The following is a 57,671-nucleotide window of genomic DNA, read 5'->3' on the forward strand; positions in this document are numbered from 1 at the left end:
AAGGTGACCTTTTTTAATGCATAAAAGTTTAGTAAAACTTGGCTAATATGATGAAATATTCATTAAGAATAAAATTAAAATAATGATTTTAAATACGATTTTATTTTATATTTCGGGAATCCAATTTTTTTGAGTAAAAGTCTAAAAAATATACAAAACGGTCAAATTTTTTCATTTGTTAATGAAATTAATATTTATATAAAACAGAGTATTAGGTTTTATTTTTGTTGATCTTAAACTAGCTGCCAACCAAACGAAATATTAGAAATTCGACCAATTGGTATATTTGTTGCTTAGTTAAAGTGAATATATGGTTCCGATAAATTTGATAGACGAACTGTGATTTGTACTTAAACGAAATGAATTTATCATTGTACAGCCAATGTCTAAAGATGTTCGACATTGGCTCACATTACCAATGGGGTGGTATGTGATGAAAGAGAATTGGTTTTCCAAATTTACTCCTTTTCAAGGAGATATTGAAAAAACTCCCGTTGCCATGAACGAGTACTTGCCTACAGGACAAAGTATTGTACTTGGACTTCAACATACATTTGCCATGTTTGGTGCAACAGTGTTGGCACCGCTGCTCATGGGGTTTGATCCTAGTCTAACGATCCTGTTATCTGGTATAGGCACGATATTATTTTTCCTTATCACAGGTGGGAGAGTGCCAAGCTATCTTGGGGGTAGTTTTGCTTTTATTGGTGCTGTGATTGCTGTAACAGGCTATACCGGTTCAGGATTAAATCCAAATATTGGGATTGCCTTAGGTGCAATAGTGGTATGTGGTATTTTCTATGCCTTGATGGGTTTACTTGTAATGAAAACGGGTTCTCAATGGATGGAGAATCTTTTACCACCAGTTGTTGCTGGTGCAATCATTATGATTGTTGGATTAAATTTAGCACCTGGGGCGATTAAAGCCGTATCAGGTAATGAGTTTGATACATGGATGGCTTTATTGACCGCAATGTGTATTGGTGGTGTCGCAGTATTTACAAGAGGAATGTTGAGACGATTATTGCTATTGGTGGGTTTGATAGTTTCGTATCTTGTATATTTTGTTTTAGCTAACATGATGGGAATGGGCAAACCAATCGATTTTAGCTCGGTTTCAAATGCGGCATGGTTTGGTTTACCAACTTTATATCAACCTGAATTTCAAATGAATGCAATTCTGCTGATTCTACCTATCGCATTTATTCTTATTGCTGAAAATCTTGCGCATTTCAAAGTTGTAAGTGAAATGACAGGCAAAAATATTACACCCTATATGGGTAGAGCATTTTTGGCAGATGGGGTATGTACCTCTATGTCTGGTGCAGTAGGAGGAACAGGATTAACTACATATGCAGAGAATATTGGGGTCATGGCGGCAACGCGTATTTACTCTACAGTGGTTTTTGTAATTGCGGGTATTGTCGCTATTATTCTGGGATTATCACCAAAATTTGGAGCACTCATTAGCACATTACCTGTCGCAATTTTGACAGGGACTTCAATGATTGTTTTCGGCTTAATTGTAATCGCTGGTGCGAAAATCTGGATCGAAAATAAAGTCGATTTTACTCAAAACGGCAACATTATTGTGGCATCAGTGACTGTGATTATGGGCGCAGGGAACTATTCGATTATGGTTGGTGGACTTGATCTCGGCGGCATTACAACGGCGACATTTGCGGGAATTATTCTAAATCTGATTTTTAATCGAGCTAAGCAAAAGCAGAATCAAATAGTAGCAGACGTTGTACCAGAAAAAACTTAAGTTTGAGACTTAGCTTTTAAGACAAATTTTAGTCAATCCTAAATTGTCGAAAGTTTCAGCAAGATAATGAAAACGTAAAAGATGTATACCTGATACAAGGGGATAAAAATGGGAATACCAGTAATTGATTTAGCAGGCGTAGATATAAACAAACCAGAAAGTGAGGCGACTAAACGTGCAGTTGCTGAACTGAGAAAAGCTGCGATGCATTCAGGTTTTTTCTATGTGAAGAATCATACAGTTCCTTTAGAAATGATGACGCGACAGTTTGCATTAGCAAAAGAATTATTGGCGCTTCCAGAAGACGTTAAGCAAAAATATGATGTACGTAATTTTTTTGGATTCCGTGGATTTGATAAACTAAATGGTCAGCAATTAGACCCTTACGGCAAGCCAGATTATAAAGAAGGGTTTTATTGTGGTCGTAATTATCCTCAAGATCATCCTTTTGCAATCGCTAAATATCAAAACTATGGTCCAAATCAGTGGCCTGAAGAATTACCTCAATGTGAATTGATTTGTCAGGAGTACATCGATGAAATGTATAAACTGGCAAATTTTCTGATGCAACTTTTGGCATTAACGTTAAATCTGCCATCGAACTATTTTGATGCTTCTAGTAAAGATCCTATGGGAACATTACGTATGTTGCGTTATCCACCTACACCTAGAGATGATGATGAAACATATGGCGTTGGCGCGCATACAGATTGGGGGTCAGTCACCATTTTGGCACAAGATCAAATAGGCGGATTAGAAGTGTGCATGCCTGACGGAGAGTGGGTTGCAGCACCACCAATTAAAGGAACATTTGTAGTTAATCTAGGTGATATGATTCCAAAATGGACCAATGGTCTATATCACTCCAATCCACATCGAGTAAAAAATAGTTTTTCAAATGGTGCTTATCGTTACTCAATTCCATTTTTTTATGAACCAGACTATCACGCTGTGATTGAGCCAGTTCCAGGAACATTGAAAGAAGGTGAATTACCTTTATATGCACCATGTACAGTAGGGGAGCATTTAGAAGAAATGTATAATCGTTCATATAAAAAAGCGGAAGAGAATGCAGTAGCTTAAATCTCGCGATACAAAAAAAGCATTATCTATATAATGCTTTTTTTTAAATTATTCTAATGATTTATGAGCGATATTGATTGATAAAGTCCTCAGAACTTAGCCCTTTTTTAGCATAATGAATTGATGCTCTTTCCGCATATATTTGTCTAATATAGCGCGCTATGTCGCAGCTATCTGCAAACATATTATATTTCCAACCCAAACCATAGGACCATAAATTAATATTATCCACGGTCATGATTTCAATATTTGTATCCTCATGATCCAAATAATGGTCAATCATCTTGCGAATGACCTCTTTGGTGCAGCTTAATTTATATGCATGCCATTCATCATGGGGACACGCATTTTTGGGTGGCTGCCTAAATGGGTATTGAATGCCTCTTCCAGGGCGATTAAGACCGTGACCTTCCCATGGGCTGTATTCTTGGGACCATGTATTTAATGGCCCGTTTGGAACCGCAGGACGTATTTGCCCCCAATGTACCAAATTTTGATTTAACCAATCATCTGCAAAACTATCGCAGTTGAAAGGATCAAGCTTTCTAATCGCTTCTTGGTCATGTTGAAAAGAGATATAAGATTCGATTGGATTTTCGATTTTGAAAATACAGTGGCTATAGTCCATCGCCATTTTAAATGGAATACCTTGATGATTGACTAAAGCTGCAACTTTTTCTACCCGGCGATAATCTTCAGACCAATTATCTACGTGATTTTCAAAGGTAATGGTTATACCCTTACTTTGAGCATACTCATAAAAATATAAATAGGCATCAGCAACTTGTTGATCATTAAGATAGTTGAATTTACTGTCTTTTGCTGCAAGCATAATGTTGTGGTATTTGGCGCCTACGGCACATGTTAGCTCGATATTTTCTTTGAATATTTTTTCATGTTCTCCCCAAATATAGCATCCGTAACCTGAATAAACTGGAATATTGTATTTTTGACTCCCTTTAATGTAATCATCAATCATTTCACGATGAGTCGGAATGTGATCGATAAAATCCCACACGCTCGATTCTGCAAGTAGATCGAATTTTTCCATTATTGATGGTTCTTCAAGAGATACTGGATGTTCAAATGATGAGGCTTGTATGCCTAGTCCAGCACAGCCTAATGGAAACATTTTTTTCATAAATTCAATACCAAAAATATATAATTAAATCAGTAAATTGATAATGCAAAAAAAATGCCTTAATCCCTTAATATTTCAATCTATTACATTATTAAAATGGCTTTTTTAAAATATCAGTTGTCTAATACGAACATAAATTTATCGAAATAAATTAGATACGGGGATGTATGATTAAAAACATTAAAAAATACAGCTATGGAATTATAGTAATCATCTGTGCAGGAATGACGACCTCTAAAGTGATGGCACAAAATGAAAATAAAGAACAAGCGGATTTAAATAATATTAATCCATTGACTCAACAGGAAATCGATCAAGCATTAGCTCAGATGAAAGCAAAAATGTTCAAAAATTTGGAAAATTGGAGTGCGGCGTTAAAACGAAATGATTTTGAGCGGACAGGAAAAAATTTAGTTTTAAAAAGTAAGAAACAGCTTGAATTATGTCATATATATCAAGCTTCTGTAGATGAAACATATTCTTTAGCGCAAAAAAATCGCCATCGTATGTCTATAGATGAACAGAAAATTGTGGATGATCGAAATAGGTTTATTGAGTATTTAGGATTCAAAGATAATCAAATTGATACTAAATTAGGTTTTAGTTGTCGATTAATTTAAAAAAAGCACGGATGAAAAATCCGTGCTTTTTAAACTCTAGAAACGGTAACCAATTTTAAAGCTATATCCAATAGCTGTATTGTCTTTAAAATCTGCATCATAGCGATCGGTTCCGAACCAACTAGCAGATTGAGCTTTTGCATCACCTAACCAAAAATATCGTGCACCCGCTTGAATGAATGTATTTTTATTAAAGCTGTACTGACCACCTAATCCTGCACTCCAAAAACCTTCAGATGGACCTAAGGTAGAAACATATTCACCTGCACCAGAGTCCCATCCTCCGATAATGGTCAATGCGAGTTTTTCATTTAATTTTCTTGCGATACCGAAAGTTGCAGATATTTGATCTTTTTCATAAGCGATTAAGTCGAAACCACGAGGTCCTTTACCTTGTCCCTCCGTAATCGAAGAAGTTAAAACTCCAAATTTGTATGGACGGATTTTGAACTCAGACCAATCTACCCAACGTAAATTGATATAAGCTAATGTATCAGCCATGATACCTGATTGGAAATCAAGGTTAACTGATTGTGGAGTCGATGCTGAGGTTTTACCTTCTGTATATTGGTAGTCGGTACCAAGTGCCCCAATTTTATCTACAATATGCCACCCAGGATGTACAATAGGTAATGTATCTGTAATCACTTCAGGCATACTTTCTTCAGCTTGAACTGAATATGAAATTTTTGATCTGTAGGTTAATGAAGCTCTTAATGCAATTTCAGGAATTTGAAATGCAGCACCCGCTAGCCAACCAAAAGCACCTTCTTCAGGCATACTTGCTTTATAGCCTTGATAATCTTTTCTTGTATCACGACCAAGAAGATCTCTTGAACCTGTACCTTTTTCCTTAAAAGTACTACACAGTGCTACACCATTAGTCTGTGAATTACATAAATAACCACCTAATAGACTGTAAGCAGTTCCTTGTAAACTAAGATCACCTTTTACTGTTTGATAAACTGGGCCTGCATAAAAATTAAGGTGTTCATTAGGTTGGAAGCCTACGACTAGAGATAAGCTATTTGTCGAAACTTCAGCCTCTGTACTGCCATACTCACTGTGAAATGCACCATATTTTGTCGCAGATTCAAGGTCACCTAATGGCAATCGTCCTGAGCTGTTGACTCTGGAATGTTTTTTATCAGAATTTGAATAAGAGGCTTTTGCTCCGAAAGGTTGGTCATAAATTAAACCTAATGAAATATTGTCAGTTACTTGAAATTTTAAATTAATATTTGCAAATCCGAACGTGTCAGCAATATCACTTAAATTTGAGCCCGCAATTTCCCCACCTGCATTAATATCATCTGCTGTAGGCATATTCCAACCATTCGGGTCTCTTAATCCTGCAGAAGCAGGGCCCGAAGGTTCGGTTCTCATTGTTCCTGAAAGATCAGCATCCAAAATTGAATAACTAAAATCTACATAGTTTCCTGACTGTAAAAAGCCATTCATCGATTGGCCTGAACGATCCATAGCTGCAGCATAAGCGCCCGCGGTTGGAAACATTGCGACCAAAATCGCCCCAGTAAGTGTATTCAAACGCATTATTACATTCCCTGTGTAATGAATATTATTAGAGCATTTACTCAAATATTTTGCTCTTTATACACATCGTGTAATTTTTGGTCAATGAGTATCCTGACAAATATGTAATTTTTTGCCAATCATTTTTTATTTAATTTCATGTATTTGCGTTTAAATGTGTTATTTCTCTCATTATTTTGAAATAAAGCTGCCTATTAGGATGTAGAGTTTATTTTTTAAATCAGAAATTTTGATTGATGTTTGATCATTTTGGTCAATTTGCATAATAAAAAAAGGCGCCTAAGCGCCTTTTCTAAAAAATCAATTTTTAACGATCATTAAACTCATCATGTTGAGGAGCAGGGTATTTAAAGCCTTTGGTTTTATAACCTAAATACAAAATACCACCAATCGCCCAAATCAAACCATATTTAAGCGATGCTTGATCGACCTCTAGCCACAATGCAAATACTGCAATAAAGCCGAGTAATGGTACGATAACGAAATTAATAATTTCTTTCGCTGTTTTAGTACGACCATCGCGTAACGCATACCGTGAGATAACAGATAAGTTCACAAAGCTAAATGCTGTTAATGCACCGAAGCTAATTAATGAAATGACAAAGTCTAAATCCATAAAACCAGCGGTTAATGCGACTGCACCTACAATCATGATGTTATATGATGGAGTGAAGTTTTTAGGGCTGATGTGACCAAAAATTTTCTTATTGATGACACCATCGCGTCCCATAACATACATGAGGCGTGATACACCTGCATGTGCAGAAATACCTGATGCCATAACAGTAATGATGGCAAATGCAAGTACATAAGACTGGAACAAAGATCCACCAACCAACAACAAAATTTCAGGTTGAGTTTCTGCAATATTCTGGAAGTATGATCCCGGATTATTAGGGAAATAGATCTGCATGAAATAAGTGCTGACGATAAAGATAATCCCTGCAATTAACGCAGTTAAGAAAATCGCTTTTGGTAGCGTTTTCTCAGTATCTTTAGTTTCTTCAGCGAGAGAACTGAGTGAGTCAAATCCTGTGAATGAGAAGCAGAGTAATGTCGCACCTGTGATTAAGGCACCCACTGAAGTTAACTCATTCCAAAATGGTTCTAAACTCCAAAGTTGGTAGCGTTGCTCAGCAGAGATTGGACCATCCGCGTTATATCCCATTTGGAGCTTGGTATAGACCATCCATGTAAATACAGCGATCACAATTAATTGTACGAATACAATTAAGCTGTTGAAATTTGCAACAAATCGCGCACCACGAAGGTTAATACCTGTCATAAATGCTGTTAACACAATGACCCAGACCCAATGATTGACATCAGGGAATAAAGCCTCAAGATAAATCACCGCAAGGATGATGTTGACCATGGGGGAGAGCAGGTAATCTAACCATGATGACCAGCCAACCATAAAACCAACGTTAGGGTGGATAGATTTTTGAGCATAGGTATACGCTGAACCTGAAGATGGATATCTACGGATCATATGACCATAACTCAATGAAGTCAGTAGGATTGCAACAAGTGCAAAAATATATGATGTAGGAACGTGGAAATTACTTTCTTCTGATACCAAACCGAAAGTATCAAACAACGTCATTGGCTGAATATAAGCTAAACCGATAATAATGATGTGCCAGAGTCCTAGCGTTTTTTGCAGTTTAGCTGCCGATTGAGTCCCAGTTATATTAGTCAACGGCTTTATCCTCTTAATCGTTGATCAAGGATCAGTCAAATCAATTAAGGATCGTTTGAGACGAACGATCCCCCCTAATGTTTTTTCAAAAGTGCGCCAATCTAAACCAAATTGATGCAGTTTGTCAGTAGTTTGTGCGAGTTTTTTTTAGCAGGATTTATGCCAAAGGTATTGAACTCATGAGTTAAAACAACTAACAAATGAAAAGCCTGATGTCTAAAAAAACATCAGGCTAGTTTTAAGCGTATCTTTACTTATTTTGAGAAAATTACCAAGCTTTTTCTAAGATAGATTTCAAATCTTTTAATGTCGCTTCTTTAGGGTTGAAAATGATAGATCCGTCATTTAACGCTTTTTCGGCAACTTCATCTAATTGAGATTGCGTAACTTTGCCTGTCTCACGTAATGTACGTGGCAGTTTAGTTAAATCATAAATGCGATCACGCATTGTGTTGATAATCGCAATAGCTTTATCTGCACGTTGATTTGCTGGTGTCTGTGCATAGATATCAGTACCTGCAAGCGGTAGTAACAGGTCAGCAATCTTATCGCCATTCACATCCTTGTTGTAATCGAGCACATAAGGGAGGAATAAGTTCATGCACAAACCATGTGGTAAGTGAGCAACTGCACCTAGAGCGTGTCCAAGGGAGTGAACAATACCGACCATTGCATTTGAGAATGCAATTCCAGCCATGGTTGATGCTTGAGCAAGTTCTAAACGGGCATCAGCATCTTTTGGATTTTCCAAAACTCTAAACAAGTTTTCACTAATTTTTTTAATTGCAGCAGTAGCGTAAGCATCACTGATAGGATTCGCTGCCAAACACGTATAGGCCTCAACTGCATGTGTCATTGCATCCATTCCTGTCATTGCTGTCAGGTGTGGAGGTAATGTTAAAGTCATACGTGGATCTAAAATTGCAGCACTAGGCATTAAATATTTTGAAGCAAATGCCATTTTTTGATTATTCGCTGTATCTGAAACCACAGCAACCATCGTGACTTCAGAGCCTGTACCTGATGTTGTTGGGATAACAAAAAAAGGCTTTAATGGGCGAGGTAGGTTGTGAGCTCCTGAATATTTCAGCAGATCATCGCCTCCTTCGGAGACGAGAATATTGGCAGCTTTTGCTGTGTCGATGACTGAACCACCCCCAATTGCAATGATGGCATCGCATTGATTGTTACGATACATCTCAGTCACGGCTTTTACTGTTTCTAAACTTGAGTCCGGTGGAACTTCATCAAAAATTGAGCCAATTTTTACTTCTGTCGCTGCAAAAGCAGCTTCCACTGGTTCAAGTAGACCATTGGCACGTACGCCTTTGTCTGTGATGATGAGTGGTTTTTTTGAACCCATTGAATCTAGCTCAAATGGAATGTGTTCAAGCGCAGCATTACCAGCAATCACTTTAACTGGACAGAAAAATTCATAATATGGTTTAGCCATGCTTAAGCACTCCCTTTAATATATGACTGAGCTACTTTGAGATAAATATTTGCTGCACCTGTCAATTTTTCTTTTAATGACAGATTGACCGGATATTCTTTGACTGCAAGTTCAGCGACTAATTTTGGAAGAATAAGGGCTTCCATTTTATTCAGACAACGCACTAAACGTATTGCATGACCTAAATCGCCATCAGCAATCATACGGTCATTTGCAAATGCTTGTGCAGTACTTTCTTGGAAAGAAAATACCAAAAAAGCATGATGCATATGTTTAAAGGTAATCGTTAAATCTGGTTTTTTTGATGCATGGTCGATTAAGACAAGTTGATGTTGTGGATTCACTTGTGCAATAAATGCTGCATCACTGTTGAAAACGTCCATTGAAATCGTGAAGCCGACAGGAAATTTAGCAATTTCCTGTTTTATTTCTTCATCGACTTGACTTGCCATCGCTAAGCCTCTGCCAATCACGTCAAGCATGAGTTTGACATAAGCTTGTTCTAGCGCGGGCTTTACAGAGTTAATAGAAATCACTCACTTGTCCCTTATCACATAGTTTTATAATTTAGAGTAAATACTCTAAAATTATCTAATGACAAAGTAAAGGAGTTTTAATGATCATTCACGATAATTTGACTGAACAGGTCACTTTTTTTTAGATAGGCAATGAGGTCTTGAACTAACATATCAAAACTTGGGTAGGGATTTATCAAATCAGAGATTCTGACCATTTCAAGACCTGCATAACCACATGGATTAATAGTTTGGAAGCCTTCCAGGTCACAATCTATATTAAGTGAGAGTCCATGATAACTGCGACCTTTTCGGATTTTAAAGCCCAGAGATCCAATTTTTCTACCATCAACATAAACACCAGGTGCATCTGGTTTAGCATAAGCTTCGATACCGTATTTTTTTAATAAATCGATCATGACATTTTCTGCATAGCTGACTAAAGTACGGACATTCCAGCCTAATCGATTTAAATCAAACATAAAATATGCAACTAATTGTCCTGGACCATGCCAAGTGACTTGTCCACCACGATCAGTTTGAACAACTGGGATATGGCTAGGCACTAATATATGTTCTGGTTTGCCAGCTTGTCCTTGGGTAAGCACAGAATTGTGCTGCAAAATCCAAAATTCATCTGCTGTTTGTTCGTCACGCTGTTCTGTCATCAGCTTCATTTCTTGGAAGCGATCTTCATAAGAAGTGGTTTGGGTATAGTGACGAATAATCAATTGAGGTTTGGTTTTGACATCCACGGAGGTTAAGGCTCACATTCAAAAATGAGTTTTATTATAGACAATATTGTTGAATTAAGTGTGACCTAGGCACATACTTGATGAATAATTAACAAACATAAAAAAACACGCATGAAGCGTGTTTTTTTATTAAAGTGCAGTTTTAATTAAAGGGCAAGCAGCCAAGTCTGCATATACTTGATGTACTTGCTCAAGCTCTTCAAAACGAAGTTGCGCAGTAATTGAATGATACTTGCCTGTACGCGATGGTGTCACTGTCATTGCATTCCCATCAAAATCAGGGAAATGTTTAACAAAAATGTCATTCACGGCTTTGCGTAAATCCTCACCTGCAAGACCAATCAATTTAATTGGATAATCCATCGGAAACACCCAAAGATGTTCTTGTAGTTCGCGTGATGGAGTGCGATCGATCATGTCAGTCATAGGACACCTCATTAGTAAAAATACCTGCTAGGCGCAGGTATTTAGAATTATTTGCTACATGCTTTATATTATGGGGGAGTGTCCCCCATATTCAAACCTGTATTATCCTATGGATAGATTAGTCATTCTCAAGGAACGAGCGTAAATGTTCAGAACGCGATGGATGACGTAATTTACGTAACGCTTTTGCTTCGATCTGTCGAATACGTTCGCGTGTTACATCAAACTGTTTACCAACTTCTTCCAACGTGTGGTCCGTCGGCATATCAATACCAAAACGCATCTTCAAGACTTTAGCTTCACGTTCAGTGAGGTTTTCAAGTACCTCACGTGTTGCTTCTTTCAAGCCTTCTGAAGTTGCAGCATCAACTGGTGAAGTGATGTTACCATCTTCAATGAAGTCACCAAGATGTGAGTCTTCATCATCACCGATCGGTGTCTCCATCGAAATTGGTTCTTTAGCGATCTTAAGCACTTTACGAACTTTGACTTCATCCATTTCAAGGCGTTCACCTAACTCTTCAGGCGTAGGTTCACGTCCCATTTCTTGAAGCAATTGACGAGATACGCGGTTGATCTTGTTAATGGTTTCAATCATATGTACAGGGATACGAATCGTACGTGCTTGGTCAGCAATTGAACGTGTAATCGCCTGACGAATCCACCAAGTTGCATAAGTCGAGAACTTATAACCACGACGGTATTCAAACTTATCTACGGCTTTCATCAAGCCAATGTTACCTTCCTGAATCAGATCGAGGAACTGTAAACCACGGTTGGTATATTTTTTCGCGATGGAGATGACCAAACGTAAGTTCGCCTCAACCATTTCTTTTTTAGCACGACGTGCTTTTGCTTCACCAATCGCCATACGTTTAGAAATATCTTTAATTTCACGTACAGTAAGGTCGAGATCTTTTTCGATATCAGCGATTTTTTGTTGGAAAGCAAGAACGTCAGGGCGTACTTTCTCTAAGTATGGTTTTTGGTCAGCAGTGGCTTTAGCAATTTGCTCATCTAACCAAGCTGGGTTTGATTCTTGACCAGGGAACGTTGTACGGAATTGAGTACGATCCATACGACCACGACGAACTGCGTAGCGCATTACTTCACGTTCTGCTGTACGAATTTGTTCATGCGTGCCACGAATCATTTCAGAAATGATGTCAAACAAACGTGGTGTGAACTTAAACATCATAAAGACGGTTGCGAGCGACTCAAGAGCTGCTTTACCTTCTTTACTGTTACGACCATGTTTTGCGATCGCATCTTTAGTCGCATTCCACGCAGCTTCTAACTCTGCAAAACGCACTTTTGCGATTTCAGGGTCTGGACCTGAATCACCCTCAGAATCATCATCACTTTCAGACTCTTCATCATCATCGTCATCAAGTTTTACATCTTTAGTTGGTTTAGTCTCTGTTTCTTCTTCAAGATCAGCATCAACTTCTTCTAAAACTTCTGGAATTTCTTCATCAGACTCTGGATCTAAATAGCCTGAAAGGATATCGGCTAAACGACGCTCGCCAGTTTCGTAATCTTTATATTCTTGTAATACAACTTCAACCGCATTTGGCCAATAAGCAATTGAGTTTAAAACGTCACGAATACCTTCTTCGATACGTTTTGCAATCTGAATTTCGCCTTCACGAGTCAACAGTTCAACTGTTCCCATTTCTCGCATATACATACGAACAGGGTCAGTTGTACGACCAGGCTCATTTTCTACAGATGCTAAAACTGCAGCTGCTTCTTCTTCAGCAACTTCGTCAGTCGTTTCTGCGCTACTACCATCAAACATTGCATCGTCAGATTCTGGCGCACGTTCGTGTACAGGAATACCAACGTCTTGAAGCATCTGAATGATATCTTCAATCTGTTCGCTTTCAGTGATCGAGTCTGGGAGATGATCGTTAACCTCAGCGTAGGTTAAGTAACCTTGTTCTTTGCCTCGGCTAATCAGAGCCGCTACTTGTGAAGTAGGGGAATGCATATCGCTCATCTTTGCTCTCTTCTCGTTGAATCTGTGGCGGGGAAAAACCGTGCATTCTAGCACAATTAACTTATCTTTAGTATCGTATTAACTCAGTATAATTGGTTTTGAAAACCAATGAATTAAGTTGTTTAAGTCAATATTGGGTCAAAATTGTTGATTTCAAGCACATCATGCTTTTTATTTTAAACCAGCAATAAGGCTCTGATCCTTGATTAAATAATGACATATTTTTTTGTCCAAAAAAAACTAAAATTTGTATAAATATCAGCGAAAAATAAAATAAAACTTGACAAGTATTCTGAACAAAGATAAATAGCGCCTAGCCCCATTCATTTTTTCACACATGAGGTAGTTTTAGTGTCTTCTACAGATTTTGAACTAGATGATAACTACGGTGATGATGATGTTAGTTTTGATGAAACTACGAGCAAAATTAGCGCCAAAGAATCATTAGAAAAGCGTCGCTTGATTGATGACTTACTTGCACAGCGTCGTTTAGATCGTGAATTGAAAGATCTTGAATATGATTTTGACGATGATGATTTCGACGATGATGAAGACTAAATTAGATTGGGTATCCTGATCTAAAATGTTATTCTACGGAATTAAGATACAACCTTTGGAAATACAATGAGTGCATTAGATTTAGACTTGTTAAGTGACTACTTAGATGGCGACCAAAATGAGCATGGTCTAGATTTTGCTGCAACTCATGGTTTTTTGTGTGCGACAGCTGTAGGTCCTCAATTTGATCGTTGGTTGGATGAATTATTTGACAATAATCAAAAGAAAGTGCCTGCAGAGATCGTAGCTCAAATTAAACTTTGGTTAGAAGATTTACGTCAAAAACTTGCCAATGAAGAAGGTATTGAATTTCCTTTTGAAATTGAAGAAGCAGATGTAGAGTCAAGCCTTGGGGATTGGAGTGTAGGCTTTGTCGATGCAATGTTCTTAAATGAAGATGCATGGTTCACACCTGAGTTTGAAGAGCAATTGGTTGATCTCACTCTGCCAATTATGGTGTTTAGTGGAGTTGACGAAGAAGATCCTCAAATGGAGTCTTTCCGCCGTAACGGTCAATTAATGGATGAGCTTGCAGAAGAAATTCCAGATAACTTGAATGAATTGTATTTGATGTATCATACGCCGAACTAATTAAAAAGCACCGTAAGGTGCTTTTTTTAATTTGAGTTCTTTCTTTTTTGTCTGCGGTACACAATCCAAATGATTATGCTGATCACAATAGCAATAATTAGATAGCTTACTTGGCTAAATATTTTGTGCATCATTTCAGTATTATTTCCAAAATAATAACCCACATATGCTAAAAAGGTGGTCCATATAACCGTGCCTAAACCACTATAAAACATAAACTTTACAAAAGGCATTTTGCTCATGCCTGCAGGTATACTAATCAGAGATCGTACTGCTGGAACCATACGTCCAAAAAAAACGATTCGATGTCCATATCTTTCAAACCATTCTAATGATTTATCAACATCAGCTACTTTAATAAATAAATACTTGCCATATTTTTCAACGAACGTATAGAGCTTTTGATCAGAGATCTTACGTCCTAACCAATACAGCGTAGCGGCAGCTAAGAGCGAACCTATACTTCCTGAAATAATGACACCGATCAAAAGTAATTGACCCTGAGAAGCGGTATAGCCAGCTGAAGGCATAATAATCTCTGAGGGTATAGGTGGAAAAACATTATCGAGAAACATCAATAGAGCAATGCCGAAATAGCCCAATTGCTCCATCACTGAAATGATCCAATCTTTCATAAGTGATTTGTATTTTAAAGTTAAACCTATGCTAGATGTTTTTAAGAAAAAATACAGTGAAATTAAGTTAATGCATTAATTTAGGATGTTGAATTTGTATAAGTGTATGAACATAGACTTCTCGTAGGATATAGCTGACGAGAAGGGGAGCTATGCTGATGATGAAGATAAGACTCATTGAATCTCTCATCTGAAAACCGATTGCTAAAGCAATAATTGCGCCGATACAAGCACCTAACGTTACGATAAAATAATGGGATTGGTTACGTATATGCAATTTAACATCAGAATTATGTGAATCGAGATATATAAATTTTAAATGTGTCGGTACAGCTGATACACGATCTAAATGATTATGGTGAGCAAAATTCCGTCGAACAGGAAGATATTTGAATGGCACTCGATTCATGATTTTCATCCTTGAGCTAAATTTATTTCCTTCGTATTAAATTTATCTGAATGACTTCATGTGTTTTGTGTTGTTATAAAATAACTTTGTAATGGTGATATATCAGAATTGAAATTTTGTTTGTTCAATGTAAAAAGCGTCATCTACACTGTAATGTATACAACGCTTTTGTAAGTTAAATAAAATATTTTTTATTTAGAGGCGTTTACGTTTTGCAGCAATAATCTGAGACTGGCGCATACGGAAACCTTCTTTCTGCTTTTCTGTTGTTTTATCGATACAATAAACACATGATACGCCATGTTCGTAACTTGGTAATGCTACTTCTTCGGGGGTTAATGGCCAACCACAAGCATGGCACTTCACATTTTGACCTTCTTCCACTCCGTGTGTAACCGCAGTACGACCATCAAAAACAAAGCATTCACCTTCCCATAAACTTTCTTCAGGAGGGGTTTCTTCTAAATATTTAAGAATACCACCTTTGAGGTGATATACCTCTTTAAAGCCTTCTTGAAGAAGTAGTGAAGTTGATTTTTCACAACGAATCCCGCCTGTACAAAACATGGCAATCTTTTTATCTTTATGCTGTTCAAGATTGTTTTTTACATATTCAGGGAATTCGCGGAACGTTTCAGTTTTTGGATCAATTGCCCCTTTGAATGTGCCTGCTTTGTACTCGTAATCATTTCTTGTATCGACTAAGATCACGTCATCACGTGCAATGAGTTCGTTCCATTCTTTAGGGTCTAGATAGTGACCAACCAAGTCGCGTGGTTTCACTGGAACACCTAAAGTCACGATTTCTTTTTTATGTTTGATTTTCATTTTACGGAATGGTTTTTCGTCACTGTGTGACTCTTTATATTCCATGTCATTAAATCCTTCATTTAAAAGGAATTGATGAATGACATCAATTGCATGGCGGTCACCTGCAACTGTTCCGTTAATCCCTTCATGGGCAACAATAAGAGTACCGCATAGGTTGATGGTTTTTACCAACTCAAGTAATTTTTGTTGAAGTGCTAGAGAATCTTCAACTTCTTTAAATTGATAAAGTGCCGCAACAACCCAACCAGTGGTCGCTTGCTGTTCTACAGGTGCAAGCTGTTCTACAGTAGCGTTCATGGAGTACTCCAAATGTATTAATATAGGGATAAAATCAGGCGCGTATTCTAACGCGATTTTTGAAAATATGCGAGAAAGCCATAGAAAATTTATGGTTTTATATGAGGAAAATATTTTGAATACAGCGCGTCGAATCCCTTCATTAACACCATGTGCGGGACGTTGTTCAACAGTGTTTGGTGATGCGGTATGTCGTGGTTGTCGACGTTTTAATCATGAAGTGATTCAATGGAATACTTATAATGAAGAACAACGACTGAGTATTTGGAAGCGTTTAGATCAACAACTGGATCAAATTTTGGTTCCAATGCTTCCTCATGCTCAACTTTCTGAGGTGGAAAAATTCATTGAATCAAAAAGAATCCGAGTATTGGAGAATGCTTCAAAAGGCCGAAAATTATATCATGCGCTTAAAATTTGCGAAAAAAACAAGCATTTAGCAGAGCAGAGTGGTTTAGGTATTTCAGCTCCACATGTTAAACCGATCTGGACTGAGTTTGAACGTCGGGTTCTTGCTTTGGCGAATGCCAGTTATGAATTAGCTTGGTTAAGAGCAGATGGGATTAGCCAGAGCTTGCAGTTGGTGGATGAAGAGTAATTCTATGATAATTTGTTATAAAAAAACTCGCTCAAGTAAGCGAGTTTTTAGTCAATCATTAAGCAACTTGGACAGGAATACAGTTTGCTGTGTGATTCACAGTGTTATCTGGATTTGCATAAACCAAACGTGGTTTATGTGCATCAGCTTCTGCAACAGTAAAATCACCGAAAGTCGCGATAATAATAATGTCACCTAAATCTGCTTGGTGAGCAGCACCACCATTTACAGAAATAATGCCTGAGTTTTCTTCACCACGGATTGCGTAAGTTGTAAAACGCTTGCCATTAGTTACATTCCAAATATGAATTTCTTCATATTCACGAATACCAGCTAAATCTAGTAATACACCATCAATTGCACATGAACCTTCATAATGAAGTTCAGCTTGTGTTACAACTGCACGGTGGATTTTAGCTTTTAATAAACGAGATAGCATGGGAAGCGTCTCCTGAGTTGTTCTAAGATTGTTTTATTATCTAGAAACAACAGTTTTTTAATTTGGGTGAAGCATTTGAAAGCGCATTTTGCCCTCAAATTTTCATCGTGGCAAGAAAAATTGTTGAACAAAAATTAAATTTATCAACTACGGCTTGTAGGCATTTATTTGATTCATTGCCTGCTGAATTTCACCATTCACTAATAATTTTGTACGACTTAGTGCGTATTGAATTGCATCGTCAATGAGCGTTTGTTCACTTGAGGGTGCTTTACCTAGAACATGACCTGATACACGGTCTTTTGATCCAGGGTGTCCAATTCCAATACGTAAACGATGGAAGTTAGGGCCAGTATGAGGAACAATGTCACGTAAACCGTTATGACCACCATGACCACCACCCGTTTTGAGGCGAATGATACCTGGATCCATATCAAGTTCATCGTGAGCAATAAGCATTGCTTCTGGAGAGATTTGGTAGAATTTTGCGAAGGGTACAACACTTTGACCAGAACGGTTCATAAAGGTTGAAGGTAATAAAAGTCGAACATCTTGTCCTTCTACATTACCGCGACCACTTAATCCATTAAACTTAGGGTCATTTTTAAGTGTTATGCCATATTGTTCTGCAAGACGTTCTACATACCAGAAGCCTGCATTATGGCGGGTTTGAGCATACTCTTTACCAGGGTTGCCCAAACCAACAATCAGTGAAATATGAGACACTAATTTACACCATCAACACTTATGCGCGTTTGAAGTCAGCGTGCATTGGAGTGTTTTTAGCTGGGTGACGTTGTAAAGCTTGGATTTTAACGCTTTCAACTTTACCATCAACATCAATTTCAATTACTTCTTCAAAGAAAGCGTTGTCTTCTAAGTATTTAACAAGCTGACGAAGCTCAAGTGTAATTGCTACAGGTGCAGCATCACCACCATAGATGATAGCAGGAACTTTAGATTGAAGACGAAGGCGGCGGCTCGCACCTTTCCCTTGTACTGCTTCTTCACGTGCTACTGCATTTAATACGAAGTTTGCCATGAGAGACATCCTATTTAAGTTAAGTGAACTAGATCTGCGACCGATCTAGTGATAGAAAGCCCTACCAAAAGGCAGGGCTTTAAAATTTTAGCGCTCTATTATAGATAAGAATCAAACATTGCGCTAATAGATTCTTCGTTGTTAATACGACGAATTGTTTCAGCAACCATACTCGCAACTGAAACTTGGCGAATCTTACCAAGAGCTAAAGCTTCTTCTGAAAGCGGAATTGTATCTGTCACAACAAGTTCGTCGATAACAGAGTTTTTCAAATTCTCGATCGCTTTACCAGATAAAACAGGGTGAGTAGCATATGCTACGACACGACGCGCACCAAAAGTCTTCAATGCATCAGCGGCTTTACATAAAGTACCAGCTGTATCAACCATGTCATCAACGATCACACAGTCGCGATCTTTAACATCACCAATCAAATGCATCACTTGTGATTCATTTGCTTTTTGACGACGTTTGTCGATGATAGCTAAATCGATATCGCCCATTTGTTTCGCAACAGCACGAGCACGAACAACACCACCAACGTCTGGCGAAACAACCATAAGGTTGTCATGAGACTGTTGACGTAAGTCAGCTAAAAGCGCTGGCGTACCGTAAATGTTGTCTACAGGGATGTCGAAGAAACCTTGAATTTGGTCAGCATGAAGATCGATCATCACAACACGGTCAATACCTACAGTTGTTAGCATATCTGCTACTACTTTTGCAGTAATTGGAACACGTGAAGAACGAGGACGACGGTCTTGGCGAGCATAACCGAAATAAGGAATCACAGCAGTGATACGACCAGCACTTGCACGACGCAATGCATCTGCCATTACTAAGATTTCCATAAGGTTATCATTAGTTGGAGCACAAGTAGGCTGAACGATGAATACGTCTTTACCACGGACATTCTCAGTGATTTCGACAGCGATTTCACCATCAGAGAATTGACCTACAGATGCAGCACCTAGAGGGATATGCAAGTGGCTAACGACTTTTTGGGCGAATTGTGGATGCGCAGTTCCACTAAAAACGACAAGATTGGGCATGAAGCACCCTTGGCGGTTGAAATGTATAGAATGAGATGGCAGGGGCGGCTGGATTCGAACCAACGGATGGCGAGATCAAAACCCGCTGCCTTACCACTTGGCGACGCCCCTAATGCGGCAGAACTTTAATGGTTTTATATGGGTTTGTCAAGGTTGTTTGACTCAACTCATGATACCAATGTTCTGTCTTTTTGAACTAAATTGGCAGGGGCGGCTGGATTCGAACCAACGGATGGCGAGATCAAAACCCGCTGCCTTACCACTTGGCGACGCCCCTAAATCGATGTTGTGTTTAATGGCAGGGGCGGCTGGATTCGAACCAACGGATGGCGAGATCAAAACCCGCTGCCTTACCACTTGGCGACGCCCCTAAAACACGATACATCTTACAGGTGAAAATGATGGCAGGGGCGGCTGGATTCGAACCAACGGATGGCGAGATCAAAACCCGCTGCCTTACCACTTGGCGACGCCCCTATCATTTAAACGATGATTTGATTCAATGGTGATTGTTCTAAACTATTCACTAAGTAAGCTTTACAAGGTGAATGAGCAAGAATGTCATCAATGTTCATTTCAGTCGTTACTTCAGTAAAAACACAAGCACCTGTACCTGTAAGTTTTGCAACACCGAACTGATCTAAATATTGCATTGCTTCATCGACTTCAGCATATAGACTTCTTGCCAGAGGTTCAAAGTTATTTCTGAAATCAGATGGCTTTATCTGATAGGCGCAAAATTTAGAGGTCTTCGTGTCTCTTGTCAACGATTTTTGTGAAAAAAGCAGTTGAGTGCTGATAAAACAGTCAGGTTTTAACACAATGTATTGTTTTTGATCTAAGTCTATGAATGTTAAGTGTTCACCAATACCTTCTGCCCATGCATTACGACCATGGATGAAGATGGGAACATCAGCACCCAGTTGTACACCAATTTCTGCTAATTGATCACGATTTAAGCCACATTGCCAAAGTTGATTCATGATTAATAACGCGGTAGCCGCATTTGAAGAGCCACCACCGAGTCCTGCACCCATCGGTATATTTTTTTCGATGTTGACATGAATGCCTAATTTTTCATTTTTGGCGTAGGGTTTCAGCATCATCATTGCACGATAAATCAAATTTTGTTCAAGACTTACTTCTGATAGGCCTACAATGGAGATAGATTGATTAGAGATTGGAGTAAATTCCATCCAATCACAAAGATCTATCAACTGAAAAATGGTTTGCAATTCATGGTAACCATTTTCACGGCGACCCGTAATGTGTAAAAACAAATTCAGTTTTGCAGGAGACGGTACACGAATCATAAACGATCAAACTTAACGATTTTGAATTACCATTGTAATACGATTTTCAGTTCCATCTTCAAGTTGTTGCTTCAAAATCAAACGGTTTGGTTGTATAGATTGACCATTGTAAGATAATTGAATATGCCAACCTTGTTCTTTAATTTCACTGATTCGCATCGATTCGTCTTTTTGAATTTCAGCTTCTTCAGTCGCTTGCTTAGCTTGTACCCAATCGACTAAATAAGTAATTGGTGCTTCCCAACCTGTTGCACGAAACAATAACTCTTCAGGTGAGTTGGCTGTAATTTCACCAGTTTTGGCACTGTTCAGTGTTACTTGACCAGGTTGACCTGAGATTTGAGTTTTACCGACTCCAAGAATTCCGCTTAACTCGATATCAAACTGTTCATCTTGCTGTTGCCAAGTAAAAAAAGCACTGCCTGATTGCTTAGGGGTTTTAACGCCAATTTTACCCTGAAGATTAAATTGATTCGATTGTTCAATGTTTTGCGCTGTTGGTGGTGATGGTTGAGTTTGAATTGATTGACAGCCAGTTAACCCAAGAAGCGCACTACTTGTGGCAATCAGCAATAAGGATTTTAAATTTAAGATCATACAGTATTAACTCTTTTTGATATTTTGTGGCAACAATAAACTATCGAGTTGATCCAATTGAGGATGATTTGGATGATTTTGATGGAGTTGATGTAACACTTGGCTAAATTCTTCCAGTGAACCCAGCATATAAAGCGATTTAGCATATCGAATGCCGATATTTGGACTTTGGCTGAGTTGATATGCTTTCGCAAGTACACGGGTGGAAGTGTCAAAATCGTTTTGAAGAAAGCAGATATAGCCTAAGGTATCTAAGATAGATGCTTGTTCTGGGGCATTGTCTAAAGCTTGTTCGGCATATTGTCTCGCCTCATCTAAACGACGATTTTGCAACGCAAGTGTATATGCATATGCATTTAGATATGTTGGGCTATTCGGTTCAATCGTGAGTAATTTTTTAAGTAATTCATCTAATTGATCGCGATCTGTAAATGGATCAAGTAATAAGACTTGAGAATATAAAATTTCAGGGTCATCAGTTAAGTTTTTAGCAGCTTCTTTGAGTAAGCCCAAAGCAGCTTTGTTATTGCCCATTTTTTTGAGTATTTCAGCTTGTGCTTGATATAAGAAACTCGCATATTGGGGGTAATTCACCCGTTCCTGAGTCAGAAAGCGCAGCGCATCACTTAAGCGATTTTGTTTGTCATAAATTGAAATTAGATTTCGTCTAGAAACCATATATAAATTACCATCTACAAGTCGATAATAAGCTTTAGCTGTTTCAAAATGTTGTTTTCGTTCAGCATTTAATGCCAAATAAAAATAAGCATCATTTTGATACTGTCCAGATGCACGTAGTTCGACCAAATACTGTTCAGCAAGCTCATATTCTTTGAGATCAATTGAGGTTAGACCAGCGATAAAAAGAGCTTCTTCCGAATCAGGCCATTTTTTGATAATGCGTTTTAATTTGCTTAAAGCCTGTTCATTTTTATTCAGTTTAATTAAGTAGCGGATTTCAGCCAGACTGAGCTCTAAATTATTACGATTTTTACGTGCACTTTTTTCAAACCATTTTAGCGTCTCTTCTTCGTCGCCTAAAGCCATGAGTAAGTTGGCTTTCAGTAAGATAAACCCTGTTGATTTGGGGCGTTTTTTTAACGCTTTATTTAAAGTAATTAAGGCATTTTCGATTTCATTATTTTGTGCTTGTAAACTCGCAATCAAGACGAGAATTGAAGGATTGTTACGCGTTTTACTATTACGCAAAGTGTTTAATAAATATGCTCGATCCTCAGGAGATTCCGGAGAAATGCCTTCAAGAATTTGTTCTAAATCTGATTCAGGGTCTAAATTTAAAATATCATCGAGCACATCAGCAGCAAGTTCATATTCGTGTGACTTTAATGCGATATGCGCAAGATAGAATTTTGCTGGTACATCTTTGGGTTCTTGCACAACCCAATGGGTTGCAATATCTAAAGCGGCTTGTAAGTCGTTTTGTTCGAGTGCGACGTTAAGTGCACGTTGTTTTAAAGCTGTTGAACTGGTTTGGATTGCAAGTACGGTATAGTTGTGTAAAGCAGTCGGTGTGTCATGTGCAGCTAAAGCAAATTCTGCAACCATAGCCTGTTGTAAAACTTTATGATTTAAATTTGCATGGTAAAATTCTCCAGATGCTCTAATATGAGCACTGTAAGTCATGCTACTCACTAACAAGAGTGTGGTAGAATACTGTCGAATTGTCATGCCGGTTGTGCGGCTCATTGTTTGACGCAATTTTTTTATCCAAGTACTGCTTTTTATGACACCGTTATTGCACAATAGCATAAATTTAGCCAATTGATGATCTGATATGTCTTTCTTTGCATTGGGTGTCAACCATCAAACAGCCTCAGTTGAATTACGAGAGCAAGTTGCTTTTAACCCTGAAAAGTTAAAACTATTGTTGGCTGAACAAAGTCACCATGACCAGCTGAACGATATGGTTGTGGTGTCAACCTGTAATCGTACTGAAGTCTACGCCATCGCTGATAATGCGGAGATGGTATTAGATTGGCTCGCTCAAAAAAATGGCATTGATGTACAACAATTACAAAATCATATTTACCGTTATGAAAATACAGATGCTGTGACACATTTGATGCGTGTTGCATCAGGATTAGATTCACTCATGCTTGGAGAGCCTCAGATTATGGGGCAAGTGAAGTCTGCACTTAATTTAGCAAAAGAGTCTGAAGTTGTTTCACAAAATTTAAATCGTATTTTTGAATATGCATTTTATGCTGCTAAGAAAGTGCGTTCAGAAACAGCGGTCGGTAGTCATGCTGTATCCATGGGGTATGCGGTAGCACAGTTAGCACTACAAGTTTTTAGTAAGCCTGAACAATTAACCGTTATGGTGGTTGCAGCAGGTGAAATGAATAGCTTGGTTGCAAAGCACTTAGCTGAAATGGGTGTTGCTAAAATTTTAATTTGTAACCGTGGTCAGGAACGGGCTGAACTTTTAGCGCAAGAAATATCACATCGTGTTGCGGTAGAAATTATTTCTTTTGTTGATTTAGCTCAAAATTTACATCGCGCTGATGTGATTTCAAGTTGTACAGGAAGTTTACATCAGGTCATTTCCTATCAAGATGTTAAGTCAGCACTAAAAAAACGTCGTTACCGTCAAATGTTGATGGTGGATTTGGCCGTTCCTCGCGATATTGAATCTAAGGTTGAAAGTTTGGATGGTGTTTACCTTTATGGGGTGGACGATCTTCAAGGTGTTATTGATGAAAACTTAGCGCAGCGACGCCAAGCCGCTGTTGAAGCTGAAGTGATGGTCAATCAACTAGCAACACAATTGGTGACTCAGCAGAAAGTTTCACAAGCTGGAGCGACAATTAGTGAGTATCGTGCTCATGGAGATAAAGTTAAAGCATTTGAATTAGAGCATGCATTAGATCGTTTAGCCTCTGGCGATGATGCAGCCATTGTCATGCAGGAAATGGCGCATCGTTTGACGCAAAAGCTATTACATCCTACATCCATCTTACTCAGAGAAGTCGCTAAAGATGAAAATCCTGATGTCTATGAAACGATTAAAGAACATTTAGAAGATATTTTTAGTGCTCAGCGAAAACTAAAAAAATAAAAGCGGTCACTGACCGCTTTTATTTATTCATGTAGTAAGCGTAGTCCAATTTTTTTGGTTAGCTCATTCAGTTGTTGTCTTAAGTTTTTAGACTCATTTAATGATTTTGCTGCTTTAAATTTGATTCTCAGATATTTTTCTTGGAGTGAAAGTGAGTATTCTGAGGCAAGTTTATCAGCCATTTCAGGGGCTTCAGTGAGTGTTTGAATATTAGTACGTTTTAAAATCTCAGAGAGTTCATGATGAAATGGGCTACATGCACCCAAAATATAATAACTCGCCAACTCTTGGTCATCTGGCAGATCATCAAAAATGACATTAAAAATTTTTAATACTTTTGCAAGCAATTCATCTTCAGGAATCACTGCGCGTAATACTTCAAAATGAATATAAAGAAAAGGATGGTACATTAACATTGCCACTGCGAAATCTTCATCTCGTGTGCGAATATTAAATGATAATGAAGCGTCAAGACTCACTTGAGGCTGCCACTTTTTATTGAATCCTAATTTTTCTTTGAAATATTGACGAATCAAATAGCGATACGAACCTTGCTTAGGCATCAGATTGGTGAGTTGATTTAGCTCAGCCATGACCTGACTTTTACCTTCAGGTGTATTGATTTGATATTGTTGACTGAGAAGTGAAAAAGCAAACTCTGATAAGAGTGGTGATTGTTGCCAAAGTCGATTGAAAGTTTCAACACCGTCCTTACGAACTAATGAGTCAGGATCATGCTCCGCAGGTAGAATAAAAAATTTCAGTTCACGACCATCATTTAAGAGGGGAAGTGCAATTTCTAAAGTGCGTCGAGCAGCTTTTTGACCAGCCGAATCACCATCAAAAGCAATAGTTAACTGATTATTTTGTTTAAATAATAGATTCAAGTGATCAGCATTGCTCGCCGTCCCCAAGGTGGCAACTGCGCCAGGAATGCCAGCTTGCTGTAATGCGATGACATCCATGTAACCTTCAACCATTAACCAATGATTGGCTTTGAGCTTACGACCTTCATATAAGCCATAGAGTAGTTGGTTTTTATGGAAAACTTCAGAGTCTGGCGAGTTGATATATTTGGGTTTGATCTCGTCATTCAATGCTCGTCCACCAAAACCGACAACGCGACCTTTTGCATCACGTATAGGAAAAATGACACGTTCTCGTAGTAGATCAAAATCACGACCAGAATCACTGGTTCTGATCAAACCGAGTAGTTTTAATCCTTCAATATCTTGCGGAAATGCTTTTTCAAGATGTTGCCAATCTTCTGGGGCATAACCTAATCGCCAATACTTAATTGTGGTATCACTTAGTCCGCGTCGCTGAAAATACTGTTGCGCAATTTTGCTATTTGGAAGTTGTTTTTCATAAAATAAAGCAACATTTTCAAGAAGATCGTATAAATTACCTTCAGGTGCGACCTCAACTGAATTCAAGTCATCTGTATTAAATTGATACTCATCGAATTCATAGTTTTGAAATGCTTCAAAAGGATCTACATCAAAAGCTGAAGTAGGCGGAGAAATGATTTCTGCTGCATCTGCTTCAATGGGTGCCTGCGGTTGCTTTTCTTGGTTAGGTTTAATAGGTTCTCTCTTGTATGAGAGTTTTTTATTGTCTTGATTGTCTTTAGGTAATTCGATACCGGTTTGGCTTGCCAGGTCTTTAATCACCTCGATGAAATTGCGATTATCAATATCCATCATAAAGCGAATTGCATTTCCATTGGCTTGGCAACCGAAACAGTGGAAATATTGCTTATCACGGTAGACGTGAAAAGAAGGTGTTTTCTCTTGATGAAAAGGACAACAGCCTGAATAGGTACGACCTGACTTTTTTAATTTCACACGTTGGCCAATAAGATCGACGATGTCAGTTCGATCTAAAATTTGATCAATCGTATGTTGTGGAATTGCCATAATTAAAAAGCCAAAAGAATGAGGAATAAAGTGATTGAATTAAGTCTATCCTAAACACTTAAGACGATAAATAAAGCCATGCAATAAAAAAGGTGGGTAATCCCACCTTTTTTGATTCGTAAGAATGGATTATTGACGCTGTGGGTCGTACATACTTTCATTTGCTGGCGCACTTTCCACATTGTGATCTTTATTACCAAGCAAGCCAAAGCTTAAGCGATTCAATAAACCGGGTTGTGTATTGGTGTTGTCAGATTGCTCTGCTGATACTTCTGCCGTTGTTTGGCTGCGTGCTTCACGACCTAAAATACCCAAGGTTGCACGATTTAACCAACTTCCATCTTTACGTGCTGCGCGTAAATCGACCTCACCATTAGACTTCACAAGATGAGGGTAGTTTAGCTTTAGCACTTCAACGTATTGTTGAGATGTTGCCTTGTCACCGAGTTTATCGTATCCGTAAGCAATCGTTGCAAGCGCTTCTGGTACTTGAGGTGTTTGAGGGAAATGTTCCATAACCCATTGTCCACGCTCAACTGCTGCAAGCCAAGCTTTACGCTTTAAGTTAAAGCGAGCCGCATTCATTTCACTTTCAGCAAGTTCTTGACCAATAAATTTCATGCGCTGAGCAGCATCTACAGCATACTGACTACTTGGGAAACGACGAATGAAATCAACAAAATTTTGATATGCAACTTTTAAATAGCTGACATCACGATGAGCCTGTTGGAGTGATGTATAGCGGATGAGACCATCATAGTTTTGCTCCATATTCGCCACACCACGAACATAGTAAGCATAATCAACATTAGGATGTTGAGGATTTAAACGAATAAAACGGTCTGCTAGCGCAATAACAGCTTCATAGTCTTTTTGTTGAAAACGAGCATATAAAAGATCGAGTTGAGCTTGTTGAGTATATTGACCTGTAGGGTAATAAGTTTCAATTGCTTCTAATGATTGTGCTGCATCGCTATATTGACCACGATCTAATGCTTTTTGTGCTTTATCGAAATAAGATTGTTCGGTTGATTTAGGTCCAGTATCCACAACATCCTTCTTGGGATTACTGCTACAGCCCACAAATGTTGCTGCTAAGCCTAGCGATAAAGCAAGCATTGTAACTTTATAACGTGGTAGCGACATAAAAATTCCTCTGTTTATACGGGCAATAGGCTACAATTGCACTATTAAACCACTTTTGTCCGAATGAGCAAATGACTTCAGCACAAACTTCTAATTCTAATTTCCCAGAAATCGACATCAATTTACTTGAAGATTCTGAGGATGCAGATAACCATACTTCAGCCCCAACTGCAACACGTTTATCGTTGCAATTTCAAGTGGATGAGAGTTCTCTTGGTCAGCGAATAGACCAAGTTGCTGCGCTCGCTTGGAACGAATTTTCGCGTGAAAAATTGAAACAATGGTTGAAGGATGGTCATTTGTTGGTAAATGGTCAAGTTGTGAAACCAAAATATAAAAGTGAAGGGAATGAGCTACTCACGCTTGATGTAGAGCTTGAAGCCCAAGTCACCAGTCAACCTGAAAATATCCCTTTAGATATTATTTATGAAGATGATGACATCTTAGTCATTAACAAGCCAGTGGGGATGGTTGTACATCCTGGCGCAGGAAACCCGAATGGTACTTTGGTTAATGCACTGTTGTATCATTTTCCTAAATCAGCAGAATTATCTCGAGCTGGTCTAGTACACCGTATCGATAAAGATACTAGTGGTCTCTTGGTTGTAGCTAAAAATTTAGAAGCTCAATTTTCCTTAAGTAAACAGTTAGCGAAAAAATCAGTTTATCGAATTTATGATTTAATTTGTTATGGCAATATTATTGCAGGCGGTAAAATTGATGAGCCGATTAAACGTCATCCTGTAGATCGTGTAAAAATGGCGATCTTACCAGGTGGTCGTGATGCCGTGACTCACTATAATGTGAAAGAAAGATTCCAAAATTTCACACGTGTTCAAGCACAATTAGAAACTGGACGTACTCATCAGATTCGTGTTCATTTCACTTATATTGGTTTTCCTTTGGTCGGTGATCCAGTTTATGTCAGTCGTGTCAAAGTACCTGCAGGTGCTTCGGAAAAACTTGCTACTCATCTACGAGAGTTTAGACGTCAAGCACTTCATGCATCAAAATTGGGGTTAGTACATCCACGTACAGGTGAAGAAATGATGTTTGAAGCACCATGGCCTGAAGATTTCACAGCATTACTTGATACTCTTCGTACGGAAAATAAGGCTTACTAAATTAAAGGAAAGTTTACATGCAAATTGTGCAAGGTTTGCCCGAAGGTGTTGTGGTAGGACAAACAGAATTAAGTCACCCTCACGCACTTAAAACACCACAGACTGACTTAGAAGGTTTTAACTTGGCGTTGCATGTAAATGATCAGCCAGAACGTGTTCATCAGCATCGAATGTACTTGTTAAATGACTTCTCGGTCTATGGGGTGAATCGATTGACTTGGATGAACCAAACGCACAGTACAATTTGTCATGTTGTAAATGATGACATGAGCTTACGCGCCCTAAATGGCGATGGTTTAGTGACACAACAAAAACATCATGCATTAATGATGATGACGGCAGATTGTTTACCGGTGGTTCTCGGTAACAAAGATGGTACTGAAGTCGCTAATTTGCATGCAGGTTGGCGAGGATTGGCAAATGGTATTATTGAAAATACAGTCAAGGCCATGAGCACTCAACCCTCTTGGGCGTGGTTAGGTGCGGCAATTAGTCAGCCATGCTTTGAAGTGGGTGAAGAAGTAATGCACACATTCTGCGATAGGCTTCCAGAATTGAGCTCAGCATTTCAAAAGGGAGATCTAGAGGGTAAGTATTACGCAGATCTGTATGCGATTGCTCGCCATATATTGAAAAGTTTAGGGGTGGAACAGGTTCTTGGAGGTGAGCGATGTAGCTACACGGAGGATCAAATATATTATTCTCATCGCCGTAATTCCAAAACTGGACGTATGGCGACATTTGTCTTCATGGAGTGAACAGAATTTATTTAGTTTCAATCAGATCGTTTGGGTATTTAAGTGATGACTTTCTTAAAGCTCATCATCTTTACTTATGTTTGAGATTTTATTTAATCACTTCGATCTGTTGTTTATTTAAATGAAAGATTTAAATAAAAATACATTAATTTACAAGTTGCTAAGTTGATATAAGTGATTCATTACTAGACCATTTTTTTGAAATATGAATTATTTAAATACAAAAAATGTTAGATCAATCACAATTTTATAGTAAAAATTTATATAATAGTGAATATTACATTGTCTTTTTATTAGACAAGACATAAAAATAAAAAATTGTGGAGACAATGATGATCTTAATAGGATTAGCGAAATCAAGAAATTTTTGTATTCCTGTCATCTATGGATTGACTTCAATAACATTAGCGTATGCTGCTCCAATGCAAGAACTGACTGACGCTGAACTTTCACATGTTGAAGGTAAAGCACTCATGAGCTTAAGCTATATTTCACCTGCAGATTCCGTCAATAAGAATCCTGGTCAAAATATTGGATTTTATAAAATGGGAATGGAAGTCCAATTAGATTTAAATGCTAACATCAAAAGATTGCAACTTGGATGCGGTGGAGTCAATGGTGCAAACGGTTGTGATATTGATATCGATAACTTAAGTTTGTCAGGGGTTGCAGAAACTCGTGAAGGACGCGTCCAATCAAGTGCCCAACTAACCAATCCATTTTTAGAGTTTGCTATAAAAAACCCAGATTCAGCTTCAACACGTGAAATGGTTGGTGTTCGTTTAAGTGCAGAAAAAGTACTAGGATTATTAACGCTTGGTAGTGAGAACTCTGAAAAACCAAATGGTATCAATAGTTTAAGTGGTTATCTGAAGATTAAGAACGCTGTTGGAACTGCGACAACAGCAGCTCGTTCTGGTGTAAATTTTAACAATCTTGGAGAATTAGTTTACGGAAAAGCAAAGAGTACAACAGGTTTCGTAAGTGCAGACTTTACGTCTAATGATTATGCTTTAAATTTAGCTGAGGGAAGCGGCTCTTTAAAAATTAATGGCCAAACTATTAGTGGTAACAGAATGTCAAATGTCTATTTAACAGGTGTTGCTCGAATAGATAACATTGCATTGTCAGGTAAAATTTCTGCAAATGCTAAACTCTGGGGGCTTGTGCCTATACCACTATCTGGTGACATTACGGGTAATGTTTCAAACCTAAATGTAGATGTTAAAGTTTCAGAGAACCTTGGATATATTCACCGCTTACCTTTGAGTAATCCATTTTCTCTATCGATGCAAAAACAAGATATACATTGGACTGGAGCGAGTGTTGCTGCTCAGACAGGTTGGTGGCTTTCAATCGAGGACCCAATTGATATAGGTAATGTTACTCCGAGTCAAAAAGTGGTTGTGACAGATGCAGTGATTAAACAAGTTGTACCGCTAATTAGTAATTATTTACAGGCTAATCCAATCGAATGTGGTTTTTTAGCAACAAGTTGTTTAGCAGGTAATTTTAGATTAGGTGAGGTTCCATTAACAAATTCAATAGTGAATATGGATTTGGTAAACTTACAGTTAAAAAATCAATCCTTTGCCCCAAACTGTTATGGAAGTTTAAAATTCTGCTAAATAATAGATATACTTGAGTTTTAAGTTTGCATTTCATCGGATAAATTGGAATATACATCACATTTTAAAAATTAATAATGTGATGTAAGTCTCTAGAAAATATTAAATTTTATTTTAATTTCTATATTTTAATTCATTTAGCAAGTTTTAAGCCTCTTTATTTTTTTCATTAATTTATAGATAGTAATGCTGTTGCTTATGGATTAAGCCTGAATAAAAATAATATGGAGACTCTAATGTTGAAGAGTTTACTTGGTTCTATCAAATTGATTTTATCAACATCATGCTTAGTGTTGATTCCTTTGTATGCAACGGCTAATAACATTCATAATGATTTAAAAATGATGAGTGATGAAGAGTTATCAGCGACAAATGGCCAAGCTTTGTTAAGTATGAGTTACATTGATCCCAATGATGGGGCAAACAATATGCGAGGTAAAGGTGTTGGCTTTTATAAGCTTGGAATGGAAGCAGATATAGAACTCAATGCAAATATTAAGCATTTACAACTTGGCTGTGGTGGTATTAATGGAGCAGGTGGATGTGATATTGATATCGAAAATCTGAGTTTGAGTGGTATGTCAGACACTAGAGAGGGTCGTGCGGGTTCTTCAGCCAAGCTAACCAATCCATTTTTAGAGTTTGCGGTAAAAAATCCAACATCGGCATCAACTCGAGAAGTTGTGGGTTTGCGTCTCAGTGCTGAAAAAGTATTAGGTTTACTGACGCTTGGTGATGAAAACTCTGATAAACCGAATGGTATTAACTCACTCAGTGGTTATTTAAAAATTAATCCCACTCAGGGTATGGGTTATACTAATGCTCGAAGTATGACCTATGCCGATACTGGTCAAACTATCGATGGAAAAGTGAATGCAAGAATTTGTTTGATTTGTATTATTGCACCTACTTTGACACTCGATTTTAAATCGAATAATTACAATTTAGCATTACAAGAAACGACGGCACCAATTCAGATTAATGGAACTACGGTCTCTGGTACTCGAATGAGTTCTGCACAATTGACAGGTGTTGCCAATATTAATCAATTGAATTTTGGTGGTAATCTCACGGCTAATATCCAAGTGCTAGGGGTAGGATTACTGAATTTGCAAAAAGAGGTCAGTGGTAACATTACAGGTTTAAAAGCCAACATTACGGTAGATCAAAACTTAGGTTTAATTCATAAAATCCCTGTAAACAATCCATTCTCGCTCTCTGTGCAAAACAGTGAAATCTGGTGGCCAAATGCTGACGTTGCTGCACAACAGGGCTGGTGGATGGCGTTTAATGATTCGATTAATATTGGGGATGTAACACCTGAGAAGCGTATCGATATTACGAATGATGTGTTAAAACAAGTGGTTGGACCAATCAGTGATTATATCAGTCGAAATCCTCCATCTTGTAATGCACTTGATTGTCTGTTCGGTGACAAACTTGGTGTTGGGAATGTTCATTTGCCGAATACCAATGTAAATTTTCCATTAAAAGATTTACAACTTAAAAATCAAACCTTTGCTCCAAACTGTTATGGAAATTTAAGGTTTTGTTAATAAAAAAACCGCTCAAATGAGCGGTTTTTTTATTTATGAAAAATTCTTGCTTTATCACGCTGCCAATCGCGGTCTTTTTCAGTGGCACGTTTATCGTGTAATTGTTTACCTTTAACAAGTGCAATTTCGAGTTTGACTAAACGACCTTTCCAATAGCACGCCAAAGGTACACATGTGTAACCTTTTTGATTGATCGCCCCTTGGAGTTTCTCGAGTTCACGACGTGAAAGAAGTAGCTTACGAGTACGTGTTGCTTCGGGAACGATATGAGTTGAAGCAGAAAGAAGAGGTTGAATTTGAGCACCAAATAAATAAGCTTCATTATTTTTGAAAATAATATAGCTTTCCGTGATACTCATGCGTCCAGCGCGAAGAGATTTTACTTCCCAACCTTGTAACGCTAAACCAGCTTCAAATTTTTCCTCAATAAAATAATCGTGACGTGCACGTTTATTTAGCGCAATAGTGCCACTATTATTTTTTTTAACTACAATCGATTTCGACATAATACAAATATTCCAAGATTAGGCCTATTTTGCCTCAAACTTGGCTTGAGGTGAAGTCATTTCACTGTCAACAAGTGTGCGTGTGAATTGAGTTTTTGTTAAACTATGCGCCTACATAATAATCTTAGAGTATAAATGGATGTCTAAAACTCGTGTCATCTATCCGGGAACATTCGATCCTATTACCAATGGTCATATTGATCTTGTCTCTCGTGCTGCAAAAATGTTTGATGAAGTTGTAGTTGCGATTGCAATTGGTCATCACAAAAATCCAGTGTTTAGTTTAGATGAGCGAGTTGCGCTTGCAAAATCATCATTAAGCCATTTAGATAACGTAGAATTTGTTGGTTTTGATGGTTTGTTGGTGAATTTTTTTCAAGAGCAAAAGGCAACAGCTGTACTCAGAGGTTTAAGAGCAGTATCTGACTTTGAATATGAGTTTCAACTTGCAAATATGAATCGTCAATTAGATTCAAATTTTGAAGCTGTATTTTTAACGCCGTCAGAGCAATACTCGTTTATTTCATCCACATTAGTTCGTGAAATTGCACGTTTGAAAGGTGATGTGACGAAATTTGTGCCAAAAGCAGTTGTTGAGGCATTTGAACGTAAGCATCAGCAAGGTTGGTAGAGTGTCTTTAATTATTACGGATGAGTGCATCAATTGTGACGTTTGTGAGCCTGTATGCCCAAATGAAGCGATTTATATGGGTGAACTGATCTATGAAATTGATCCGAATCTATGTACTGAATGTATTGGTCATTATGACCAACCCCAGTGTTCATTATTCTGCCCGGTAGACTGTATTCCTAAAGATCCTAATCATGTGGAATCTGAGGATGAATTGCTGGAAAAGTATAAAAAACTAATTGCTCAAAAAAGCACGAGCAATTGATCTCAAAGTTTGTTAAGATGCGCCACTTGAAGTGAGCCAGACGATCGCTGCTGTGAAGGTCTTCGTGACTAAAGCAGGGGAGGAAAGTCCGGGCTTCATCGGGCAAGGTGCCAGGTAACGCCTGGGAGGCGTAAGCCTACGGAAAGTGCAGCAGAGAGTAGACCGCCATTTTGCAACTGAACTTCGGTTTAGCCTAGAATATGGTAAGGGTGAAAGGGTGCGGTAAGAGCGCACCGCATGACTGGTAACAGTTCATGGCATGGTAAACCCCACCTGAAGCAAGACCAAATAGGAATCCTTAAGGTATGGCCCATACTGGATTCGGGTAGGTCGCTTGAGCATATGAGTGATTGTATGCCTAGAGGAATGATCGTTCTAGACAGAACCCGGCTTATCGGCTCACTTCAACAAATTTTGATCAAACAGTGCCGATATTACTTGACGGATACATCAATCAAGTAGATAATGCGCCCACAGTTTACGGCTATGTAGCTCAGTTGGTTAGAGCACCGCACTCATAATGCGGGGGTCACAGGTTCAAGTCCCGTCATAGCCACCATTTTTATAGACCACACTCACTAGTGTGGTCTTTTTTTATGTGTGAAATCTTGAGTTTTCATTGGCACTGAATAAGCTGAGAATCTAGCTTAATTTTTGGAAACCCTTGTTCAAATTGTGCTAAAACGGCTCTCTGATTTACATTTGAAAACACAATATTTTGCAAGCTTTCAATTTTTTGCTCAGACAAATAAAGCTGTGCACAATGAAGAGCAACCGCATTCTCTTTACTCACGGCAAGTTTATGATCTTCAGGAATGACATCAATATGCACGAGCTTTTGTTGAGCACGGCTTAATTGAACTAGAGTTCGTTTTTGTTGCATGGTTATAAAGTTTTGAGCATTGATCCATTGAGCGACATCCATGCGTACACCGTGATAATTCACAAATATGGGATGAATCGTTTGGCATCCGCTCACAAGGGTTAAACAGCATATGAGAATAAAATATTGAGGATTGAGCATGATTTTGATGTTATTGAAACCTTACTATTACAATAAAATCATATAATTATGGATTAATTTTGTTCAAATAAGGTTTATTTGTATAAAGGGTGATCATTAGTGCTTTCGTATGCTTGACGATACAATGATAACTTAAGATAATGCGCACACAGTTTACGGCTATGTAGCTCAGTTGGTTAGAGCACCGCACTCATAATGCGGGGGTCACAGGTTCAAGTCCCGTCATAGCCACCATTTTTATAGACTATGCTCACCGCATGGTCTTTTTTTTATTTCTCAAAATGTTTTGAGATAATATCAAGTGTAGATTGTGCTTGATAAAAAGGCTGAATCAAGCTTTGAATTAATTGTTCTAGAACGCCAAAATCATTTAACATGGTGATAAGTTGAGGTGCAAAACGATGGGCTTCGATCACTAAATCTTCTTGAGTTAGTCCAACAGCCGTAAGTAAAGCTTGTAAACTGTAATCACCAAAATATTCATAGAACTCATCAACCACTTCTAAAATGATGGACTGAATCTCAGCGGATTGGCGTAAATTTCTCCAGGTTTCATAGACCAGAATAAAAAAATCTTCGACATCAATGGCTTCAATCTGCTCAAGCTGAGCTGAAATTTTTTGAAATTGGAGATCTGACCAAATATGTTGAATGATTTCATAAAGTTCATTTTGAGGCAGCGTGATAATTTCGCCTAATTGAACCAATATTGCATTTGCAAGTTGGGATTCTAGTTTTAACTCTAATGTATGTTGCTGATCTTGGAGAAAATTAAAAATCTTTGATTTGACCGTATGATTTTGAACTTTATTTTTTCGAAGCCTATCCAGCCAAGGTGTATATTTTTCTAAAATCTGATTTGCTAATTGAAGGCTCACTGCATGTGCCTTCTCATTACTCAAAATTTGTTGTTTTAAACCATAACGTACTTGATCTAATTCAAGAATTTTATTTAGCCATAGCCCAAAATCATGGTCTGAAATTAAATCTCCGATTAAAGCATTTGAATTCTTTAAATGAAGGTAAATACGTTGTGCAACAGCGCCAATAAACTCTAGTAAATCAGGTCCAAGATTTAACTCAAAAGTATATTTCGAAACAACAGCATGAAGTTGTTCAATATTTACAATATCTTTTAATTTGATTCGATTAAACTGAGCATAAGCTTGTGAAACAAACGTGTCTAATACCGCATTTGATTCAGCATTTAATAAATGTTGTTGGGTAAACCGAATTTGCTCAAGCATAAGTGCTTGAGCAAATTGATTGAGTTGTGTCGAGTTAGACACCTGCTTTCCATCCATTTACGATTGGATAGCGGCGTTCGCGGCTAAATGCACGAGAGGATATACGTGGACCAATTGCACCCTGACGGCGCTTATATTCGTTGCGATCAACCAATCCAATGACTTTAGTCACGATATCTCGATCAAAACCTTTAGAGATAATATCTTCAAGACTCTGATCTTCTTCAATATATGCATATAAAATTGCATCAAGAACATCGTAAGGTGGTAATGAGTCTTGATCTTTTTGATCAGGTCGTAATTCAGCAGAAGGTGGGCGAGTAATCACACGTTCAGGGATTACAGGCGTATCTTCCAAACTATTACGGTATTTCGCTAACTCAAATACAATCGTTTTATAAACATCTTTAAGTACAGCAAAACCACCGACCATATCACCGTACAGTGTGCAGTAACCAACAGATAATTCAGATTTGTTACCTGTAGATAAAACAAGATTACCAAATTTATTCGACAGACCCATTAATAAGGTGCCGCGTGCGCGAGCTTGTAAATTTTCCTCAGTTGCATCAGTAGGAGAATTGCCGAAGAATGGGTGTAATGTCTGCATAAAGCTGTTGACGATTGGGTGAATTTCCGCAATACCAAAAGTGACTCCCATACGTTTTGCCTGCTCAGTCGCGTCTTCAACACTGATTTGAGAGGTATATGTGTAAGGCATCATAACCGCTTGAACTTTATCTGCTCCAATAGCATCGACAGCGATTGCAAGGGTGAGTGCTGAGTCGATACCACCAGAGAGACCAAGAATGACACCAGGGAAACCTGAGCGTTGTACATAATCTCGTGTTGCCAAAACCAAAGCTTGGTAAATTTCAGCAATCGTATCTAATGCAGGTGCTTTGGTAGTGGCTTTAAAAGATTTAAGCTCTGCTTCATATTCAACATGAAAAAGGTCTTCTTTAAAGCTTGGTGCTTCAAGTACAACTTCACCATTTGCATTCACAACGAAACTTGTTCCGTCGAAAATGAGATCATCTTGCCCGCCTACTTGGTTGACATAAACAAGATTGAGATTCAATTGTTTAGCTAACTCTTTAAGCGTAACAACACGGTGTTGAGGCTTTCCAACTTCGTATGGTGAGGCATTTAACACAAGAACAGTTTCAACATTCAGTTTGGCAAGTTGTTGAACACTCTCAAGTGTCCAGACATCTTCGCAAATTAATACACCGAATTTATGTCCTAAATACTCAAATACAAGGTGTTGATGACCCTCAGCGAAATATCTCTTTTCATCAAAAACACTATAATTTGGTAAATTTTGCTTGTTATAAATACCTAATACTTGCCCATCTTTCATAACGGCTGCAGAGTTATAGCGTGCACCCGAATCAGCTTGATTAACAAAACCAAATACCATCACAATGTCTTTCACTTCAGCCAGTTTTTCGAAAGCTGATGCTGTACGTTTGCTTAGGCTTGGACGAAGTAGGAGATCCTCTGCAGGATAACCAATGGTCGAAAGTTCAGGAAACACAATGATATTGGCATTTTGCTGTTTGGCTTCATTAGCGAGTTCAATCATTCGTTGAACATTGGCTTCTATATTGCCGACAAATGGAGAGAATTGAGCAAGAGAAACTTTAAAACTATTCATTTAAACCAAGTCCTATCCTATAGGTTTATATACAGCACGTGCTGATTTTATTGGAGTAATTATTCAGCTGTGTGTATGTGATATTACATAACTGCCAAATGGCTCAAATTTACATCATTCAAACATGATAAAAGATCTTATTTTTTGCACAGCAAAAACTACGATTCATATGTATTCTATCTAAAATAAAAGTAGATACTAGCTTTTGCCATTGTTTGTACATAAAAAATTAAATCGTAATGGATTTGCGACACAGTAAATCAGATGTCAAAGCTGATATGGTGTTTCTGATTCACAAATCAATAGCTTGAATAAAAAATATTCTTTTAATTTTACAATTTTTATTGATTCAAAATAATATTCGGAATCTTTTTCAAAAATATATCTCTAGCTATATCGCCTTGTTGTTCAATGTTGTAGTCATTGAAATTTTTTTTAGGGTCAAATTTATAGGCATAAGGATTATACTTTTTGAAGGAAATAAAATACGCACTTTGCAGAAAAGCGCCTTTGAGCAAAACATTTTGTCCTTGTTGGTGTTGTAAAATATGAGTCATCTCGTGAATGAAAATTCCTTGATAGATTTTATTTTCTTTCGAATAGTCAGTTTTGAAATGTTTGTTACGAATATGCAAATAGCCCTTTGGTGCCATAAATACCGCTGAGGGTTGCCACGGTAGAAACGGATGATTCATGATTTTCACCCTGTCATAATCTATAAGATCACCAAAGACACTTTGGCTTAACGTGATTTCACCTTGGGTGAGTGATCTACATCTAAAAGCGTCAAATTTTATCCATTTTAAAATAAGTGGCATCCACAACATCGTACTTATTTCTTAATCTACTTAAAGTTTATGTGACATTCAAAATATCACTATTTGGAATCATTACTTGTTAAAAATGGTGTTGACCTTTAATGATAATGAAATGGTATTTACTGATTAAAACTTAATAATTTTGTTAGACAATCTTGATGAATGAGCAATTATGCCATCTCTAAAGATTTATTATGCAAATGGCTATTTCGTCTTTTTATCTTAATTTTTTAGAAACGTCGAAGAATTCACATTATTTGAATTTATTCACTGAGATAAAAGAGAAGGTTCGCCATGTTATTAACTCAGCCACTAAAAAAAATTTCTAAATTTCTAAACGGTTCTAAATTTGATCCTGAGAATCAATCAAAAGCTATTCCAATTCGTCATATGAAATTTGATTTTGATCATCAAAAGATTGATCCAAAATTTTATTTGAATGCGGAATTAGCAAGTGCTTACTTTGCCTCACTTTCAATTTTTTTAACCTATGGTGAGGATCTCGTTATTGATACAGCACGTTATCATCGTGACTTTATTCAAGATCCATTACTCAAGCAAAGAGTGACAGCACTGATTGGGCAAGAAGCTTTACATTCTAAACTTCATGAAGAATTAAATGACGCTTTTTTAAAGGCAGATTTGCCTGTCAAATTGTTTAGATTTCTGGCGCATCACGTTTTTGAATATGGTTTTAATCGGTTGCCTCAGCCAATGAAATTATCGCTTATGGCTGGGATTGAGCATTTTACCGCAGTGCTTGCTGAATACATGATGAATCATGAGCATATTTTCTTCGAATCTCAAGATGAGAAACAACGCGCAATTTGGATGTGGCATATGCTTGAGGAATCAGAGCATAAAGATATTGCATATGATGTGTTCCAACTTCTTTCGAGTAACTATGCTTTAAGAATAGCAGGCTTTTTCCCAGCGCTTATTACGATTTTAGTGCTGATTTCTGCTGCATCCTTAATTGTGCCATTTTATCGTAAGCCATCAAATCTAATCAGTTTAAGTTACTACAAAGATATGTATCGAAGTGTAGGTTTGATTTTTGGTCTAAAAGATGGTGTTTATGGCAGTTCGCTCAAACATATTTTCGAATATCTCAAACCAGACTTCCATCCGAATGATCATGATACATCAGCATTTTTAGAGTACTACAAAGAACGTTTATTAAATCCAGTGGATGGTATTTTGACACCATACTTTACGAAGGAATTCATGCCAGCTTTAAAGGTATAAGAATAAGGATAGTTCATGCTTTTTTTTAAGAAGAAAATTAAACCGAGCCATCAGGCTTATGCTGTGGTAACGGGTGCGGGAAGTGGTATTGGACGCAGTTTTGCATTGGAAATTGCAAAACGTGGTGGTCAAGTGGTGTGTGCTGATATTAATTTAGCTGCAGCTGAAGAAACTGTTCAGCTGATTTCTCAGACCACAGGGCAAAAAGCATTTGCTGAATCCTGCGATGTGGGAAAAAAGGAAGATGTTGAGCGAGTGGCGAATCAAGCAGAAAACCTTTTTAATCATCCTGTGACACTAGTGATTAATAATGCTGGCGTGGGGTTAGGTGGTAAGTTTGATGAGATGACACTAGAAGATTGGCAATGGTGTATGCATGTCAATTTATGGGGCGTGATTCATGGTTGCCACTTTTTTGTACCGAAGTTTAAACAACAAGGTTATGGGGCAATTATTAATGTTGCTTCAGCAGCAGGATTTACAGCTGCACCTGAAATGACAGCTTATAACGTGACGAAATCTAGTGTACTTGCATTATCTGAAACGTTATCTGCAGAACTACATCAAGATAATATCCGTGTGAATGTGCTTTGCCCAACTTTAGTACCTACTAATATTATGAAGAATGGGCGATTACCTTCCAATTACTCGGGTTTAGCGGATGATTTATTGCAGAATCATGCATTTGTCACAAGCGATCAAGTTGCACAAAAAACCTTAAACAATTTAGATAAAGGCATTCTTTATACGATTCCACAACCAGACGCGAAATTATTTTGGTTGATGAAGCGTGCTTCACCGACCTTATATACCAAAATGTTAGGTGTAGGTTATCCATGGTTTAAGCGTTTTGTAAAATAATAGAGAGATAAAAGAATGACACTTGATAACGAATTAGAGAGCAATGCAGATTTAAAAATTCAAACTGCTGATCAATCTGAAAAAGCAGAAGTAAAAGTAAAGAAAAAAAATAACGCAGATAAAGAACTTAAAGTCGAACAATCACAAAAGGTGTATGACACGATTGTTGTTGGTGCAGGTATTTCCGGTATCGCTGCGGCATATAAAATGAATCAGGCAGGATATCGCGACTACATTGTGCTGGAAAAAGCGAACCGAGTTGGTGGTACATGGCGCGATAATAATTATCCAGGATGTGGATGTGATGTTCCTTCAGCCTTATATTCTTTTTCCTTTTCGCCAAGTCACAAATGGAGTCATTTGTTTGCCAAGCAGCCAGAAATCTTAAGTTATCTTGAGGAAGTGGTTGAGAAGCATCAACTGAATGAAAAAATCCAATTTAATCATGAATTAAAAGCAGCACGTTGGGATAACGAGAAGGCGCAGTGGTCGTTAGAAACTTCTCAAGGAAAGTATCTAGCAAAAACGGTAATCTTTACAACGGGACCCATTACTGAGCCATCATTTCCAAAAATTAAGGGCATAGAAAGTTTCAAGGGGGAAATGTTTCACTCTGCAAGATGGAATCATGAGTACGATCTTAAAGGTAAACGTATTGCTGTTATTGGTACAGGTGCTTCAGCGATTCAATTTATTCCTCAGGTTCAGCCATTAGCGAAAGAACTCTTTGTGTTTCAGCGTACAGCACCTTGGGTTTTGCCAAAAGCTGATATGAATTTGAATGATCAAGCGAAATCACTGATCCAGAAATTTCCCGTTATTCAATCCACTTGGCGGAGCAGTATTGCCCAAATTTTAAATGGCATTAACTTTGGTTTGCGTAATCCAAAAGTGCTGAAACCTGTGAATTTCTTAAGCAAACAATTATTGAAGTTGCAAATTCAAGATGATGAATTAAGAAAAAAAGTCACACCAAATTTTGATATTGGTTGTAAACGTCTTTTATTTGCCAACAATTATTATCCAGCATTGCAACAAGATAATGTGAAACTAATCAATGAGGGGTTGGTTGAGATTGATGGGAATACGGTTGTTGCGGCCAATGGTGAGCGTCATGAAGTAGATGTCATCATTTGGGGTACGGGTTTTGAGGTATCGCATCCGCCAATTGGTAAGCGCATTTATGATATGGATGGGAAGCTCTTAGCGGATCGCTGGAAAAATAGTTCACCAGAAGCTTATTTAGGTGCAAGTATTACCAATGTACCAAATGCATTTTTGGTGTTAGGACCAAATATTCTGGTTTATGACTCATTTATTGGTATTGCTGAAGCTCAATTAGATTATATTCTTGATGGCCTACTAAAGATCAAAAAGCAAAACATTAACAAGCTTGTGATTAAAGACGACGTTGTTAAGCGACATAATCAATTGGTTCAAAAACATCTTAAAACCACTGTATTTAATGCAGGTGGCTGTAAGAGTTACTATTTGGATGAAAATGGTCGTAACTTTGCAGCATGGCCATGGTCTCTTGCAAAATTAAAACAGCAGTTAAGCTCATTAAACTTGGATCATTATTCACAACACTGATCAAAAAGCCTGATTTAATCAGGCTTTTTTTGTTTGTAGATATTCTATATATACGAGGTTTCTATTTCATCAGGGCTGAAAACAATATTTTGTTGTTAATCAGATAATAAAAAACCACCCAAAGGGTGGTTTTTTGACTGTCGACGTAGTTCGAATTAACGAACGATATCGCGTTGAACTTCGCCAGTGTAAAGTTGACGAGGACGTCCGATCTTGTATGGGCCGCTGTGCATTTCTAACCAGTGGCTGATCCAACCAACAGTACGTGCAAGTGCGAAGATTACAGTGAACATTTCTGTTGGGATACCAATCGCTTTAAGGATGATACCTGAATAGAAGTCAACGTTTGGATAAAGGTTACGCTTGATGAAGTATTCATCAGAAAGTGCGATACGCTCCAATTCCATTGCTAAAGCTAACTGTGGATCATTGATACCTAAAGCACCAAGAACTTCATCACAAGTTTCTTTCATTACTTTAGCACGTGGATCGAAGTTTTTATAAACACGGTGACCGAAGCCCATGAGTTTAACTTCTTTAGTCTTCACTTTTTCCATGAAGCCAGCAACGTTTTCTACAGAGCCGATTTCATCAAGCATCTTAAGAACAGCTTCGTTTGCACCACCGTGAGCAGGACCCCAAAGTGCAGAGATACCAGCAGCGATACATGCATACGGATTAGCACCAGTAGAACCAGCTAAACGTACTGTAGACGTAGAAGCATTTTGTTCATGGTCAGCATGAAGCGTGAAGATACGATCCATTGCTTTTGCAAGAATAGGGTTAACTTTGTAATCACGATCTGCTGGAGTAGCAAACATCATGTACAAGAAGTTTTCTGCATAGCTTAAGTCATTACGTGGGTAAACGAATGGTTGACCAACAGTATACTTGTAGCTCCACGCAGCAAGGGTAGGAATTTTAGCAATCAAACGGATCGCAGTAATTTCACGGTGATCAACATTTTCGATATCAAGGTTGTTGTGATAGAAAGCTGATAACGCACCAACAACACCCACCATAATCGCCATAGGGTGTGCATCACGGCGGAAACCGTTATAGAAGCGGCTAACTTGATCGTGAACCATAGTGTGGTTACGAACTTTAGCGTCAAACTCTTCTTTTTGCTCAGCTGTAGGAAGCTCACCATTTAATAATAAGTAGCAAGTTTCTAAGTAATCGGCTTTAGTAGCTAGTTGGTCGATTGGATAACCACGGTGTAATAGAACACCTTTATTACCATCGATAAATGTGATTTTAGACTCGCAAGACGCTGTAGCCATAAAACCAGGATCAAAAGTGAAGTGACCTGCGGCCAATACATCTTTAACGTCGATTACATCTGGGCCCAATGTGCCGCTGTAAATTGGTAATTCAATTTCTTTGCCATCAAGCTGTAATACGGCTTTTTTGCCAGTTGCTTCAGACATTCAATAGATCTCCTGTCCTGGTGAATGTTTTATCTAACCCGAAATAATCTGTTGTAATCCGTGAGTTAGACGGTTTCAAAATTTGCTCTAAGCTTAGTGAGTAGTCAAAAATTGTCAATTATACTTATGGATAAAAATGACGACCTAAAGTGACTGGTTCTAAACTCAGTTAATCAGTAGGAATTTATCTGCTTTTCACTAGCGCCGCCGTATAATAAGACAATTTCAACGGTAGTGGCATAAAAAAAAAGACAAAAACGTGCATATTTTGATGATTTAAACCAAGTAATGCTTGATTATTAATACCTTTTATCAATATGTTGAAGGTTGTTAAAAGCGATTGTTTATAGAATTTGTCTGTTTTTTTAAGATGATAGACTGAATAAATAGACCAATAATGACAATGAAATATTTTTTTTCACTTTATTTACTAATTGATTAAAAAGTGTCTAATTTATAATGTTTCATTACATTTTAAGTGGTGAGCTCAACATTAGAAAATGAAGTTTATTTTGTAATTAATTTATAAGTGCATATGATTTTTATCCTTTTTTACATTTGAAATTACTCAATTCAATTAGATAAAAAAACAATGACCATGTGAGCAATATTCATTTTTCTAATTAGTTTTAAAAGTACAAATTATTTGAGATTTAATTTTCTTTAAGTTTTTGAAAAATAAAATAAATATTATATTTCTTAAAAAAATATATTTTTGTAGTGAGTTGTGCTTTAGTCTAATTAAGACAAATCGAACATTTGAGTTCAGTAACACTAAATTAAAATAAATTGATATAAATATTAATGGCTTAGTGTTTGTATTTAAATGGAGAGATGACTTAACTGTAAGAAAGTAGATGTAAATGATTCTTATTTAAAAATATTTTATGGTTGACGCCTGCTTCGTAGGTTTGTAATTTGAAATTGCACGTTTTATAATTCCGTGTCGTATAAAGGTTTAGACAATTTATTTGTCTAACAAATGCCAGCTTTCCTTCGAATTAATTCCAACAAACTCCGGATGGAGTTTTTAACTACAGGATGCCCGCTGTGAAAAGCAACAGACCTGTCAATTTGTCCATGGGTCAAGTTTTAGACGTAAACTTAAAATCCCCTGTGGCTATTGCATCTATTTTACACCGTCTTTCAGGTGTCATCGTATTTTTACTCGTACCAGTTCTTTTATGGATCTTAGACAAATCATTGTCTTCTCCTGAGGGCTTTGCACAAGTTCAAGCTATTTTTGATAGCTTTATCGTGCGCTTCATCGTATGGGTATTTGTCGCTGGCTTAATCTACCACTTCATCGCAGGTATCAAGCATTTGCTTGCTGATATGGGTATCGCTGAAGAGTTACAAAGTGGTCGTGTAGCAGCAACAATCGCATTAATTTTATCTGCAATTGGTATCGTTGCATCATTTGTATGGATCGTACTCTAATGAAAAGTGCTACTGGTTTAACGGGTTCAGGTTCTCGCGATTGGTTTATCCAGCGTGTAAGTGCTGTAGTTTTAGCTGTTTATACTGTTGTGGTGTTTGGTTGGATCCTTTGTAATGGTGGTTTCAACTTCGAACAGTGGTACGGCTTTATGATGACATTACCGATGAAGATTTTATCTTTATTGGCAGTCTTATCTCTTGTTGCACACGCATGGATTGGTATGTGGCAAGTATTCACTGACTATGTGACGACTCGTCAAATGGGTCCATCAGCATCAGGTTTACGCCTTGTACTGACTTCAGCAGTTATTATTGCTGTATTTGCATATGCGATCTGGGCAATCCAGATTTTTTGGGCGAATTGATAGGAAACAATCATGGGCGCTATAAACCCTAAAGAAGATTATACAAATATTCCACACGAAACTTTCGATGCTGTCATCGTTGGTGGTGGTGGTTCTGGTATGCGTGCTTCTTACCAACTTGCTCAAGCTGGTTTGAAAGTTGCGGTATTGACTAAAGTATTCCCAACGCGTTCTCACACTGTAGCTGCACAGGGTGGTATTGGTGCTTCTCTTGGTAACATGCAAGAAGATAACTGGCACTACCATTTCTATGACACAGTAAAAGGTTCTGACTGGTTAGGTGACCAAGACGCAATTGAGTTTATGACTCGTGAAGCGCCACAAGTTGTATATGAACTTGAACATCTAGGTATGCCATTTGATCGTAACGCTGACGGCACAATTTACCAACGTCCATTCGGTGGTCACTCTGCGAACTATGGTGAAAAAGCTGTTCCTCGTGCTTGTGCTGCTGCCGACCGTACAGGTCACGCACTTCTTCACACGCTTTATCAAAGCAACGTGAAAATGGGTACACAATTCTTCGTAGAATGGATCGCGCTTGATTTGATCCGTAATGAAGCAGGTGATGTACTTGGTGTTACAGCAATTGACCAAGAAACAGGTAAAATTGCAGTATTCCAAGCGAAAGCAACATTGTTCGCAACGGGTGGTGCTGGTCGTGTTTACCGCGCATCTACAAACGCATATATCAACACTGGTGACGGTCTTGGTATGGCTGCTCGTGCAGGTATTCCATTACAAGATATGGAATTCTGGCAATTCCACCCAACGGGCGTTGCAGGCGCAGGCGTATTGTTAACTGAAGGTTGTCGTGGTGAAGGTGCAATCCTTCGTAACAAAGACGGCGAACCGTTCATGGAGCGTTATGCTCCAACTTTGAAAGACTTGGCACCACGTGACTTCGTATCACGTTCTATGGACCAAGAGATCAAAGAAGGCCGTGGTTGTGGTCCTAAAGGTGATTATATCCTTCTTGATATGACGCACTTGGGTGCTGATACGATCATGAAACGTCTTCCATCTGTATTTGAGATTGGTAAGAAGTTCGCGAACGTTGACATCACAAAAGAGCCAATTCCTGTTGTACCAACAATCCATTACCAAATGGGTGGTATTCCAACTAACATTCATGGTCAAGTTGTTGTTCCTGAATCGCGTGAAACTACTCCGCTAGAAGCACATTACGACAAAGACAGCGATACTTATTCTACCAATGCTGCGGATCGCAATTTCACTAAACCAGTGAAAGGTTTCTATGCGATTGGCGAATGTTCATGTGTGTCTGTACATGGTGCTAACCGTTTAGGTACAAACTCATTGCTTGACTTAGTTGTATTTGGTAAAGCTGCTGGCGAACATATCATTGACTATGTGACTAAGCATCACGGTGATGAATATGCGCCGCTTCCAACAACTGTGCTTCAGCAAACTGTCGAGCGTATCCGTCGCTTAGATGAGTCAACTTCTGGTGAGAATGCGCAAGAAGTTGCTGATGCAATTCGCGATATCGTTCAAGATCATGCAGGTGTATTCCGTACAACTGAACTTCTTGAAAAAGGTGTGAAAGAGATTCTTGCACTTGAGCCTCGTATCCGTAATATCCACTTAAAAGACAAATCAAAAGTATTTAATACTGCGCGTATTGAAGCACTTGAAGTGGAAAACTTATACGAAGTTGCAAAAGCAACCTTAATCTCTGCTGCTGCACGTAAAGAATGTCGTGGTGCGCATACTGTTGTAGATTTTGAAGAATCTCCAGATCATCCAGCATATCCTTACGGCCGTCGTGATGATGAGTGGATGAAGCATACTTTATGGTTCTCTGCTGATAACCGTCTTGAGTACAAGCCAGTACGTTACAAGCCTTTATCAGTTGATGCTATTCCACCTAAACCACGTACATTCTAATTGGGAGAAGTAAGATGAGTAGAGGTACTCGTACATTTAATATCTACCGCTACGATCCTGATAAGGATAAAGCACCGTACATGCAAACATTCAAGCTTGAGTTGACTGATAAGCACCGTATGTTGCTTGATGCGCTACTTGCATTGAAAGTTCAAGACGAAACTTTAACGTTCCGTCGTTCATGTCGTGAAGGTATTTGTGGTTCAGATGGTGTAAACATCAATGGTAAAAATGGTTTAGCGTGTCTTTGGAACCTAAACGATTTGCCAGAAGTAATTACTATTCGTCCATTACCAGGTCTTCCAGTAATCAAAGACTTGGTTGTAGACATGAATCAGTTCTATGATCAGTACGACAAAATTCAACCGTTCTTGATTAATAATCAACCTGCACCACCTAAAGAGCGTTTACAATCTCCAGAAGAGCGTGAGCATCTTGATGGTTTGTATGAATGTATTCTTTGTGCATGTTGTTCAACGTCTTGCCCATCATTCTGGTGGAACCCTGATAAATTCTTGGGTCCTTCAGCATTGTTGAATGCATATCGTTTCATTATTGATTCGCGTGATACTGCTACTCAAGACCGTTTGGCTCGTTTAGACGATCCTTTCAGTTTATTCCGTTGTAAAGGTATCATGAACTGTGTATCAGTATGCCCTAAAGGTCTAAATCCAACAAAAGCGATTGGTCACATTCGTAGCATGTTGTTAGATCAAGCTGGATAATGCTGTTCCAAAAAAAGCACACTTAGGTGTGCTTTTTTTTTAATCAAAACTTGATGTTAAATTTAGTTTTCGAGATATTTTGGTTGAAGTGGTTAGATTTGCCCCAATCATAAAAAAATATGCACTTTAGGGATAAATGAAAACGTTTTGCATCTGCAAATATCTTTTTAAAATGTTAAGATATCGGTTTTATGATCCAAGTTGCATGTATTTAAATCTATAATTTTAGGCTTTAGTCTAATAATTATGAATTTTAATAGAATTTATCTAAATGCACCTTATATTATCTCAATGGTTTATAGTTGTATTTAGCTAATTTATGAATGGTATGTGTCAATAAAATCAGTTTGAAGTGAAGTTCATGGTAGGATTTGAACAAAATTTTTAGCATGAATATTATTCAATCTGTACATTAAATCAACATTTTGGTGGTTTGGTGTTAAGCTGAAAGCAGGGATAATCAAATTGAAAAGTTGCTTTAGAAAAGACTAATATTTTTATTTTTTTCTAAGTCAATTTGCAAAAATTGCTCGGTAATTTTATCGAGTATAAAGATGAGTGATGATGCCAATGAGGGCGTTATGATTCGTCATTGGTATTAGAAACTCTCTAATGCTATACGCCCCATGGTCTTTTGTACCAGATGGGTGAATGTCAATTTACCGATTTGGCATTATCAATCATGGGCGAGCTTAGAAAGCTCCCTGTAATGTTTTGCAATAGGAAATGGGTCCACAAATGCAAGAAGTTGCTGACGCATTGCGTCTTGACACTGAACTTTCCGCTGACAGTGCAGCGTATATTGAAGAACTTTATGAGCAGTATTTAGTTGCTCCAGAATCAGTCGGTGCTGATTGGCAAGAATACTTTGGTAAGTTCCCAAAAGGGGATCAACCACACAGCAATGTACGTGAGCAATTCCTTTTATTGGGTCGTAACTCAAACCGTATTCAGCCTGTCGTTCAAAGTTCAGTTAGTTCTGAGCACGAGCGTCGTCAGATTGGCGTATTACAATTAATCGCTGCATACCGTAACCGCGGTCATCAAAAAGCAAAATTAGATCCATTAGGTTTGGCAAAACGAGAAGAAGTGCCTGATCTTGATCTAGCGGCTCATGGTTTAACCAAATCTGACTTAGATACTGTATTCAATACAGGTAATCTTGCAATTGGCAAAACTGAAGCAACTTTAGGTGAAATGGTCAATGCGATGGAGGCGACGTATTGCGCTTCTATTGGTGTTGAATATATGCACATTGTTGACACTAAAGAGAAACGTTGGATTCAACAACGTCTTGAAGGTGTGAAAGGTCAATTTGGTTTTTCAGCAGAACAAAAGAAACATGTTCTTGAACGTTTAACTGCAGCTGAAGGCTTAGAGAAATACTTAGGCAATAAGTATGTTGGTGCTAAGCGCTTTGGTGTGGAAGGCGGTGAATCTTTCATTCCGATGGTTGATGCTGTTATTCAACGCGCAGGTTCTGTGGGATGTAAAGAAGTTGTGATCGGTATGCCACACCGTGGTCGTCTCAACTTGCTTGTCAATATCATGGGTAAAAACCCAGCAGATCTTTTCGGTGAATTTGAAGGTAAATCACTTCACAAGAAAGGTTCTGGTGACGTTAAGTATCACCAAGGTTTCTCGTCAAACGTAATGACTCCAGGTGGCGAAGTTCATTTGGCATTGGCATTTAACCCATCACACTTAGAAATCGTAGGGCCTGTAGTTGAAGGTTCAGTACGTGCTCGTCAAGTTCGTCGTAAAGACATTGGTGGTGATGACGTATTACCAGTAATCGTACATGGTGATGCTGCATTTGCTGGTCAGGGTGTGAACCAAGAAACCTTCCAAATGTCACAAACACGTGGTTATACGGTAGGTGGTACAGTTCATATTGTTGTCAATAACCAAGTTGGTTTTACAACATCAGATCCACGTGATGCACGTTCTACTGAATACTGTACTGATATCGCGAAAATGATTCAGGCACCAATCTTCCATGTGAATGGTGATGATCCTGAAGCTGTATTGTTTGTTGCTCAACTTGCACATGATTTCCGTCATACTTTCCGTAAAGACGTTGTTATCGATATGTTCTGTTACCGTCGTCGCGGTCACAATGAAGCAGATGAGCCAGCAGCAACTCAGCCAATGATGTATCAAGTCATTAATAAGAAAACGACGACTCGTGCATTATATGCTGACAAATTAGTACAAGAAGGTGTAATTGATCGTGCGACTGCAGATCAGATGATCGAAGATTACCGTGCTGATTTAGAAGCAGGTAAACATGTTGCTAATGCACTTGTACTTGAACCGAATAAAAAAATGTTCGTTGACTGGACGCCATACTTAGGTCACGAATACACTGACGTTTGGGATACTACTTTCCCTGAAGAGCGTTTAAAAGAACTTGGTCGCAAAATGCGTGAGCTTCCTGAAGGCTTCGTGATGCAGCGTCAAGTTTCTAAGGTGATCGATGATCGTCTTAAAATGCAAACTGGTGAAATGCCATTGAACTGGGGTGCAGCTGAGACTCTAGCTTATGCTTCGTTATTGGACGAGGGTTATCTTGTTCGTTTAACTGGTGAAGATGTTGGTCGTGGTACATTCTCGCATCGTCATGCGAAGCTTCATAACCAAGTAGACGGTTCGACGTATATTCCACTTTGCCATATTAAAGAAAATCAACCGCGTACAGCGATTTATGACTCATTATTGTCTGAAATGGCAGTATTGGCATTCGAATATGGTTATGCAACAACTCTACCTAAGAGCTTAATTATTTGGGAAGCACAATTTGGTGACTTCGCGAACTGTGCTCAAGTTGTTATTGACCAATTCATTGCTTCTGGTGAGACAAAGTGGGAGCGCGTTTGTGGTTTAACGATGCTTCTTCCACATGGTTTTGAAGGTCAAGGCCCAGAACACTCATCTGCACGTTTAGAGCGTTTCTTACAGCTATGTGCTGAAGAAAACATGCAAGTGATGACGCCTACAACTCCTGCACAGATTTTCCATGCTTTACGTCGTCAGGCGATTCGCCCAATTCGTAAACCAATGATTATCATGTCTCCAAAGTCATTATTACGTCACAAATTAGCGGTATCTAATCTTGATGAATTGGCGAACGGAACTTTCCAAACTGTGATTGATGAAGTTGATAACATTAATAAGTTGGATGTGACTCGTGTAGTGCTTTGCGGTGGTAAGGTTTATTACGATTTACTTGAAAAACGTCGTGAAAATGAATTGAACAACACTGCTATTGTTCGTGTTGAACAATTGTACCCATATCCAGAAGCACGTTTAGCGGAAGTACTTGCACAATATCCAAATATGAAAGAGCTTGTTTGGGCGCAAGAAGAACCGAAGAACCAAGGCGCATGGTTATTCATCGCACCACGTTTATACGAAGGTGTTATGAAGTCAGGTCAACAAATTCAAATCAGCTATGCAGGACGTGAAGCATCTGCTGCACCGGCTTGTGGCTCACCATATTTACATGCAAAACAACAAGCACAACTCGTTAACGAAGCGCTTGCGATCGTAGCAGAATAATCAGGAGAATCTTAAGAATGGCAACCGAAATTAAAGCACCGGTATTCCCAGAGTCAGTTGCAGACGGAACAATTGCAACTTGGCACAAACAACCAGGTGAAGCGGTATCACGTGATGAAGTGATCTGTGATATCGAAACGGATAAAGTTGTACTTGAAGTTGTTGCTCCTGCAGATGGTACGATTGCAAATATCATTAAAGGCGAAGGCGACACAGTTCTTTCTGATGAAGTAATTGCTACATTTGAAGCAGGTGCTGTTTCTGGTGCTTCTCAAACTCAAGCTGTTCAATCTGAAGAGAAAGTTGAACAAGCTGCGGCTGCTACAGAAGCGGGTGCTGCTCCGGTTGTTGAACGTGCTCAAGCTCCTGTTCAAGACCAAGCTCCAGCTGTTCGTAAGGCATTAACTGAAACTGGTATCAATGCATCAGAAGTTTCAGGTACAGGTCGTGGTGGCCGTATCACTAAAGAAGATGTGGCGAATCACCAATCTAAACCTGCTGCTCCTGCTGCTGCACCATTAAGCGTAGCTGTAGGTGAGCGTATTGAAAAACGTGTTCCTATGACACGTCTTCGTAAGCGTGTGGCTGAGCGTTTACTTGCTGCAACGCAAGAAACAGCAATGTTAACGACGTTCAACGAAGTCAACATGAAGCCAATCATGGACATGCGCGCTCAGTACAAAGATGCTTTTGAAAAGCGTCATGGTGCTCGTTTAGGCTTTATGTCATTCTTTGTTAAAGCTGCAACTGAAGCACTTAAACGCTACCCAGCTGTAAATGCTTCAATTGATGGTGATGATATCGTTTATCACGGTTACTATGACATCGGTGTAGCGGTATCTTCTGACCGTGGTTTAGTAGTTCCAGTATTACGTGATACTGATCGCATGAACTATGCTGAAGTAGAAAATGGTATTCGTGATTACGCATTCAAAGCACGTGATGGTAAGCTCGGCATTGAAGATATGACAGGTGGTACATTCACGATCACTAATGGTGGTACTTTCGGTTCATTGCTTTCAACACCAATTTTAAATACGCCACAAACTGCAATTTTGGGTATGCATAAAATCCAAGAGCGTCCAATGGCGGTAAATGGTCAAGTTGAAATCTTACCAATGATGTATTTAGCGCTTTCTTATGACCACCGTTTAATTGATGGTAAAGAAGCAGTAGGTTTCCTTGTAACAATCAAAGAATTGTTAGAAGAACCAGCTAAACTTATCCTTGATCTTTAATTCTAAAGAATAAATCCATGGGCTTAGAGCGATCCTCTAGGCCCATTTTTGGAGAGAAGAATGTCTCAACAATTTGATTTAGTAGTAATCGGCGGTGGTCCAGGTGGTTATGAAGCTGCTATTCGTGCAGCACAACTGGGTTTCAAAGTTGCATGTATTGAAAAGCGTATTCATAAAGGAAAACCATCTTTAGGTGGTACTTGCTTGAACGTGGGTTGTATCCCATCTAAAGCACTTTTAGACTCTTCACATCGTTATGAAGATACTGTTCATCATTTAGATGATCATGGTATTACAACGGGCGAAGTGAAATTCGATCTTCAAAAGTTACTTGCTCGTAAAGATAAAATCGTCAACCAACTTACAATGGGTATCGATGGCCTATTGAAAGGTAACGGTATTGAATGGTTGCAGGGTACAGGTAAATTATTAGCTGGTAAAAAAGTTGAGTTTGTTCCACATGAAGGTGAAACTCAAATTTTAGAACCTAAATATGTCATTCTTGCCTCTGGTTCTGTTCCTGTAAATATTCCTGTTGCTCCTGTAGATCAAGATCTTATCGTTGATTCTACCGGTGCGCTTGAATTCCAAGAAGTACCTAAACGTTTAGGTGTAATTGGTGCAGGTGTAATTGGTCTTGAACTAGGATCAGTATGGCGTCGTTTGGGTGCAGAGGTTGTTGTTTTTGAAGCAATGGATGCATTTTTACCAATGGCTGATAAAGCTTTGGCTAAAGATTACCAAAAAGTATTAACGAAGCAAGGTCTTGATATTCGTGTTGGCGCAAAAGTAGCTGGTACAGAAATCAATGGTCGTGAAGTGACAGTTAAGTACACTCAAGGTGGCGAAGACAAAACTCAGACTTTCGACAAATTGATCGTTTGCGTGGGTCGTAAAGCGTATGCAGAAGGTTTATTAGCAGAAGATTCTGGCATTAAACTTACTGAACGTGGTTTGGTTGAAGTAAATGATTGGTGTGCAACTTCTGTTGAAGGTGTATATGCAATTGGTGACTTAGTACGTGGTCCAATGCTTGCACATAAAGCAATGGAAGAAGGCGTAATGGCTGTTGAACGTATTCATGGTCACGCAGCTCAAGTGAACTATGACACGATTATTTCTGTGATCTATACACACCCTGAAGCGGCGTGGGTTGGTTTAACAGAAGAACAAGCGAAAGAAAAAGGTCACGAAGTTAAAACAGGTCAATTTGGTTTCGCAGCGAATGGTCGTGCGATGGCAGCAGGAGAAAACGCTGGTTTCGTGAAATTTGTTGCTGACGCTAAAACGGATCGTTTGCTTGGTATGCACGTGATTGGACCTGCTGCGTCTGATATCGTTCACCAAGGTATGATCGCACTTGAATTTGTATCAAGCGTTGAAGATCTTCAATTAATGACATTTGGTCACCCAACATTCTCTGAAGTAGTTCATGAAGCTGCGTTAGCAGTAGATGGGCGAGCGATTCACGCGATTCAGCGTAAACGTAAATAACACAAAAAAGAGCGGCTGAGGCCGCTCTTTTTGCATTTGGTGGTTGTTTTTGTTTGAATAATCATCTAAAACTAGAATACTAAATTTAATAAATGCCAATATTTATTGCGAAGGAAGTTTAAATATTGGTGTGTCATAAAAAGTGAAAAGTAGTAAAAGGTAAAACAATGAATTTACACGAGTATCAGGCGAAATCGCTGTTAAAAAAATATGGTATGCCAGTTCAGGAAGGCATCATCGCTACAAATGCAGAGGAAGCAGTAAAAGCATTTGAACAGCTAGGCGGCAAATTCGCTGTTATGAAAGCACAAGTACATGCCGGTGGGCGTGGAAAAGCTGGCGGCGTTAAAGTCGTTAAGTCAGCTGATGAAGCAAAAGAATATGCTTCGCAAATTATTGGTACTCGTTTAGTTACATATCAAACGGATGCAAATGGGCAACCAGTTAACAGTGTACTCGTTGCAGAAGATGTCTATCCAGTTGAGCGTGAATTGTATTTAGGCGCAGTTGTTGATCGTTCATCACGTCGTATTACTTTCATGGCTTCTACTGAAGGTGGTGTCGAAATTGAAAAAGTCGCTGAAGAAACTCCAGAAAAAATTATTAAAGTTGAAGTAGATCCATTGGTTGGCTTACTTCCTTTCCAAGCTCGTGAAGTCGCTTTTGCTTTAGAGCTGAAAGATAAACAGATTAATCAATTTGTTAAAATTATGTCTGCAGCTTATCAAGCGTTCGTAGAAAATGATTTCGCATTGTTTGAAATTAATCCATTGTCAGTCCGTGAAAATGGTGAAATTTTGTGTGTTGATGCCAAGGTCGGTATTGATTCGAATGCTTTATATCGTTTGCCAGAAGTTTCTGCTTTAAGAGATAAATCGCAAGAAAATGAGCGTGAGCTCAAGGCATCTGAGTTTGACCTTAACTATGTTGCTTTAGAAGGTAATATTGGTTGTATGGTGAATGGAGCAGGTCTTGCAATGGCAACCATGGACATCATTAAACTCTATGGTGGTCAACCAGCAAACTTCTTGGATGTAGGTGGTGGCGCAACCAAAGAGCGTGTAATTGAAGCATTCAAGATCATTTTAGCGGATCAGTCAGTACAAGGTGTGCTGATCAATATCTTCGGTGGTATTGTGCGTTGTGACATGATTGCTGAAGCAATTATTGCAGCGGTTCAAGAAGTAAATGTAACAGTGCCTGTTGTTGTTCGCTTAGAAGGGAATAATGCAGAACTAGGTGCAAAATTACTTGATGAATCTGGTCTTAAACTAATTTCTGCAAACGGCTTATCTGATGCCGCAGAAAAAATTGTTGCTGCAGTAAAAGCATAAGGAGTATCAATCATGAGCGTATTAATTAATAAAGACACTAAAGTATTGGTACAGGGCTTTACGGGTAAAAATGGTACATTCCACTCAGAACAAGCTTTGGCTTATGGTACTAAGGTTGTGGGTGGTGTGACTCCAGGTAAAGGCGGTCAAACTCATTTAAATCTACCTGTATTCAATACAATGAAAGATGCAGTGAAAGAGACTGGTGCTGATGCATCGGTCATTTACGTTCCTGCACCATTTGTATTGGATTCTATCGTTGAAGCAGTTGACTCTGGCGTTGGACTGATTGTTGTTATCACTGAAGGTGTACCAACCATTGATATGCTGAAAGCGAAACGCTATCTAGAAACCAATGGAAATGGCACTCGCTTAGTGGGTCCAAACTGTCCAGGTGTTATCACGCCGGGTGAATGTAAGATTGGTATTATGCCAGGACATATTCATCAGCCAGGACGAATCGGTATTATTTCGCGTTCTGGTACGTTGACCTATGAAGCTGTTGCACAAACTACGAAGTTAGGATTAGGTCAATCAACGTGTATTGGTATTGGTGGAGATCCAATCCCTGGTATGAATCAGATTGATGCTTTGAAACTGTTCCAAGATGATCCAGACACAGATGCAATTATTATGATTGGTGAGATTGGTGGTACAGCTGAAGAAGAAGCGGCAGAATATATCCAATCAAATGTGACCAAACCCGTTGTTGGTTATATTGCTGGTGTGACTGCACCGAAAGGTAAGCGAATGGGTCATGCTGGTGCTATTATTTCAGGTGGTAAAGGCACAGCAGAAGAAAAATTCGCTGCGTTTGAACGTGCTGGAATGGCATATACACGTAGCCCAGCTGAACTTGGTTCAACGATGCTAGAAGTACTTAAAGAAAAAGGTCTAGCTTAATGCTTTAAGTAAAAAAGCCTCCTGAGTGGAGGCTTTTTTTCATGCATAATAATAAGATATAGAAACGTAAAATTAATATGATTCAAAATTTAAAACTTTATTTACAAGCTTTGATGTTTTTTTCAATTTCTGCTGTTCACGCGAATTCCTTGGATCATGATGAAAATACGAATGATCAAAATCTCATTTTTAATTTTTTTGAAGCTCAGCAAGAACTTCACTATGAGCCTGCCATAGAAGATTTAAATAGTGAACAGACCAAGATTGCAGAATTAAATGAGAAAGAATATTCGAGATTTGATGTATTGACGCATTCAATTTTTCAATCCGAACGTATTCAATTTTTTAATTTCACGGCTTTTGATCGGAATGAATTGAAGAATAAACTTGATACAGGTCATTTTGACTTATCAAATCTGGAACAATTAAGCATTACGTTTGGATATGGTGTTGAGTATTTGCTGAAACAGAATCAAACGATAGGGTACGAGTTTTTATCCTCGTTTCCCTACGATCGAGGCAGATTGATTCGGATTTTTTGGAATCAGACATTTTAAATGTCTAATCTATTTTTCGATAAAGGCCTGATTTAACTGTTCCAGCTTTGGTTTCTTTTATGAGGTTCCATGAAGAAGGTAGATTAAGTGATGACAATGGTTGATCGGCTTCGACATAAATAAATGCATCTGCTTTGAGTTTTGGGTCAATCAATGAAGCCAACTCCTCCCAAAGATTTAAACTATAGGGAGGATCTAAAAAAACTACATCGAATTGATTGTTTGAGAGTTGTTTTAGCGCGATTTGGGCAGTGCTTTGAATCAGTTTT

Annotated in this window: 53 protein-coding genes, 6 tRNA genes and 1 other RNA gene (1 of these 60 cut by a window edge); 29 read left to right on the forward strand and 31 right to left on the reverse strand. The window is 38.3% G+C overall.

Going from position 1 to position 57,671, the window contains the following annotated elements:
- Positions 1-433: 433 nt before the first annotated feature.
- Together AC1M9N_RS05750 and AC1M9N_RS05755 are read left to right on the forward strand one after the other, a co-directional pair.
- On the forward strand, positions 434-1,768 hold the full coding sequence (locus AC1M9N_RS05750) for a solute carrier family 23 protein (protein WP_481612995.1): 1,335 nt from the start codon (positions 434-436) through the stop codon (positions 1,766-1,768).
- Between the two features lie 108 nt (positions 1,769-1,876).
- On the forward strand, positions 1,877-2,851 hold the full coding sequence (locus tag AC1M9N_RS05755; protein ID WP_481591773.1) for an isopenicillin N synthase family dioxygenase: 975 nt from the start codon (positions 1,877-1,879) through the stop codon (positions 2,849-2,851).
- Between the two features lie 61 nt (positions 2,852-2,912).
- On the opposite strand, the gene AC1M9N_RS05760 is transcribed toward AC1M9N_RS05755, so the two are convergent.
- Positions 2,913-3,992 (reverse strand): hypothetical protein, encoded by a 1,080-nt coding sequence (locus AC1M9N_RS05760; protein ID WP_481591774.1) that lies wholly within the window; start codon positions 3,990-3,992, stop codon positions 2,913-2,915.
- 167 nt (positions 3,993-4,159) lie between these two features.
- On the opposite strand from AC1M9N_RS05760, the gene AC1M9N_RS05765 reads away from it, so the two are divergent.
- Entirely contained in the window at positions 4,160-4,612 is a 453-nt protein-coding gene (locus AC1M9N_RS05765) for a hypothetical protein (RefSeq protein WP_481591775.1), read from the forward strand.
- A 36-nt stretch (positions 4,613-4,648) separates the two neighbouring features.
- Here AC1M9N_RS05765 and AC1M9N_RS05770 read toward each other — a convergent pair whose 3' ends face one another.
- The 7 genes from AC1M9N_RS05770 to rpoD all read right to left on the reverse strand — a co-directional run bounded on the left by AC1M9N_RS05770 (position 4,649) and on the right by rpoD (position 13,073).
- Positions 4,649-6,166 (reverse strand): outer membrane protein transport protein, encoded by a 1,518-nt coding sequence (locus tag AC1M9N_RS05770; protein ID WP_481954415.1) that lies wholly within the window; start codon positions 6,164-6,166, stop codon positions 4,649-4,651.
- Positions 6,167-6,473: 307 nt separating this feature from the next.
- Positions 6,474-7,868, reverse strand: a complete 1,395-nt coding sequence (locus tag AC1M9N_RS05775) for an APC family permease (protein WP_035267885.1) — start codon at positions 7,866-7,868, stop codon at positions 6,474-6,476.
- A gap of 268 nt (positions 7,869-8,136) precedes the next feature.
- Entirely contained in the window at positions 8,137-9,321 is a 1,185-nt protein-coding gene (locus AC1M9N_RS05780) for an iron-containing alcohol dehydrogenase (RefSeq protein WP_035267887.1), read from the reverse strand.
- 2 nt (positions 9,322-9,323) lie between these two features.
- The gene (locus AC1M9N_RS05785; RefSeq protein WP_035267888.1) at positions 9,324-9,857 is read right to left on the reverse strand and encodes a hypothetical protein; all 534 of its coding nucleotides are present in this window, start codon (positions 9,855-9,857) and stop codon (positions 9,324-9,326) included.
- 77 nt (positions 9,858-9,934) lie between these two features.
- Positions 9,935-10,591, reverse strand: a complete 657-nt coding sequence (gene lipB / locus AC1M9N_RS05790) for a lipoyl(octanoyl) transferase LipB (protein WP_035267889.1) — start codon at positions 10,589-10,591, stop codon at positions 9,935-9,937.
- A 129-nt stretch (positions 10,592-10,720) separates the two neighbouring features.
- Positions 10,721-11,008 (reverse strand): YbeD family protein, encoded by a 288-nt coding sequence (locus AC1M9N_RS05795; protein WP_035270687.1) that lies wholly within the window; start codon positions 11,006-11,008, stop codon positions 10,721-10,723.
- Positions 11,009-11,135: 127 nt separating this feature from the next.
- Complete coding sequence (rpoD, locus tag AC1M9N_RS05800) at positions 11,136-13,073, reverse strand: RNA polymerase sigma factor RpoD (protein WP_481612945.1); 1,938 nt, start codon at positions 13,071-13,073, stop codon at positions 11,136-11,138.
- A gap of 297 nt (positions 13,074-13,370) precedes the next feature.
- Between rpoD and AC1M9N_RS05805 the strand changes: the two genes are divergently transcribed.
- Together AC1M9N_RS05805 and AC1M9N_RS05810 are read left to right on the forward strand one after the other, a co-directional pair.
- A complete protein-coding gene (locus tag AC1M9N_RS05805; protein ID WP_092766845.1) occupies positions 13,371-13,577 on the forward strand; it encodes a PA3496 family putative envelope integrity protein in 207 nt (68 codons plus the stop codon).
- Between the two features lie 66 nt (positions 13,578-13,643).
- Positions 13,644-14,168, forward strand: a complete 525-nt coding sequence (locus AC1M9N_RS05810) for a YecA/YgfB family protein (protein ID WP_179997742.1) — start codon at positions 13,644-13,646, stop codon at positions 14,166-14,168.
- Positions 14,169-14,194: 26 nt separating this feature from the next.
- On the opposite strand, the gene AC1M9N_RS05815 is transcribed toward AC1M9N_RS05810, so the two are convergent.
- The 3 genes from AC1M9N_RS05815 to trhO form a co-directional block, all read right to left on the reverse strand.
- Positions 14,195-14,803: a DedA family protein gene (locus tag AC1M9N_RS05815; RefSeq protein ID WP_481954416.1), complete on the reverse strand. Its 609-nt coding sequence runs from the start codon at positions 14,801-14,803 to the stop codon at positions 14,195-14,197.
- A gap of 67 nt (positions 14,804-14,870) precedes the next feature.
- Complete coding sequence (locus AC1M9N_RS05820; RefSeq protein WP_481608737.1) at positions 14,871-15,212, reverse strand: hypothetical protein; 342 nt, start codon at positions 15,210-15,212, stop codon at positions 14,871-14,873.
- Positions 15,213-15,407: 195 nt separating this feature from the next.
- Complete coding sequence (gene trhO, locus AC1M9N_RS05825) at positions 15,408-16,340, reverse strand: oxygen-dependent tRNA uridine(34) hydroxylase TrhO (protein ID WP_035270894.1); 933 nt, start codon at positions 16,338-16,340, stop codon at positions 15,408-15,410.
- A 91-nt stretch (positions 16,341-16,431) separates the two neighbouring features.
- Between trhO and AC1M9N_RS05830 the strand changes: the two genes are divergently transcribed.
- A complete protein-coding gene (locus AC1M9N_RS05830) occupies positions 16,432-16,938 on the forward strand; it encodes a DUF1289 domain-containing protein (protein WP_171076814.1) in 507 nt (168 codons plus the stop codon).
- 58 nt (positions 16,939-16,996) lie between these two features.
- Here the strand turns inward: AC1M9N_RS05830 and panD are convergent, their stop codons facing one another.
- From panD to AC1M9N_RS05885, 11 genes are all read right to left on the reverse strand, one after another.
- Positions 16,997-17,377, reverse strand: coding sequence for an aspartate 1-decarboxylase (gene panD, locus AC1M9N_RS05835; protein ID WP_035269276.1), 381 nt, complete (start codon positions 17,375-17,377; stop codon positions 16,997-16,999).
- A 147-nt stretch (positions 17,378-17,524) separates the two neighbouring features.
- On the reverse strand, positions 17,525-18,103 hold the full coding sequence (gene pth / locus AC1M9N_RS05840) for an aminoacyl-tRNA hydrolase (RefSeq protein ID WP_481954417.1): 579 nt from the start codon (positions 18,101-18,103) through the stop codon (positions 17,525-17,527).
- 19 nt (positions 18,104-18,122) lie between these two features.
- Positions 18,123-18,419 carry a 50S ribosomal protein L25 gene (rplY, locus tag AC1M9N_RS05845; protein ID WP_035269282.1) on the reverse strand — a complete coding sequence of 99 codons (297 nt, stop codon included), beginning with the start codon at positions 18,417-18,419 and terminating at the stop codon, positions 18,123-18,125.
- A gap of 98 nt (positions 18,420-18,517) precedes the next feature.
- Complete coding sequence (locus tag AC1M9N_RS05850; RefSeq protein WP_035269283.1) at positions 18,518-19,471, reverse strand: ribose-phosphate pyrophosphokinase; 954 nt, start codon at positions 19,469-19,471, stop codon at positions 18,518-18,520.
- 36 nt (positions 19,472-19,507) lie between these two features.
- A tRNA-Gln gene (locus tag AC1M9N_RS05855) sits at positions 19,508-19,582 on the reverse strand.
- 91 nt (positions 19,583-19,673) lie between these two features.
- Positions 19,674-19,748: transfer RNA gene (locus AC1M9N_RS05860), tRNA-Gln, on the reverse strand.
- Between the two features lie 19 nt (positions 19,749-19,767).
- A tRNA-Gln gene (locus tag AC1M9N_RS05865) sits at positions 19,768-19,842 on the reverse strand.
- Between the two features lie 31 nt (positions 19,843-19,873).
- A tRNA-Gln gene (locus AC1M9N_RS05870) sits at positions 19,874-19,948 on the reverse strand.
- 5 nt (positions 19,949-19,953) lie between these two features.
- Positions 19,954-20,784, reverse strand: coding sequence for a 4-(cytidine 5'-diphospho)-2-C-methyl-D-erythritol kinase (gene ispE, locus AC1M9N_RS05875; RefSeq protein ID WP_481954418.1), 831 nt, complete (start codon positions 20,782-20,784; stop codon positions 19,954-19,956).
- 12 nt (positions 20,785-20,796) lie between these two features.
- Positions 20,797-21,381, reverse strand: a complete 585-nt coding sequence (lolB, locus tag AC1M9N_RS05880) for a lipoprotein insertase outer membrane protein LolB (RefSeq protein WP_481954419.1) — start codon at positions 21,379-21,381, stop codon at positions 20,797-20,799.
- Positions 21,382-21,387: 6 nt separating this feature from the next.
- Positions 21,388-23,100, reverse strand: a complete 1,713-nt coding sequence (locus tag AC1M9N_RS05885) for a tetratricopeptide repeat protein (RefSeq protein ID WP_481954420.1) — start codon at positions 23,098-23,100, stop codon at positions 21,388-21,390.
- A gap of 76 nt (positions 23,101-23,176) precedes the next feature.
- On the opposite strand from AC1M9N_RS05885, the gene hemA reads away from it, so the two are divergent.
- On the forward strand, positions 23,177-24,460 hold the full coding sequence (hemA, locus tag AC1M9N_RS05890) for a glutamyl-tRNA reductase (RefSeq protein WP_481954421.1): 1,284 nt from the start codon (positions 23,177-23,179) through the stop codon (positions 24,458-24,460).
- Positions 24,461-24,483: 23 nt separating this feature from the next.
- Here the strand turns inward: hemA and AC1M9N_RS05895 are convergent, their stop codons facing one another.
- Positions 24,484-26,379, reverse strand: coding sequence for a DNA primase (locus AC1M9N_RS05895; protein ID WP_481954422.1), 1,896 nt, complete (start codon positions 26,377-26,379; stop codon positions 24,484-24,486).
- A gap of 129 nt (positions 26,380-26,508) precedes the next feature.
- Positions 26,509-27,525: an outer membrane protein assembly factor BamD gene (locus AC1M9N_RS05900; protein ID WP_035269296.1), complete on the reverse strand. Its 1,017-nt coding sequence runs from the start codon at positions 27,523-27,525 to the stop codon at positions 26,509-26,511.
- Between the two features lie 71 nt (positions 27,526-27,596).
- Here AC1M9N_RS05900 and rluD point away from each other — a divergent pair, with 71 nt between their 5' ends.
- From rluD to AC1M9N_RS05920, 4 genes are all read left to right on the forward strand, one after another.
- A complete protein-coding gene (gene rluD, locus AC1M9N_RS05905) occupies positions 27,597-28,649 on the forward strand; it encodes a 23S rRNA pseudouridine(1911/1915/1917) synthase RluD (RefSeq protein WP_481590212.1) in 1,053 nt (350 codons plus the stop codon).
- A gap of 17 nt (positions 28,650-28,666) precedes the next feature.
- The gene (gene pgeF / locus AC1M9N_RS05910) at positions 28,667-29,407 is read left to right on the forward strand and encodes a peptidoglycan editing factor PgeF (RefSeq protein ID WP_481954423.1); all 741 of its coding nucleotides are present in this window, start codon (positions 28,667-28,669) and stop codon (positions 29,405-29,407) included.
- Between the two features lie 332 nt (positions 29,408-29,739).
- A complete protein-coding gene (locus tag AC1M9N_RS05915; RefSeq protein WP_481954424.1) occupies positions 29,740-31,035 on the forward strand; it encodes a hypothetical protein in 1,296 nt (431 codons plus the stop codon).
- A gap of 236 nt (positions 31,036-31,271) precedes the next feature.
- Complete coding sequence (locus tag AC1M9N_RS05920) at positions 31,272-32,591, forward strand: hypothetical protein (protein ID WP_481609801.1); 1,320 nt, start codon at positions 31,272-31,274, stop codon at positions 32,589-32,591.
- A gap of 29 nt (positions 32,592-32,620) precedes the next feature.
- On the opposite strand, the gene smpB is transcribed toward AC1M9N_RS05920, so the two are convergent.
- A complete protein-coding gene (gene smpB / locus AC1M9N_RS05925) occupies positions 32,621-33,097 on the reverse strand; it encodes an SsrA-binding protein SmpB (protein WP_035269908.1) in 477 nt (158 codons plus the stop codon).
- A 139-nt stretch (positions 33,098-33,236) separates the two neighbouring features.
- Between smpB and coaD the strand changes: the two genes are divergently transcribed.
- The 4 genes from coaD to AC1M9N_RS05945 all read left to right on the forward strand — a co-directional run bounded on the left by coaD (position 33,237) and on the right by AC1M9N_RS05945 (position 34,552).
- Positions 33,237-33,728 carry a pantetheine-phosphate adenylyltransferase gene (gene coaD, locus AC1M9N_RS05930; protein WP_035269911.1) on the forward strand — a complete coding sequence of 164 codons (492 nt, stop codon included), beginning with the start codon at positions 33,237-33,239 and terminating at the stop codon, positions 33,726-33,728.
- 1 nt (position 33,729) lies between these two features.
- The gene (locus AC1M9N_RS05935) at positions 33,730-33,993 is read left to right on the forward strand and encodes a YfhL family 4Fe-4S dicluster ferredoxin (RefSeq protein WP_180027945.1); all 264 of its coding nucleotides are present in this window, start codon (positions 33,730-33,732) and stop codon (positions 33,991-33,993) included.
- A 28-nt stretch (positions 33,994-34,021) separates the two neighbouring features.
- Positions 34,022-34,403, forward strand: an RNA gene (gene rnpB, locus AC1M9N_RS05940) — RNase P RNA component class A.
- Between the two features lie 72 nt (positions 34,404-34,475).
- Positions 34,476-34,552 (forward strand) — tRNA-Met (locus AC1M9N_RS05945).
- A 57-nt stretch (positions 34,553-34,609) separates the two neighbouring features.
- Here the strand turns inward: AC1M9N_RS05945 and AC1M9N_RS05950 are convergent.
- Positions 34,610-34,972, reverse strand: coding sequence for a hypothetical protein (locus AC1M9N_RS05950; RefSeq protein ID WP_373683286.1), 363 nt, complete (start codon positions 34,970-34,972; stop codon positions 34,610-34,612).
- Between the two features lie 202 nt (positions 34,973-35,174).
- Here AC1M9N_RS05950 and AC1M9N_RS05955 point away from each other — a divergent pair.
- Positions 35,175-35,251: transfer RNA gene (locus AC1M9N_RS05955), tRNA-Met, on the forward strand.
- Between the two features lie 35 nt (positions 35,252-35,286).
- On the opposite strand, the gene AC1M9N_RS05960 is transcribed toward AC1M9N_RS05955, so the two are convergent.
- The 3 genes from AC1M9N_RS05960 to AC1M9N_RS05970 all read right to left on the reverse strand — a co-directional run bounded on the left by AC1M9N_RS05960 (position 35,287) and on the right by AC1M9N_RS05970 (position 38,751).
- Positions 35,287-36,306: a hypothetical protein gene (locus AC1M9N_RS05960; RefSeq protein ID WP_481954425.1), complete on the reverse strand. Its 1,020-nt coding sequence runs from the start codon at positions 36,304-36,306 to the stop codon at positions 35,287-35,289.
- On the reverse strand, positions 36,299-37,924 hold the full coding sequence (locus AC1M9N_RS05965) for an NAD+ synthase (protein WP_481954426.1): 1,626 nt from the start codon (positions 37,922-37,924) through the stop codon (positions 36,299-36,301). Before AC1M9N_RS05965 ends, AC1M9N_RS05960 begins: the two co-directional genes overlap by 8 nt.
- 341 nt (positions 37,925-38,265) lie before the next feature.
- Entirely contained in the window at positions 38,266-38,751 is a 486-nt protein-coding gene (locus AC1M9N_RS05970; RefSeq protein ID WP_481954427.1) for a hypothetical protein, read from the reverse strand.
- Between the two features lie 285 nt (positions 38,752-39,036).
- Here AC1M9N_RS05970 and AC1M9N_RS05975 point away from each other — a divergent pair, with 285 nt between their 5' ends.
- Genes AC1M9N_RS05975 through AC1M9N_RS05985 form a run of 3 tightly spaced genes read left to right on the forward strand, consistent with a single transcriptional unit; the run spans position 39,037 to position 42,444 of the window.
- Positions 39,037-39,990, forward strand: coding sequence for a metal-dependent hydrolase (locus AC1M9N_RS05975; protein ID WP_481607582.1), 954 nt, complete (start codon positions 39,037-39,039; stop codon positions 39,988-39,990).
- 15 nt (positions 39,991-40,005) lie between these two features.
- Positions 40,006-40,851, forward strand: a complete 846-nt coding sequence (locus tag AC1M9N_RS05980) for an SDR family NAD(P)-dependent oxidoreductase (protein ID WP_180027941.1) — start codon at positions 40,006-40,008, stop codon at positions 40,849-40,851.
- A 15-nt stretch (positions 40,852-40,866) separates the two neighbouring features.
- Complete coding sequence (locus tag AC1M9N_RS05985; protein ID WP_481954428.1) at positions 40,867-42,444, forward strand: flavin-containing monooxygenase; 1,578 nt, start codon at positions 40,867-40,869, stop codon at positions 42,442-42,444.
- 155 nt (positions 42,445-42,599) lie between these two features.
- Here the strand turns inward: AC1M9N_RS05985 and gltA are convergent, their stop codons facing one another.
- A complete protein-coding gene (gene gltA, locus AC1M9N_RS05990) occupies positions 42,600-43,874 on the reverse strand; it encodes a citrate synthase (protein ID WP_035269948.1) in 1,275 nt (424 codons plus the stop codon).
- Between the two features lie 1,041 nt (positions 43,875-44,915).
- On the opposite strand from gltA, the gene sdhC reads away from it, so the two are divergent.
- From sdhC to AC1M9N_RS06040, 10 genes are all read left to right on the forward strand, one after another.
- Positions 44,916-45,314, forward strand: coding sequence for a succinate dehydrogenase, cytochrome b556 subunit (sdhC, locus tag AC1M9N_RS05995; protein WP_179997761.1), 399 nt, complete (start codon positions 44,916-44,918; stop codon positions 45,312-45,314).
- The gene (gene sdhD, locus AC1M9N_RS06000) at positions 45,314-45,679 is read left to right on the forward strand and encodes a succinate dehydrogenase, hydrophobic membrane anchor protein (RefSeq protein ID WP_035268511.1); all 366 of its coding nucleotides are present in this window, start codon (positions 45,314-45,316) and stop codon (positions 45,677-45,679) included. The genes sdhC and sdhD overlap by 1 nt, the downstream gene beginning before the upstream one ends.
- 12 nt (positions 45,680-45,691) lie before the next feature.
- Positions 45,692-47,590 carry a succinate dehydrogenase flavoprotein subunit gene (gene sdhA / locus AC1M9N_RS06005; RefSeq protein ID WP_035268510.1) on the forward strand — a complete coding sequence of 633 codons (1,899 nt, stop codon included), beginning with the start codon at positions 45,692-45,694 and terminating at the stop codon, positions 47,588-47,590.
- 14 nt (positions 47,591-47,604) lie between these two features.
- Entirely contained in the window at positions 47,605-48,315 is a 711-nt protein-coding gene (locus AC1M9N_RS06010; RefSeq protein ID WP_035268507.1) for a succinate dehydrogenase iron-sulfur subunit, read from the forward strand.
- Positions 48,316-49,053: 738 nt separating this feature from the next.
- Complete coding sequence (locus AC1M9N_RS06015) at positions 49,054-51,876, forward strand: 2-oxoglutarate dehydrogenase E1 component (RefSeq protein ID WP_035268518.1); 2,823 nt, start codon at positions 49,054-49,056, stop codon at positions 51,874-51,876.
- 17 nt (positions 51,877-51,893) lie between these two features.
- The gene (gene odhB / locus AC1M9N_RS06020) at positions 51,894-53,114 is read left to right on the forward strand and encodes a 2-oxoglutarate dehydrogenase complex dihydrolipoyllysine-residue succinyltransferase (RefSeq protein WP_035268505.1); all 1,221 of its coding nucleotides are present in this window, start codon (positions 51,894-51,896) and stop codon (positions 53,112-53,114) included.
- A 60-nt stretch (positions 53,115-53,174) separates the two neighbouring features.
- A complete protein-coding gene (gene lpdA / locus AC1M9N_RS06025; protein ID WP_035268502.1) occupies positions 53,175-54,608 on the forward strand; it encodes a dihydrolipoyl dehydrogenase in 1,434 nt (477 codons plus the stop codon).
- 167 nt (positions 54,609-54,775) lie between these two features.
- On the forward strand, positions 54,776-55,942 hold the full coding sequence (gene sucC / locus AC1M9N_RS06030; RefSeq protein ID WP_035268500.1) for an ADP-forming succinate--CoA ligase subunit beta: 1,167 nt from the start codon (positions 54,776-54,778) through the stop codon (positions 55,940-55,942).
- A gap of 12 nt (positions 55,943-55,954) precedes the next feature.
- Entirely contained in the window at positions 55,955-56,845 is an 891-nt protein-coding gene (gene sucD, locus AC1M9N_RS06035) for a succinate--CoA ligase subunit alpha (protein ID WP_035268498.1), read from the forward strand.
- Between the two features lie 77 nt (positions 56,846-56,922).
- On the forward strand, positions 56,923-57,402 hold the full coding sequence (locus tag AC1M9N_RS06040; RefSeq protein ID WP_051586602.1) for a hypothetical protein: 480 nt from the start codon (positions 56,923-56,925) through the stop codon (positions 57,400-57,402).
- A gap of 4 nt (positions 57,403-57,406) precedes the next feature.
- Here the strand turns inward: AC1M9N_RS06040 and rsmD are convergent, their stop codons facing one another.
- Positions 57,407-57,671, reverse strand: partial view of a 16S rRNA (guanine(966)-N(2))-methyltransferase RsmD gene (rsmD, locus tag AC1M9N_RS06045; RefSeq protein ID WP_481954429.1) — the 3' end only. The gene runs 287 nt beyond the window's last position; 265 of the gene's 552 nt are visible here — the last part of the coding sequence; its start codon lies beyond the right edge, outside the window; its stop codon occupies positions 57,407-57,409.

The sequence above is a fragment of the Acinetobacter sp. ANC_7655 genome (assembly GCF_056784015.1).

Bases quoted from the DNA above. Each gene is read 5' to 3' on its own strand.
- AC1M9N_RS05750 (WP_481612995.1), top strand. From the start codon at position 434: ATGAAAGAGAATTGGTTTTCCAAATTTACTCCTTTTCAAGGAGATATT.
- AC1M9N_RS05755 (WP_481591773.1), top strand. From the start codon at position 1,877: ATGGGAATACCAGTAATTGATTTAGCAGGCGTAGATATAAACAAACCA.
- AC1M9N_RS05760 (WP_481591774.1), bottom strand. From the start codon at position 3,992: ATGAAAAAAATGTTTCCATTAGGCTGTGCTGGACTAGGCATACAAGCC.
- AC1M9N_RS05765 (WP_481591775.1), top strand. From the start codon at position 4,160: ATGATTAAAAACATTAAAAAATACAGCTATGGAATTATAGTAATCATC.
- AC1M9N_RS05770 (WP_481954415.1), bottom strand. From the start codon at position 6,166: ATGCGTTTGAATACACTTACTGGGGCGATTTTGGTCGCAATGTTTCCA.
- AC1M9N_RS05780 (WP_035267887.1), bottom strand. From the start codon at position 9,321: ATGGCTAAACCATATTATGAATTTTTCTGTCCAGTTAAAGTGATTGCT.
- AC1M9N_RS05795 (WP_035270687.1), bottom strand. From the start codon at position 11,008: ATGATCGATCGCACTCCATCACGCGAACTACAAGAACATCTTTGGGTG.
- AC1M9N_RS05810 (WP_179997742.1), top strand. From the start codon at position 13,644: ATGAGTGCATTAGATTTAGACTTGTTAAGTGACTACTTAGATGGCGAC.
- AC1M9N_RS05815 (WP_481954416.1), bottom strand. From the start codon at position 14,803: ATGAAAGATTGGATCATTTCAGTGATGGAGCAATTGGGCTATTTCGGC.
- AC1M9N_RS05820 (WP_481608737.1), bottom strand. From the start codon at position 15,212: ATGAATCGAGTGCCATTCAAATATCTTCCTGTTCGACGGAATTTTGCT.
- trhO (WP_035270894.1), bottom strand. From the start codon at position 16,340: ATGAACGCTACTGTAGAACAGCTTGCACCTGTAGAACAGCAAGCGACC.
- AC1M9N_RS05830 (WP_171076814.1), top strand. From the start codon at position 16,432: ATGGTTTTATATGAGGAAAATATTTTGAATACAGCGCGTCGAATCCCT.
- panD (WP_035269276.1), bottom strand. From the start codon at position 17,377: ATGCTATCTCGTTTATTAAAAGCTAAAATCCACCGTGCAGTTGTAACA.
- rplY (WP_035269282.1), bottom strand. From the start codon at position 18,419: ATGGCAAACTTCGTATTAAATGCAGTAGCACGTGAAGAAGCAGTACAA.
- AC1M9N_RS05850 (WP_035269283.1), bottom strand. From the start codon at position 19,471: ATGCCCAATCTTGTCGTTTTTAGTGGAACTGCGCATCCACAATTCGCC.
- ispE (WP_481954418.1), bottom strand. From the start codon at position 20,784: ATGATTCGTGTACCGTCTCCTGCAAAACTGAATTTGTTTTTACACATT.
- lolB (WP_481954419.1), bottom strand. From the start codon at position 21,381: ATGATCTTAAATTTAAAATCCTTATTGCTGATTGCCACAAGTAGTGCG.
- hemA (WP_481954421.1), top strand. From the start codon at position 23,177: ATGTCTTTCTTTGCATTGGGTGTCAACCATCAAACAGCCTCAGTTGAA.
- AC1M9N_RS05895 (WP_481954422.1), bottom strand. From the start codon at position 26,379: ATGGCAATTCCACAACATACGATTGATCAAATTTTAGATCGAACTGAC.
- AC1M9N_RS05900 (WP_035269296.1), bottom strand. From the start codon at position 27,525: ATGTCGCTACCACGTTATAAAGTTACAATGCTTGCTTTATCGCTAGGC.
- rluD (WP_481590212.1), top strand. From the start codon at position 27,597: ATGACTTCAGCACAAACTTCTAATTCTAATTTCCCAGAAATCGACATC.
- pgeF (WP_481954423.1), top strand. From the start codon at position 28,667: ATGCAAATTGTGCAAGGTTTGCCCGAAGGTGTTGTGGTAGGACAAACA.
- AC1M9N_RS05915 (WP_481954424.1), top strand. From the start codon at position 29,740: ATGATCTTAATAGGATTAGCGAAATCAAGAAATTTTTGTATTCCTGTC.
- AC1M9N_RS05920 (WP_481609801.1), top strand. From the start codon at position 31,272: ATGTTGAAGAGTTTACTTGGTTCTATCAAATTGATTTTATCAACATCA.
- smpB (WP_035269908.1), bottom strand. From the start codon at position 33,097: ATGTCGAAATCGATTGTAGTTAAAAAAAATAATAGTGGCACTATTGCG.
- coaD (WP_035269911.1), top strand. From the start codon at position 33,237: ATGTCTAAAACTCGTGTCATCTATCCGGGAACATTCGATCCTATTACC.
- AC1M9N_RS05965 (WP_481954426.1), bottom strand. From the start codon at position 37,924: ATGAATAGTTTTAAAGTTTCTCTTGCTCAATTCTCTCCATTTGTCGGC.
- AC1M9N_RS05970 (WP_481954427.1), bottom strand. From the start codon at position 38,751: ATGTTGTGGATGCCACTTATTTTAAAATGGATAAAATTTGACGCTTTT.
- AC1M9N_RS05975 (WP_481607582.1), top strand. From the start codon at position 39,037: ATGTTATTAACTCAGCCACTAAAAAAAATTTCTAAATTTCTAAACGGT.
- AC1M9N_RS05980 (WP_180027941.1), top strand. From the start codon at position 40,006: ATGCTTTTTTTTAAGAAGAAAATTAAACCGAGCCATCAGGCTTATGCT.
- AC1M9N_RS05985 (WP_481954428.1), top strand. From the start codon at position 40,867: ATGACACTTGATAACGAATTAGAGAGCAATGCAGATTTAAAAATTCAA.
- gltA (WP_035269948.1), bottom strand. From the start codon at position 43,874: ATGTCTGAAGCAACTGGCAAAAAAGCCGTATTACAGCTTGATGGCAAA.
- sdhC (WP_179997761.1), top strand. From the start codon at position 44,916: ATGCCCGCTGTGAAAAGCAACAGACCTGTCAATTTGTCCATGGGTCAA.
- sdhD (WP_035268511.1), top strand. From the start codon at position 45,314: ATGAAAAGTGCTACTGGTTTAACGGGTTCAGGTTCTCGCGATTGGTTT.
- sdhA (WP_035268510.1), top strand. From the start codon at position 45,692: ATGGGCGCTATAAACCCTAAAGAAGATTATACAAATATTCCACACGAA.
- AC1M9N_RS06010 (WP_035268507.1), top strand. From the start codon at position 47,605: ATGAGTAGAGGTACTCGTACATTTAATATCTACCGCTACGATCCTGAT.
- AC1M9N_RS06015 (WP_035268518.1), top strand. From the start codon at position 49,054: ATGCAAGAAGTTGCTGACGCATTGCGTCTTGACACTGAACTTTCCGCT.
- odhB (WP_035268505.1), top strand. From the start codon at position 51,894: ATGGCAACCGAAATTAAAGCACCGGTATTCCCAGAGTCAGTTGCAGAC.
- lpdA (WP_035268502.1), top strand. From the start codon at position 53,175: ATGTCTCAACAATTTGATTTAGTAGTAATCGGCGGTGGTCCAGGTGGT.
- sucC (WP_035268500.1), top strand. From the start codon at position 54,776: ATGAATTTACACGAGTATCAGGCGAAATCGCTGTTAAAAAAATATGGT.
- sucD (WP_035268498.1), top strand. From the start codon at position 55,955: ATGAGCGTATTAATTAATAAAGACACTAAAGTATTGGTACAGGGCTTT.
- AC1M9N_RS06040 (WP_051586602.1), top strand. From the start codon at position 56,923: ATGATTCAAAATTTAAAACTTTATTTACAAGCTTTGATGTTTTTTTCA.